This window comes from Streptomyces sp. NPDC054883 (assembly GCF_053610645.1).
The window spans coordinates 1-57,120 of sequence record NZ_JBSGYT010000013.1; the positions used below are offsets into that span (position 1 = coordinate 1).

51 protein-coding genes and 2 tRNA genes (1 of these 53 only partly in view) are annotated in these 57,120 nt (G+C 69.3%); 22 read left to right on the top strand and 31 right to left on the bottom strand.

What is annotated here, in order from left to right:
* Nucleotides 1-39 precede the first annotated feature (39 nt).
* Together ACWGH1_RS12285 and ACWGH1_RS12290 are read right to left on the bottom strand one after the other, a co-directional pair.
* Complete coding sequence (locus ACWGH1_RS12285) at nt 40-477, bottom strand: LysM peptidoglycan-binding domain-containing protein (protein ID WP_453356070.1); 438 nt, start codon at nt 475-477, stop codon at nt 40-42.
* Nucleotides 478-750: 273 nt separating this feature from the next.
* Nucleotides 751-823, bottom strand: a tRNA-Ala gene (locus tag ACWGH1_RS12290).
* A gap of 159 nt (nt 824-982) precedes the next feature.
* On the opposite strand from ACWGH1_RS12290, the gene ACWGH1_RS12295 reads away from it, so the two are divergent.
* Together ACWGH1_RS12295 and ACWGH1_RS12300 are read left to right on the top strand one after the other, a co-directional pair.
* A complete protein-coding gene (locus ACWGH1_RS12295) occupies nt 983-1,531 on the top strand; it encodes a helix-turn-helix domain-containing protein (RefSeq protein WP_453356069.1) in 549 nt (182 codons plus the stop codon).
* Between the two features lie 31 nt (nt 1,532-1,562).
* Nucleotides 1,563-2,684, top strand: coding sequence for a serine/threonine-protein kinase (locus ACWGH1_RS12300; protein ID WP_453356068.1), 1,122 nt, complete (start codon nt 1,563-1,565; stop codon nt 2,682-2,684).
* Between the two features lie 29 nt (nt 2,685-2,713).
* Here ACWGH1_RS12300 and ACWGH1_RS12305 read toward each other — a convergent pair whose 3' ends face one another.
* From ACWGH1_RS12305 to dnaA, 12 genes are all read right to left on the bottom strand, one after another.
* A complete protein-coding gene (locus ACWGH1_RS12305; RefSeq protein WP_453356067.1) occupies nt 2,714-4,021 on the bottom strand; it encodes a hypothetical protein in 1,308 nt (435 codons plus the stop codon).
* A gap of 126 nt (nt 4,022-4,147) precedes the next feature.
* Nucleotides 4,148-4,282 (bottom strand): DLW-39 family protein, encoded by a 135-nt coding sequence (locus ACWGH1_RS12310; protein WP_208809277.1) that lies wholly within the window; start codon nt 4,280-4,282, stop codon nt 4,148-4,150.
* A 132-nt stretch (nt 4,283-4,414) separates the two neighbouring features.
* Nucleotides 4,415-4,753 carry an ASCH domain-containing protein gene (locus ACWGH1_RS12315; protein ID WP_453356066.1) on the bottom strand — a complete coding sequence of 113 codons (339 nt, stop codon included), beginning with the start codon at nt 4,751-4,753 and terminating at the stop codon, nt 4,415-4,417.
* An 87-nt stretch (nt 4,754-4,840) separates the two neighbouring features.
* Nucleotides 4,841-4,914, bottom strand: a tRNA-Ile gene (locus ACWGH1_RS12320).
* A 92-nt stretch (nt 4,915-5,006) separates the two neighbouring features.
* Complete coding sequence (locus ACWGH1_RS12325; RefSeq protein WP_453354392.1) at nt 5,007-5,633, bottom strand: DUF3566 domain-containing protein; 627 nt, start codon at nt 5,631-5,633, stop codon at nt 5,007-5,009.
* 3 nt (nt 5,634-5,636) lie between these two features.
* Entirely contained in the window at nt 5,637-8,246 is a 2,610-nt protein-coding gene (gyrA, locus tag ACWGH1_RS12330; protein ID WP_453354393.1) for a DNA gyrase subunit A, read from the bottom strand.
* A 40-nt stretch (nt 8,247-8,286) separates the two neighbouring features.
* Nucleotides 8,287-10,347, bottom strand: coding sequence for a DNA topoisomerase (ATP-hydrolyzing) subunit B (gene gyrB, locus ACWGH1_RS12335; RefSeq protein WP_453354394.1), 2,061 nt, complete (start codon nt 10,345-10,347; stop codon nt 8,287-8,289).
* Nucleotides 10,348-10,772: 425 nt separating this feature from the next.
* Nucleotides 10,773-11,300 (bottom strand): DUF721 domain-containing protein, encoded by a 528-nt coding sequence (locus tag ACWGH1_RS12340; protein ID WP_453354395.1) that lies wholly within the window; start codon nt 11,298-11,300, stop codon nt 10,773-10,775.
* Complete coding sequence (gene recF / locus ACWGH1_RS12345; protein ID WP_453354396.1) at nt 11,297-12,433, bottom strand: DNA replication/repair protein RecF; 1,137 nt, start codon at nt 12,431-12,433, stop codon at nt 11,297-11,299. The genes ACWGH1_RS12340 and recF overlap by 4 nt, the downstream gene beginning before the upstream one ends.
* 79 nt (nt 12,434-12,512) lie before the next feature.
* Nucleotides 12,513-13,388, bottom strand: coding sequence for a phosphogluconate dehydrogenase (NAD(+)-dependent, decarboxylating) (gene gnd / locus ACWGH1_RS12350; RefSeq protein WP_190185583.1), 876 nt, complete (start codon nt 13,386-13,388; stop codon nt 12,513-12,515).
* A gap of 170 nt (nt 13,389-13,558) precedes the next feature.
* Nucleotides 13,559-14,689 (bottom strand): DNA polymerase III subunit beta, encoded by a 1,131-nt coding sequence (gene dnaN / locus ACWGH1_RS12355; protein ID WP_453355386.1) that lies wholly within the window; start codon nt 14,687-14,689, stop codon nt 13,559-13,561.
* Nucleotides 14,690-15,592: 903 nt separating this feature from the next.
* Nucleotides 15,593-17,632, bottom strand: coding sequence for a chromosomal replication initiator protein DnaA (gene dnaA / locus ACWGH1_RS12360; RefSeq protein ID WP_453355385.1), 2,040 nt, complete (start codon nt 17,630-17,632; stop codon nt 15,593-15,595).
* 101 nt (nt 17,633-17,733) lie between these two features.
* Here dnaA and rpmH point away from each other — a divergent pair, with 101 nt between their 5' ends.
* The 9 genes from rpmH to ACWGH1_RS12405 all read left to right on the top strand — a co-directional run bounded on the left by rpmH (nt 17,734) and on the right by ACWGH1_RS12405 (nt 24,207).
* Nucleotides 17,734-17,871, top strand: a complete 138-nt coding sequence (gene rpmH, locus ACWGH1_RS12365) for a 50S ribosomal protein L34 (protein WP_018547628.1) — start codon at nt 17,734-17,736, stop codon at nt 17,869-17,871.
* A gap of 20 nt (nt 17,872-17,891) precedes the next feature.
* A complete protein-coding gene (rnpA, locus tag ACWGH1_RS12370; RefSeq protein WP_453355384.1) occupies nt 17,892-18,266 on the top strand; it encodes a ribonuclease P protein component in 375 nt (124 codons plus the stop codon).
* A complete protein-coding gene (gene yidD / locus ACWGH1_RS12375; protein WP_389661417.1) occupies nt 18,263-18,544 on the top strand; it encodes a membrane protein insertion efficiency factor YidD in 282 nt (93 codons plus the stop codon). Before rnpA ends, yidD begins: the two co-directional genes overlap by 4 nt.
* 3 nt (nt 18,545-18,547) lie before the next feature.
* Nucleotides 18,548-19,654 (top strand): membrane protein insertase YidC, encoded by a 1,107-nt coding sequence (gene yidC, locus ACWGH1_RS12380; protein ID WP_453355383.1) that lies wholly within the window; start codon nt 18,548-18,550, stop codon nt 19,652-19,654.
* A 31-nt stretch (nt 19,655-19,685) separates the two neighbouring features.
* Nucleotides 19,686-20,195 (top strand): Jag family protein, encoded by a 510-nt coding sequence (locus tag ACWGH1_RS12385; RefSeq protein WP_453408665.1) that lies wholly within the window; start codon nt 19,686-19,688, stop codon nt 20,193-20,195.
* 109 nt (nt 20,196-20,304) lie between these two features.
* The gene (gene rsmG / locus ACWGH1_RS12390; RefSeq protein WP_453356265.1) at nt 20,305-21,021 is read left to right on the top strand and encodes a 16S rRNA (guanine(527)-N(7))-methyltransferase RsmG; all 717 of its coding nucleotides are present in this window, start codon (nt 20,305-20,307) and stop codon (nt 21,019-21,021) included.
* A gap of 265 nt (nt 21,022-21,286) precedes the next feature.
* Entirely contained in the window at nt 21,287-22,396 is a 1,110-nt protein-coding gene (locus ACWGH1_RS12395) for a ParA family protein (RefSeq protein ID WP_453356266.1), read from the top strand.
* Nucleotides 22,393-23,493: a ParB/RepB/Spo0J family partition protein gene (locus ACWGH1_RS12400; protein ID WP_453408666.1), complete on the top strand. Its 1,101-nt coding sequence runs from the start codon at nt 22,393-22,395 to the stop codon at nt 23,491-23,493. The genes ACWGH1_RS12395 and ACWGH1_RS12400 overlap by 4 nt, the downstream gene beginning before the upstream one ends.
* 90 nt (nt 23,494-23,583) lie before the next feature.
* Entirely contained in the window at nt 23,584-24,207 is a 624-nt protein-coding gene (locus ACWGH1_RS12405; protein ID WP_453356268.1) for a GNAT family N-acetyltransferase, read from the top strand.
* A 92-nt stretch (nt 24,208-24,299) separates the two neighbouring features.
* Here the strand turns inward: ACWGH1_RS12405 and trxA are convergent, their stop codons facing one another.
* From trxA to ACWGH1_RS12440, 7 genes are all read right to left on the bottom strand, one after another.
* The gene (gene trxA / locus ACWGH1_RS12410; RefSeq protein WP_453353127.1) at nt 24,300-24,641 is read right to left on the bottom strand and encodes a thioredoxin; all 342 of its coding nucleotides are present in this window, start codon (nt 24,639-24,641) and stop codon (nt 24,300-24,302) included.
* Between the two features lie 49 nt (nt 24,642-24,690).
* Nucleotides 24,691-25,650, bottom strand: a complete 960-nt coding sequence (gene trxB / locus ACWGH1_RS12415) for a thioredoxin-disulfide reductase (protein WP_453353128.1) — start codon at nt 25,648-25,650, stop codon at nt 24,691-24,693.
* A 124-nt stretch (nt 25,651-25,774) separates the two neighbouring features.
* Complete coding sequence (locus tag ACWGH1_RS12420) at nt 25,775-26,725, bottom strand: anti-sigma factor family protein (protein WP_453353129.1); 951 nt, start codon at nt 26,723-26,725, stop codon at nt 25,775-25,777.
* Nucleotides 26,722-27,423, bottom strand: coding sequence for an RNA polymerase sigma factor SigM (gene sigM, locus ACWGH1_RS12425; protein ID WP_453353130.1), 702 nt, complete (start codon nt 27,421-27,423; stop codon nt 26,722-26,724). The genes ACWGH1_RS12420 and sigM overlap by 4 nt, the downstream gene beginning before the upstream one ends.
* A gap of 127 nt (nt 27,424-27,550) precedes the next feature.
* Nucleotides 27,551-29,293, bottom strand: coding sequence for a protein kinase family protein (locus ACWGH1_RS12430; RefSeq protein ID WP_453353131.1), 1,743 nt, complete (start codon nt 29,291-29,293; stop codon nt 27,551-27,553).
* Nucleotides 29,294-29,419: 126 nt separating this feature from the next.
* A complete protein-coding gene (murJ, locus tag ACWGH1_RS12435; RefSeq protein ID WP_453353132.1) occupies nt 29,420-31,600 on the bottom strand; it encodes a murein biosynthesis integral membrane protein MurJ in 2,181 nt (726 codons plus the stop codon).
* A gap of 47 nt (nt 31,601-31,647) precedes the next feature.
* Nucleotides 31,648-33,912 (bottom strand): DUF6049 family protein, encoded by a 2,265-nt coding sequence (locus tag ACWGH1_RS12440; RefSeq protein WP_453353133.1) that lies wholly within the window; start codon nt 33,910-33,912, stop codon nt 31,648-31,650.
* A gap of 186 nt (nt 33,913-34,098) precedes the next feature.
* Here ACWGH1_RS12440 and ACWGH1_RS12445 point away from each other — a divergent pair, with 186 nt between their 5' ends.
* Nucleotides 34,099-35,565, top strand: a complete 1,467-nt coding sequence (locus ACWGH1_RS12445) for a CCA tRNA nucleotidyltransferase (protein WP_453353134.1) — start codon at nt 34,099-34,101, stop codon at nt 35,563-35,565.
* 103 nt (nt 35,566-35,668) lie between these two features.
* Here the strand turns inward: ACWGH1_RS12445 and ACWGH1_RS12450 are convergent, their stop codons facing one another.
* The 3 genes from ACWGH1_RS12450 to ACWGH1_RS12460 all read right to left on the bottom strand — a co-directional run bounded on the left by ACWGH1_RS12450 (nt 35,669) and on the right by ACWGH1_RS12460 (nt 38,830).
* Nucleotides 35,669-36,955, bottom strand: a complete 1,287-nt coding sequence (locus tag ACWGH1_RS12450) for an MFS transporter (RefSeq protein ID WP_453353135.1) — start codon at nt 36,953-36,955, stop codon at nt 35,669-35,671.
* A 140-nt stretch (nt 36,956-37,095) separates the two neighbouring features.
* Nucleotides 37,096-38,178, bottom strand: a complete 1,083-nt coding sequence (locus ACWGH1_RS12455) for an inositol-3-phosphate synthase (protein ID WP_453353737.1) — start codon at nt 38,176-38,178, stop codon at nt 37,096-37,098.
* Between the two features lie 49 nt (nt 38,179-38,227).
* The gene (locus tag ACWGH1_RS12460; RefSeq protein WP_453353736.1) at nt 38,228-38,830 is read right to left on the bottom strand and encodes a helix-turn-helix transcriptional regulator; all 603 of its coding nucleotides are present in this window, start codon (nt 38,828-38,830) and stop codon (nt 38,228-38,230) included.
* A gap of 272 nt (nt 38,831-39,102) precedes the next feature.
* On the opposite strand from ACWGH1_RS12460, the gene ACWGH1_RS12465 reads away from it, so the two are divergent.
* Together ACWGH1_RS12465 and ACWGH1_RS12470 are read left to right on the top strand one after the other, a co-directional pair.
* Complete coding sequence (locus ACWGH1_RS12465) at nt 39,103-41,688, top strand: transglycosylase domain-containing protein (protein ID WP_453353735.1); 2,586 nt, start codon at nt 39,103-39,105, stop codon at nt 41,686-41,688.
* An 86-nt stretch (nt 41,689-41,774) separates the two neighbouring features.
* Nucleotides 41,775-43,235 (top strand): glycosyltransferase family 87 protein, encoded by a 1,461-nt coding sequence (locus ACWGH1_RS12470; RefSeq protein ID WP_453353734.1) that lies wholly within the window; start codon nt 41,775-41,777, stop codon nt 43,233-43,235.
* A 6-nt stretch (nt 43,236-43,241) separates the two neighbouring features.
* On the opposite strand, the gene ACWGH1_RS12475 is transcribed toward ACWGH1_RS12470, so the two are convergent.
* From ACWGH1_RS12475 to ACWGH1_RS12485, 3 genes are all read right to left on the bottom strand, one after another.
* Entirely contained in the window at nt 43,242-44,273 is a 1,032-nt protein-coding gene (locus tag ACWGH1_RS12475) for an alanine racemase (protein WP_329196691.1), read from the bottom strand.
* A gap of 71 nt (nt 44,274-44,344) precedes the next feature.
* A complete protein-coding gene (locus ACWGH1_RS12480; protein WP_190185563.1) occupies nt 44,345-45,463 on the bottom strand; it encodes a lipid II:glycine glycyltransferase FemX in 1,119 nt (372 codons plus the stop codon).
* A gap of 130 nt (nt 45,464-45,593) precedes the next feature.
* Nucleotides 45,594-45,908 (bottom strand): hypothetical protein, encoded by a 315-nt coding sequence (locus ACWGH1_RS12485; protein WP_453353733.1) that lies wholly within the window; start codon nt 45,906-45,908, stop codon nt 45,594-45,596.
* A 249-nt stretch (nt 45,909-46,157) separates the two neighbouring features.
* Here ACWGH1_RS12485 and rpsF point away from each other — a divergent pair, with 249 nt between their 5' ends.
* The 4 genes from rpsF (at nt 46,158) to rplI (ending at nt 47,865) form a co-directional block, all read left to right on the top strand.
* The gene (gene rpsF / locus ACWGH1_RS12490; RefSeq protein WP_004950685.1) at nt 46,158-46,448 is read left to right on the top strand and encodes a 30S ribosomal protein S6; all 291 of its coding nucleotides are present in this window, start codon (nt 46,158-46,160) and stop codon (nt 46,446-46,448) included.
* A gap of 72 nt (nt 46,449-46,520) precedes the next feature.
* The gene (locus tag ACWGH1_RS12495; RefSeq protein ID WP_190185561.1) at nt 46,521-47,120 is read left to right on the top strand and encodes a single-stranded DNA-binding protein; all 600 of its coding nucleotides are present in this window, start codon (nt 46,521-46,523) and stop codon (nt 47,118-47,120) included.
* Between the two features lie 43 nt (nt 47,121-47,163).
* The gene (gene rpsR, locus ACWGH1_RS12500) at nt 47,164-47,400 is read left to right on the top strand and encodes a 30S ribosomal protein S18 (RefSeq protein WP_005315025.1); all 237 of its coding nucleotides are present in this window, start codon (nt 47,164-47,166) and stop codon (nt 47,398-47,400) included.
* An 18-nt stretch (nt 47,401-47,418) separates the two neighbouring features.
* Nucleotides 47,419-47,865: a 50S ribosomal protein L9 gene (gene rplI, locus ACWGH1_RS12505; RefSeq protein WP_361312876.1), complete on the top strand. Its 447-nt coding sequence runs from the start codon at nt 47,419-47,421 to the stop codon at nt 47,863-47,865.
* 151 nt (nt 47,866-48,016) lie between these two features.
* Here the strand turns inward: rplI and ACWGH1_RS12510 are convergent, their stop codons facing one another.
* Nucleotides 48,017-49,354: an MATE family efflux transporter gene (locus ACWGH1_RS12510; protein WP_453351846.1), complete on the bottom strand. Its 1,338-nt coding sequence runs from the start codon at nt 49,352-49,354 to the stop codon at nt 48,017-48,019.
* Nucleotides 49,355-49,806: 452 nt separating this feature from the next.
* Between ACWGH1_RS12510 and dnaB the strand changes: the two genes are divergently transcribed.
* Nucleotides 49,807-51,270: a replicative DNA helicase gene (gene dnaB, locus ACWGH1_RS12515; protein ID WP_361312984.1), complete on the top strand. Its 1,464-nt coding sequence runs from the start codon at nt 49,807-49,809 to the stop codon at nt 51,268-51,270.
* A 9-nt stretch (nt 51,271-51,279) separates the two neighbouring features.
* Nucleotides 51,280-52,668: a serine hydrolase domain-containing protein gene (locus ACWGH1_RS12520; protein ID WP_453351845.1), complete on the top strand. Its 1,389-nt coding sequence runs from the start codon at nt 51,280-51,282 to the stop codon at nt 52,666-52,668.
* 20 nt (nt 52,669-52,688) lie between these two features.
* Here the strand turns inward: ACWGH1_RS12520 and ACWGH1_RS12525 are convergent, their stop codons facing one another.
* Genes ACWGH1_RS12525 through ACWGH1_RS12535 form a run of 3 tightly spaced genes read right to left on the bottom strand, consistent with a single transcriptional unit; the run spans nt 52,689 to nt 55,280 of the window.
* The gene (locus ACWGH1_RS12525; protein ID WP_453351844.1) at nt 52,689-53,864 is read right to left on the bottom strand and encodes a winged helix DNA-binding domain-containing protein; all 1,176 of its coding nucleotides are present in this window, start codon (nt 53,862-53,864) and stop codon (nt 52,689-52,691) included.
* A gap of 53 nt (nt 53,865-53,917) precedes the next feature.
* Complete coding sequence (locus ACWGH1_RS12530; protein WP_453351843.1) at nt 53,918-54,376, bottom strand: N-acetyltransferase family protein; 459 nt, start codon at nt 54,374-54,376, stop codon at nt 53,918-53,920.
* Between the two features lie 16 nt (nt 54,377-54,392).
* A complete protein-coding gene (locus ACWGH1_RS12535) occupies nt 54,393-55,280 on the bottom strand; it encodes a GNAT family N-acetyltransferase (protein ID WP_453351848.1) in 888 nt (295 codons plus the stop codon).
* 191 nt (nt 55,281-55,471) lie between these two features.
* On the opposite strand from ACWGH1_RS12535, the gene ACWGH1_RS12540 reads away from it, so the two are divergent.
* Nucleotides 55,472-56,122 (top strand): HAD family hydrolase, encoded by a 651-nt coding sequence (locus ACWGH1_RS12540; RefSeq protein ID WP_453351842.1) that lies wholly within the window; start codon nt 55,472-55,474, stop codon nt 56,120-56,122.
* A gap of 139 nt (nt 56,123-56,261) precedes the next feature.
* Nucleotides 56,262-57,120: the 5' portion of a globin domain-containing protein gene (locus ACWGH1_RS12545; protein ID WP_453351841.1), read on the top strand. The gene runs 329 nt beyond the window's last position; the window shows 859 of its 1,188 coding nt (coding positions 1-859); the start codon lies at nt 56,262-56,264; its stop codon lies beyond the right edge, outside the window.

Consider the following 57,120-nt stretch of genomic DNA (forward strand, 5'->3'; position numbering starts at 1 on the left):
GATCCGGTGGATCCGGGCCCCTCCACCGTGCCTGCGGCGTCAGCCCGGGAGCATGAGCACCATGCCCGGCCGGATCAGGTCGGGGTTCGGGCCGACGACCGACTTGTTCATGGCGTAGAGCTCGCGCCAGCGCCCCTCGTTGCCCAGCTCGCGGCGGGCGATCGCGGAGAGCGAGTCACCTGCCTTGACGATGTACGTGCGCTGCGCCTCGGACGGCGGCTTGGGCGCCGCGGGCACCGCCTTGTGGGCGGCCGAGCCCGGGGTCGGCGTCTTGTGCTGCACGTGCCCGGGCGCCGGCTTCGGCGGCGCCGGGGCGGCGGCCGCCCTGGTGGCCGAAGCGGCGTCGGTGTACTTCCCGCCCATGTCGTTGGGCCCCGCAGACTTGGCCGGGGCCTGCTGCTCGACCTGCTCCTTCGCCTTCTCGGCGGCCTCTTCCCGCCTCTTCTTGTCGGACTTCAGGAAGTCGAAGATTCCCATGGTGTGTGCGCCTCCGGCGTGATGTCGCCCCCCTGGCCACAGTGCCTCACCCCACTCTCGGCCACCATCCCCGCCCCGTCCCCGCGACTGACCCGTCCGGGCGATCCGCTCCGGCTGCCGGCCCGCTGACCGCGGTACTCCTCCGGGGCGGCCGTCGAGGGCTGAGGTTTCACGTGAAACACCGCGCCGGGGCTGCGTGACGGCAGCCGCGGCAGGACGCGAAAAGACCCTCCCGTCCTGCATTCACGCAGGTCGGGAGGGTCTTTCGGAGTGTGGAGCCTAGGAGATTCGAACTCCTGACATCTGCCTTGCAAAGGCAGCGCTCTACCAACTGAGCTAAGGCCCCGAAAACGGATACGCCCGTCCCCGGTGAAGGAGTGGTCGTTCCGCAGAACAGAGTACCGGGTGTACCCCCTGATCCCGCAAAATGATAGGGACTCCCGCCCCGCGACCACTCTCCGTAAGATGCTCGCGAGGTTCGCACCAGCGAAGGGGAGTTGTCAGCGTGGACGCAGTACAGCAAGAGGCCACGGCCAGAGCCAGAGAGCTCCAGCGCAGTTGGTACGGCGAGCCGCTGGGAGCGCTCTTCCGCCGGCTCATAGACGACCTGGGGCTGAACCAGGCCCGCCTCGCTGCCGTCCTCGGACTGTCGGCCCCGATGCTGTCCCAGCTGATGAGCGGCCAGCGCGCCAAGATCGGGAACCCGGCCGTCGTGCAGCGGGTCCAAGCGCTCCAGGACCTCGCCGGCCAGGTCGCCGACGGCAGCGTCAGCGCGGCCGAGGCCACCGACCGCATGGACGAGATCAAGCGGACCCAGGGCGGCTCCGTGCTCAGCAACAGCGGCCAGACGGCCACCGGTTCGGGAGCACCCACGGTCAAGCGGGTCGTGCGCGAGATCCAGTCCCTGCTGCGGTCGGTCTCCGCCGCCGGCGACATCATCGACGCGGCGGACACGCTCGCCACCAGCCATCCGGAACTCGCCGAGTTCCTCCGGGTCTACGGGGCCGGCCGCACCTCCGACGCGGTCGCCCACTACGAGGCCCACCAGAACTGACCGACGGGCGAGGACGGGGGCGGACAGAGCGATGGGCGAGGTCTTCGCCGGCCGGTACGAGCTGGTCGACCCGATCGGACGGGGTGGCGCGGGCGCCGTGTGGCGGGCCTGGGACCACCGCCGCCGCCGGTACGTCGCCGCGAAGGTCCTCCTCCAAGTAGACGCCCACAGCCTGCTGCGCTTCGTGCGCGAGCAGGCCCTGCGGATCGATCACCCGCACGTGCTGGCCCCGGCCAGCTGGGCCGCGGACGACGACAAGGTCCTGTTCACCATGGACCTCGTCGGCGGCGGTTCCCTCGCCCATGTGATCGGGGACTACGGACCGCTGCCGCCCCGCTTCGTGTGCACGTTGCTCGACCAGCTCCTCTCGGGGCTGGCGGCCGTGCACGCGGAGGGCGTCGTCCACCGCGACATCAAACCGGCCAACATCCTGCTGGAGGCGACCGGGACGGGACGCCCCCACCTGCGGCTGTCCGACTTCGGGATCTCGATGTGCAAGGGCGAGCCCCGGCTCACCGACACCCACGTCGTGGTCGGCACGCCGGGGTACTTCGCCCCCGAGCAAATGCTGGGCGCGGAACCGGACTTCCCGGCCGACCTCTTCGCCGTCGGGCTGGTCGCGCTGTACCTGTTGCAAGGGAACAAGCCCGACTCCCAGAAGCTGGTCGAGGACTTCCTGAGCCGAGGGACACCCGGCGCGCCCGAGGGCGTCCCCGCGGGCCTGTGGGACGTCATCGCGGGACTCTTGCACCCGAACCCCGAGAACCGGTTCCGGACCGCCACAGGGGCGCGCAAGGCCCTTGCCGAGGCCGTCGAGCTGCTGGCGCCGGCGCCGCCGGACGAAGAACCCGTGGAAGTGTTCGACCAACTCGGCCCGCTCCCCGCCGGTTTCGGCCCCCGGGGCCCGCTGGCGCCACCGCCCGCGGTCGCCGTCACCCCCGCGGCCGCTCCGCCTCCTTCGTACGGGCCGCCCCCGGTGGGCTACGGCCCCTCAGAGACCGGTAGCTTCCGCCTCGCCCCGCCGGCCCCGCCCCCGCAGCCGCCCCCGGTGCGCTCCGCCATCTCCCCGCCCCCGCGCCGGGTCACGGCCGCCGTCCTCACCGCCGCCCTGCTCTGCTTCGCGGTCGGCGCCTGGGCGCTGACCCGGATCTAGTGCCGGGCGGCGCGAGCCGGACAACGGCACTAGCCGCCGCTGCGGACGCCGCTCCGCCGCGCCAGCAGGAACCAGCCCCCGAGCCCGAGCAGCAGCACCGCCCCGGTGGCGAAGCCCGCGCCGGCCACCACCCGCATCACCGCGCGGTCGTCCTCGGCCGCGGCGGCCTCCGGTCCGGTGAGCCCCTCCTTCGCGGCCGTCCGCTCGGCGGGGCCCACCCCGAAACCGGCCGCGCTCAGGCTCTCCCGGTACGCGGGCGCCTTGTCCGGACTGCCGCTGACGTCCATCCGCAGCGTCAGCGGCACCGGCGTCGCGTCCCGGGTGAACTCCGCCACCTTCCCGCCCAGCGTGACCGCGAGGTAGTACCAGCCGGCCACCCCCGTCCCGCGCACCGCGGCGTCGTTCGAGAAGCGGTTCCCGTACGCCACCGGCGCCGTCTTCGGGAGGGTGACGGCCGCCTGCTTGCCGTCGTACGAGGTGTCCTCGGAGTCGACCCGGCCCCGGTAGGGGCTGTACAGCGCGACGGTGAGCCCGCCGGCGGCGGATCCGTACGGCTTGGTCATCTCGGCGGCCGCGATCTCCGCGCCGACCCCCAACTGCTGCCCCCAGTCCAGCGGAACGCGGTAGAACCGGGTCTGCCCGGGCCGCAGCTCGTCGCGCCACACCCCGCTCCCCAGGGCACGCGCGTCGTTGAAGCCGGTCCCGCCGCTACGGGCCACCGGTTCCGTACCCGGCAGCGCCGGCGAGGCCGAGGGCCGCGCAACCGGCGCTTCCGTGGGCACGGCACCGCCCAGCCCGGGCTCGCGCCGGACCAGCAGTTCCACCGGCCACGGCCCCTGGGCGGAGTCCTTGGCCGCGGTCCGCGTCACCTTGGCGTAGTAGATGCCGCCCGCCTGGCATTCGGCGTCCTCCCGGACCCGCCGGACCGCTGCCGCGCCGATCGGCACGGGGTCGTAAGCGAAGCCCGCCCGGCCCGGGTTGGGGCAGCGCCGCCCCTCCTTGGTCATGACCTCGACCTCGATGCCGTCGCCGAAGCCCACCTTGGCGCCCCGGCCGGGCCGGACCACGGCGGAGACGTACACGTCGGAGATGTCGTCGAGGGTGAGCCGGTAGAAACGCTCGCCGGGCAAGACGGTGTCCTCGTAGACGGACCCCGGCTCCAGCAGCGGGGCGTCGGCGCTGGAGGGCTTGCCCCGGACCGTGCGGGCCCCGTCTGCCGCGCGGTACTCCGGCGGCGGCCCGTGCGCGGGTCCGGCCGCGAACGCGGCCCCCGGCACCCCGACGGCCAGCCCCACGGCGGCCGTCCCGGCCAGCACCGTCCTGCGTACCCGCCCCATCACGCCCACCCACACCCCGGATTCACTCCCGCAAGCCCGAACTTTGCGTACCGCAAGATTTCGTGCCGGAACAGCACAAAGCCCCGGCAGCAGCGGCAGCCGGGGCCCTATGGGAAACGGTGGGTCTCACACGCCGGAACCAGAAGGCACGGAGTCGGTTGCCTCCGTCCACAGGTCCTGCTCGGCGCGGTCCGCCTGGATCTGGCGGTACACGAGGAGCCCGCCGATGGCGGCCAGTGCGACCAGGAGCAGCTTCTTCACCGCGCGACCTCGTCTTTCGTTGACGTTGAGGACTTCTGACGGCCCACAATACACACCGGCCGATACCGATCGGTTATCTGAGGGCCCCCCTCCGGCGCCACTCGACCGGCCCAACGGAGAGGCTCCCGGCCCTCACCGATCGTCCGCCGCCAAGCGGAAATGGACGACGGTGACCTCGTCGGCCGGAGCGAGGGCGGGATAGTGGTACCGCAGCCTGTCGTGCAACTCCGCAAGGTCGCGGAACCCGTCGGCGACGGCGTCCTCCTCGGTCAGCCCGCCGACCGTCTTCGGGGCGAGCCGCGTGACGACACCAGGGAGCACAAGCTCCTCGTCCAGCTCGAAGACCATGTCGACCGGCCCCTCGACGACCGGTTCCCGAAAGCGCACGGTCGTCGTCTTGCGTCCCGCGCGGACGGCGTCGAGATAGTCCTGGTGGAAGTGCAAGGACTGCGGCTGCGGGTCGTTGTCCATGCACGACACCCTAGACCGGCGCGTCCGCGGCCCCGGGGCCGCACAACGCGAAGACCCCCAGCCACTGGCTGGGGGTCTTCGACACTGTGGGGCTAACAGGATTTGAACCTGTGGCCTCATCCTTATCAGGGATGCGCTCTAACCAACTGAGCTATAGCCCCATCCGCGCTGCGCGCTGACTCCTGAAGGTTAGCGCACAGACCCGGCAGGTCCCAAATCCGTTCCGCGGGGGCGTCCCCGCAGGTCAGTCCGGTCACTCGTCCTCGGCGAGCGTGAGCTCCACACCGCCCACGAAGCCGGCCGAGACGTTGTAGATGAATGCGCCCAGCGTCGCCAACGCCGTTGCCAGTACGACGTCGATCACCGCGATCACCGAGGTGAAGATCAGTACGCGCGGCAGCGACAGGAACGACTGGAGGTCGAAGCCGTTGCTCTCGTTGGATCCGGTCGCCTCGCTGATCGTGCCGCCGACGGTCGAGAAGACGCCCATCGCGTCCATGACCATCCACAGCACCACGGCCGCCACGACCGTGCAGATGCCGAGCGCGATCGACAGCAGGAAGCTGACCTTCATCACCGACCACGGGTCGGCCTTCGCCACCCGCAGCCGCGCCTTGCGCGTCCGCGGCGCCGTACGCACCCCCGGACGCGCCTGCCGCGGCGCGACCGGGCCCGTGGGCGCGGCGTAGGCCTGCGGCGGCTTGTACGGCTGCGCGTCCGGCTCCTGGGCCGCACCCGCCTTCGGCTTCGGCCCTCGGGTGTCCGTCACGGTGCTCCCCCTGCCCTTTGCGGGGGCGCCCCCGCCTTGAGAATCCGCGGCGGGGCCACGGGCACCGTTCGCTCCAGTCTTGGCCGGTCCGGCGCCCGTGGATCCACTCACGACTTACTCCTCGTGCTCCCCAGCCGAAGGCTGCGTGCCCTCGGCGGCCTCAACGGCCTGTCCATCGGCTTCCTCGGTCTCCGACGCGTTCTCGTCATCGACCTCGTCGGCATCCTGACCGGCCTCGGCGTTCCGCGCGATGCCCACCACGGCGTCCCGCTTGCCCAGGTTGATCAGCTGAACGCCCATGGTGTCACGGCCGGTCTCCCTGACTTCATTGACGCGCGTACGAATCACACCACCACTGAGGGTGATCGCGAGAATCTCGTCCGTTTCGTCGACCACCAGCGCGCCGACGAGCGAACCGCGGTCCTCCACGATCTTCGCCGCCTTGATGCCCAGACCACCACGGCCCTGGACGCGGTACTCGTCCACCGGCGTCCGCTTGGCGTAGCCGCCGTCGGTCGCGGTGAAGACGAAGGTACCGGGCCGGACCACGCTCATGGAGAGCAGTTCGTCCCCGCCGCGGAAACTCATGCCCTTCACGCCGGAGGTGGCGCGGCCCATCGGACGCAGCGCCTCGTCGGTCGCCGTGAAGCGGATCGACTGCGCCTTCTTGCTGATGAGCAGCAGGTCGTCCTCGGCGGACACCAGCTCCGCACCGATCAGCTCGTCATCGCCGCCGTCCTCCGTCTCCCGGAGGTTGATCGCGATGACACCACCCGAACGGGGGGAGTCGTAGTCCTTGAGCGCCGTCTTCTTCACCAGGCCGCCCTTGGTCGCCAGGATCAGGTACGGCGCGGCGTCGTAGTCGCGGATCGCGAGGATCTGGGCGATCTTCTCGTCCGGCTGGAAAGCCAGCAGGTTCGCGACGTGCTGACCGCGCGCGTCGCGCCCGGCGTCCGGGAGCTCGTACGCCTTGGACCGGTAGACGCGGCCCTTGTTGGTGAAGAACAGCAGCCAGTGGTGCGTGGTGGACACGAAGAAGTGGTCGACCAGGTCGTCCTGCTTGAGCTTCGTGCCGCGGACGCCCTTGCCGCCGCGCTTCTGCGAACGGTAGTCCTCGGTCTTGGTGCGCTTGACGTAGCCGCCGTGCGTGATCGTGACGACGATGTCCTCTTCGGCGATCAGGTCCTCGATGGACATGTCGCCGTCGAAGGGCACCAGCTTGGACCGCCGGTCGTCGCCGAACTTCTCGACGATGGCCGCCAGTTCCTCGCTGACGATGGTGCGCTGACGCGCCTCGGAGGCGAGGATCGCGTTGTACTCGTTGATCTTGGCCTGGAGCTCGTCGTGCTCGGCGACGATCTTCTGCCGCTCCAGCGCGGCGAGGCGGCGCAGCTGCATCTCCAGGATGGCGTTCGCCTGGATCTCGTCGATCTCCAGCAGGCCCATCAGGCCCTCGCGCGCGATCTCGACGGTGTTGCTGCGCCGGATCAGCGCGATGACCTCGTCGATGGCGTCCAGCGCCTTGAGCAGACCGCGCAGGATGTGGGCGCGCTCCTCCGCCTTGCGCAGGCGGAAGCGGGTGCGCCGGACGATGACCTCGATCTGGTGCTGCACCCAGTGGCGGATGAACGCGTCGATCGACAGGGTGCGCGGCACCCCGTCCACCAGCGCCAGCATGTTCGCGCCGAAGTTCGTCTGCAGGTCGGTGTGCTTGTACAGGTTGTTCAGCACGACCTTGGCGACCGCGTCCCGCTTGAGGACGATGACCAGGCGCTGGCCGGTCCGCGAGGAGGTCTCGTCGCGGACGTCGGCGATGCCGCCGACCTTGCCGTCCTTGACCAGGTCCGCGATCTTCTGCGCGAGGTTGTCGGGGTTGGTCTGGTACGGGAGCTCGGTGACCACCAGGCACTGGCGGTTCTGGATCTCCTCGACCTCCACCACCGCGCGCATCGTGATGGAGCCGCGACCGGTCCGGTACGCCTCCTCGATGCCCTTGCGGCCGACGACGAGGGCGCCGGACGGGAAGTCGGGGCCCTTGATCCGCTCGATGAGCGCGTCCTGGAGCTCCTCGTGGGAGGCCTCCGGGTGCTCCAGCGCCCACTGCGCGCCCGCCGCGACCTCGCGCAGGTTGTGCGGCGGGATGTTGGTGGCCATGCCGACCGCGATTCCGGCGCTGCCGTTGACCAGCAGGTTCGGGAAGCGCGCCGGCAGGACCGTCGGCTCCTGGTTGCGGCCGTCGTAGTTGTCCGTGAAGTCGACGGTCTCCTCGTCGATGTCCCGGAGCATCTCCATGGCCTGCGGCATCAGCTTGCACTCGGTGTAGCGCATGGCCGCCGCCGGGTCGTTGCCCGGCGAGCCGAAGTTGCCGTTGCTGTCCACCAGCGGCATCCGCATCGACCACGGCTGGGCCAGGCGGACCAGGGCGTCGTAGATCGAGGAGTCGCCGTGCGGGTGGTAGGTGCCCATGACGTCACCGACGACGCGGGCGCACTTGTAGAAGCCCTTTTCGGGCCGGTAGCCGCCGTCGTACATCGCGTACAGCACACGACGGTGGACGGGCTTGAGGCCGTCCCGTACGTCGGGCAGCGCGCGGGAGACGATGACGGACATCGCGTAGTCGAGGTAGGAGCGCTGCATCTCCGTCTCGAGCCCGACGGGCTCGATGCGCAGCTGCTGGCCGTCCTCTTCGGTGTTCTCGGCGGTCGGGGTGGTTTCGTCGGCCATTGCTGGTCAAAAGTCCTTTCAGGCGGTCAGCTGAGCCGACTCAGATGTCGAGGAAGCGGACGTCCTTGGCGTTGCGCTGGATGAAGGAGCGCCGGGCTTCGACGTCCTCACCCATCAGCACCGAGAACAGGTCGTCGGCCTGCGCGGCGTCGTCCAGGGTGACCTGGCCGAGCACGCGGTGGTCCACGTCCATGGTGGTGACGCGCAGTTCCTCGGCGTTCATCTCGCCCAGACCCTTGAAGCGCTGGATGGAGTCTTCCTTGATCCGCTTGCCCTGCGCCTTGCCGTGCTCGACCAGGGCGTCGCGCTCACGGTCCGAGTACGCGTACTCGAAGTCGTCCCGACCCCACTTGATCTTGTACAGCGGAGGGCGGGAGAGGTAGACGTGCCCGGCCTCGACCAGCGGACGCATGAAGCGGAACAGGAAAGTCAGCAGCAGGGTGTTGATGTGCTGGCCGTCGACGTCGGCGTCCGCCATCAAGATGATCTTGTGATAGCGGAGCTTCTCGATGTTGAAGTCCTCGTGCACACCGGTGCCGAAGGCACTGATCAGCGCCTGGACCTCGGTGTTCTGGAGGATCTTGTCGATCCGGGCCTTCTCGACGTTCAGGATCTTGCCGCGGATCGGCAGGATGGCCTGGTACATCGGGTTGCGGCCGGACTTCGCGGAGCCGCCGGCCGAGTCGCCCTCGACGATGAAGATCTCGCACTTCGTCGGGTCGTTCGACTGGCAGTCGGACAGCTTGCCCGGCAGCGAGGCGCTCTCCAGCAGGCCCTTGCGACGGGTCAGGTCACGGGCCTTGCGGGCCGCGACGCGCGCCGTGGCGGCCTGGATCGCCTTGCGGACGATGTCCGCGGCCTCGACCGGGTTGCGGTCGAACCAGTCGTTGAGGTGCTCGTGCACGACCTTCTGCACGAAGGTCTTCGCCTCGGTGTTGCCCAGCTTGGTCTTCGTCTGGCCCTCGAACTGGGGCTCGCCAAGCTTGACCGAGATGATCGCGGTCAGACCCTCGCGGATGTCCTCGCCGGCGAGGTTGTCGTCCTTCTCGCGCAGCAGCTTCTTGTCGCGGGCGTAGCGGTTGACCAGGCCCGTCAGCGCCGCGCGGAAGCCCTCTTCGTGGGTACCGCCCTCGTGCGTGTGGATCGTGTTCGCGAAGGAGTAGACACTTTCGGTGTACTGCGAGTTCCACTGCATCGCGATCTCGACCGAGAGCATGCGCTCCTTGTCCTCGGCCTCGACGTCGATGACGGTCGGGTGGATCAGCTCGCCCTTGCGCGAGTTGAGGTACTTCACGAAGTCGACGATGCCGCCCTCGTAGTAGTACTTCACCGTGCGCGCGGGCGGCTCGGCCGCGTCCGCGTCCGGGTTGTCCGCGCCCATCGTCGCCTTGGCGGACTCGCGCTCGTCGGTCAGCGTCAGGGTCAGGCCCTTGTTGAGGAAGGCCATCTCCTGGAAGCGCCGCGACAGCGTCTCGAAGGAGTACTCGGTCGTCTCGAAGATGTCGGGGTCGGCCCAGAAGGTGACCGACGTGCCGTGCTCCTCGGTCTCCTCGTTCTTGGCGAGGGGAGCCGTCGGGGCGCCGAGCTTGTAGTCCTGGCTCCAGCGGAAGCCGTCCCGCTTGACCTCGACCGCGACCTTCGTCGACAGCGCGTTCACGACGGAGACGCCCACGCCGTGCAGACCGCCGGAGACGGCGTAGCCGCCACCGCCGAACTTGCCGCCCGCGTGCAGCACCGTCAGCACGACCTCCAGCGCCGGCTTGCCCTCGGAGGGGACGATGTCGACGGGGATGCCACGGCCGTTGTCGATCACGCGCACGCCGCCGTCGGCGAGGATCGTGACGTCGATGGTGTCCGCGTGCCCGGCCAGGGCCTCGTCGACGGAGTTGTCGACGACCTCGTAGACGAGGTGGTGCAGGCCGCGCTCACCGGTCGAGCCGATGTACATGCCGGGCCGCTTGCGGACCGCGTCCAGACCCTCGAGGACCTGGATGTTGCTGCCGGTGTAAGAGGACTCACCGGCCTCGCCGCCGGCGGTGGACTCGTTCTTCTCGTTGGGGTTGCCGGAATCGGCCACGAAGCGCCCTTTCTGGCACAGCACAGGCCGTACTCCGGGCCAGCAGGCATGCAAGCAGGAGCGGCTGCGTCGATCTGCGTTGTCAGCGTTTGTCAGCGGATCCCGCAAGCGGGCGGGATTCGCTTCAGTCTACCGGTACCACGGACATGAATGGGGGTTTGCCGGTACCTGAGTCCGCATGTGCCGCCCTGAACCTCCTCTCTCCGACTCCCCATATCCGGGGAGGGGCTCAAAGAGGCTCACACGGGCATTGAGCGCCTCGGCCTGTCAACCTCTCACTACCGTGAGGGACACCACCCGCGGGAGGGCACCGGAGGAGGGCCGCGACCTGGCCGAAACCATGCCGTCGCCGGCCCGTGATCAACACGCCGCAGGGCGGGCGCGCGGCACCGCTCAGCGGGCGTCCGGGGGCGCCGGCTGAGGGAAGTGAAGAGGGGATCGCGGCAGGCTCAGCCGTACGTATCGCCCGGGCCGGTGCCGCCCGGCACCCGCCACGGCCCGTACTGCTTCGGCCGGCCGCCCGGGCCGTGCACCTTGATCATCCGTACGGTGCCCTGCCCCAGCTCCGCGTTCAGCCGCGCCACCAGCTGCGGCGCCAGCAGTTTCAGCTGCGCCGCCCAGGCCGAGGAGTCACACCGGACCACCAGCTCGCGGTCCTCGTACCGCTCCGGGACGCAGTGCGCGGCGATGTCGGGACCGACGATCTCCGGCCAGCGCTCCATCACACCGGCCACCGCCATCGGCATCTCCCAGCCGTGCTCCGTCCGCAGCCGGGCCAGCGCCGCCATCAACGGCATCGGGTCCCGGCCGTCCGCGCGCGCGCCCGACCGCAGCCCCGGCTGCTGCCGCCTCTTCCCCGGCGCCGCGTTGCCGCGCGCCCGCGCCTGCTCGCGCGCCGCCGCCAGCGCCTGCCGTGCCAGGTCCACCCCCGACAGCGGCGGAGCCTTGCGCTCCGGGTGCTCCTCGCGGTCGCTCACAGCAGGGTCACCTCACCGCCGGACACCCCGAAGCGCACCCCCGCCAGCACGTCCGGAACGTCATCGTCCACAGCCGCCGTCACCAGCACCTGCTCACCCGGGGCCACCAACTCCGCCAGCCGCTCCCGGCGCCGCGCGTCCAGCTCGGCGAACACGTCGTCCAGGATCAGCACCGGCTCGTCGCCCTCCGAACGCAGCAGCTCGTACGAGGCCAGCCGCAGCGCCAGCGCGTACGACCAGGACTCGCCGTGGCTGGCGTACCCCTTCGCCGGCAGCTCCCCGAGCCGCAGCAGCACGTCGTCGCGGTGCGGACCGACCAGCGTCACGCCCCGCTCGATCTCCTGCTTGCGCACTTCCGCCAGGGCCGCCAGCAGCACCTCGTACAGCGCCTCCCGGGTGCGCGCCGCCCCGCTGTCCACGGCCTCACCGGCCGAGGACCGGTACGCCAGCCCCAGCGGGCCGCCGCCCGGCGCGAGCTGCTCGTACGCCTTGTCCGCCAGCGGCAGCAGGGTCGCGATCAGGTCCAGCCGCTGCGCCAGCAGCTCCGCGCCCGCCCGGGCGAGGTGCTGGTCCCACACGTCGAGGGTCGACAGGTCCATGGAACGGCCGCCGTGCCGGCGGGCCATCGCCGCCGACTTCAGCAGGGTGTTGCGCTGCTTGAGCACCCGCTCGTAGTCCGAGCGGACCCCGGCCATCCGCGGGGAGCGGGCCGTGACGAGTTCGTCCAGGAAGCGGCGCCGCTCTCCCGGATCGCCCTTCACCAGCGCCAGGTCCTCCGGCGCGAACAGCACCGTACGGATGATCCCCAGCACGTCCCGCGGCCTGACCTGCGAGGACCGGTTGATACGGGCACGGTTCGCGCGCCCCGGATTGAGCTCCAGCTCGACCAGCTGGCGGCGCTCGCCCTGTGTCACGGCCGCGCGGATGACCGCCCGGTCCGCGCCCATCCGTACCAGCGGGGCGTCCGAGGACACCCGGTGGCTGCCCAGGGTCGCCAGGTAGCCGATCGCCTCGACGAGGTTGGTCTTGCCCTGGCCGTTGGGGCCCACGAACGCGGTGACGCCCGGACCGAGGGGAACCTCGGCCCGGGCGTACGAGCGGAAGTCGGCCAGTGAGAGATGCGAAACGTGCATTCGGCGCCGACCTCCCCCGGCTTCCTGCTGCTTGCTGTGGTGCTGTCTTGCGAGTCGTACGGGTGGTGCCCCGCGCGGACTACTTCTTCTCGACCGCGTGACCGCCGAACTGGTTGCGCAGCGCAGCGATCATCTTCATCTGCGGGGAGTCGTCCTGGCGGGACGCGAACCGGGCGAACAACGAGGCGGTGATGGCCGGCAGCGGAACGGCGTTGTCGATCGCCGCCTCGACCGTCCAGCGGCCCTCGCCCGAGTCCTGCGCGAAGCCGCGCAGCTTCTCCAGGTGCTCGTCCTCGTCCAGCGCGTTCACGGCGAGGTCCAGCAGCCAGGAACGGATGACCGTGCCTTCCTGCCAGGACCTGAACACCTCGCGGACGTCGGTGACCGAGTCCACCTTCTCCAGCAGCTCCCAGCCCTCGGCGTAGGCCTGCATCATGGCGTACTCGATGCCGTTGTGGACCATCTTCGCGAAGTGGCCGGCGCCGACCTTGCCCGCGTGCACGGCACCGAACTCACCCTCGGGCTTGAGGGCGTCGAAGACCGGCTGTACGGCCGCGACGTGCTCCTTCTCGCCGCCGTACATCAGCGCGTAACCGTTCTCCAGGCCCCACACGCCGCCCGAGACGCCGCAGTCGACGAAGCCGATGCCCTTGGCGGCCAGCTCCTCGGCGTGCTTCTCGTCATCGGTCCAGCGCGAGTTGCCGCCGTCGACGACGATGTCGCCGGGCGAGAGCAGCTCTCCCAGCTCATCGACGGTGGACTGCGTCGCCGCACCGGCCGGGACCATCACCCACACCACGCGGGGGGCCTGGAGGCCGTCCACAAGTTCCCGCAGGCTGTGGACATCCGCGAGGTCCGGGTTGCGGTCGTATCCGATGACGGTGTGGCCTGCGCGGCGGATGCGCTCGCGCATGTTGCCGCCCATCTTGCCGAGACCGATGAGACCAAGCTCCATCAGGTGCTTCCTTAAGCGTTGTGGCCGTCTGTGCCGGGCTCCCCGGGATTCGGGGCCGTCCCCGGCTCCGAGCCTACGCCGGGCCGTCGGGCGGTACCCCACCCAACGTGCCGGGTACGCCGTCGGGCCCGGTCCGCGCAGTTCGCGAGACCGGGCCCGACGGGGCGGACTCAGCCGGACAGGCGCACCGGCATGATCAGGTACTTGTACGCCTCGTCCGCTTCGGCGTCGACCGCGGGGCGGCCGCTGAGCAGCGCAGGCTTGGTGGAGGTGGTGAAGCTCAGCTGGGCGGCGGGCGAGTCGATCGCGCTCAGGCCGTCCAGCAGGAACGTCGGGTTGAAGGCGATCGAGATGTCGTCGCCCTCCAGGTTCGCGTCGACGCGTTCCACAGCCTGTGCATCGTCGCTGGAGCCCGCCTCCAGGATCAGCACGCCCTGCTCGAAGCTCAGCCGGACCGGGGTGTTGCGCTCGGCGACGAGGGCCACGCGCTTGACGGCCTCGACGAACGGGGCGGTCTCGATCACCGCGATGGAGTTGAACTCCGTCGGGAAGAGCGTGCGGTACTTCGGCAGGTCGCCTTCGAGCAGGCGGGTGGTGGTGCGGCGGCCCGCGCCCTCGAAGCCGATCAGGCCCTCGCCGGCACCGGAGCCCGAGAGGGCCAGGGTGACGGTGTCACCGCTGGTCAGGGACTTGGCGGTGTCCAGGAGCGTCTTCGCGGGCACCAGGGCCACCGCGGAGGCGTCGGGGTTCTCCGGCTTCCACAGGAACTCGCGGACCGCGAAGCGGTAGCGGTCGGTGGAGGCGAGGGTGACCCGGTCGCCCTCGATCTCGATGCGGACACCGGTCAGCACGGGCAGCGTGTCGTCGCGGCCGGCGGCGATGGCGACCTGGGCGGCGGCGGAGGCGAAGACCTCACCGGGAACGGTGCCGGTCGCGGTCGGCATCTGCGGCAGCGCCGGGTACTCCTCCACAGGCAGGGTGTGGAGGGTGAACCGGGAGGAACCGCAGACCACGGTCGCCCGTACACCGTCTGTGGAAATCTCCACCGGACGGTTGGGGAGGGCTCGGCAGATGTCGGCGAGGAGCCGGCCGGAGACCAGGACCGTGCCGTCCTCCTCGACGTCGGCCTCGACGGAGACGCGGGCCGAGACCTCGTAGTCGAAGCCGGAGAGGGACAGCGTGCCGTTCTCCGCCTTGAGCAGCAGGCCCGCGAGAACGGGCACCGGCGGCCGGGCCGGGAGGCTACGGGCAGCCCAGGCCACCGCCTCCGCGAGTACGTCGCGCTCCACCCGGATCTTCACCGGAACCGCCTCCTGCTGTTTCTCGCTCGTCTGCCGGCCTTCGTCGTTGGCTCCCGGCCCGGGGTCTGGACGGACCGGGGCCTCGGTGCCGGGGACCAGTCTGACGTACGGCGCCGACAGTCGGTGCTGTCGGCGGTCAAGTCGGGAGCGCGGCGTCGGGGCGGCCGGACGACGAGTTGTGCACAGGACCTGCTTGAAAACCGAATCCGGCCTAAATCTCTATGGGGGTAGTAGTAGGGCCTGTGGAAACGGTGGATAAGCCCGTCCTCGCAGGTCAGGCCCGGTTTTTTATCCCCACACCCTGTGGGTGGCACCGGTGGACAACACGGTGTCTCTGTGGAGAACGAAAACTTCTGCACAGGCCGTCCCCAGGCCACCGCGACTACTCCACAGGTGTGTCCCCAGCTTTTCCCCAGTACTCCACAGACCAAACATCCCCATCCATGTGACCGCTTTCACTCGGGGCGGTGACGAGGCGGTCTTGGTTGCCGAACAGTGGACAGCGGTGTGGAGAAGTCATCGGATCCTGTGCACAGGATGCGGCAACCTGTGAGTGGGCGGTGGACAGAGGGGTGGATGAACCTGTGGACGATTTTTCTGTCCACAGACTGTGGACAGCTGTTGTGCACAAATCCACAGGCGCCTGAGCTGCCCTGATGGCCGCTCAATCCGCACCCCTGTGGACAGATTGTGGGTGACGGAACCAGTCCCCAGGGTGTGGACGGAAGAAAGTCGCCCAATCTGTGGATGAGTTGGCCTCCAGGGGGCGTATTCGAACAGACAACGGGCGCGCGCACGACGAAGGGCGCCCCCGGTTCAGTCCGGAAGCGCCCCTGTAGACGAGCGTGCGGAGGCCCGGCAGGGCCTTCCGCGGGGTCCTTGTGCGGTCCTGGGACGCCTGGCTCAGCCGTTCTTGATGCGGTTGGTGAGCTCGGTGACCTGGTTGTAGATCGAGCGCCGTTCCGCCATCAGCGCGCGGATCTTGCGGTCCGCGTGCATGACCGTGGTGTGGTCGCGGCCGCCGAACTGGGCCCCGATCTTGGGCAGGGAGAGGTCCGTGAGCTCCCGGCACAGGTACATGGCGATCTGCCGGGCGGTGACCAGGACCCGGCTGCGCGAGGAGCCGCACAGGTCGTCCACGGTGAGCCCGAAGTAATCGGCGGTGGCGGCCATGATGTCCGAGGCGGTGATCTCGGGCGCGCTGTCCTCGCCGCCCGGGATCAGGTTCTTGAGCACGTCCTCCGTCAGACCGAGGTCCACCGGCTGCCGGTTGAGGCTCGCGAAGGCCGTGACGCGGATCAGTGCACCCTCCAGCTCGCGGATGTTGCGCGAGATGCGGGAGGCGATGAACTCCAATACCTCCGGCGGGGCGTTGAGCTGCTCCTGGACCGCCTTCTTGCGCAGGATCGCGATGCGCGTCTCCAGCTCGGGCGGCTGGACGTCGGTGATCAGGCCCCACTCGAAGCGGTTGCGGAGCCGGTCCTCCAGGGTGACGAGCTGCTTGGGCGGCCGGTCGGAGGACAGCACGATCTGCTTGTTGGCGTTGTGCAGGGTGTTGAAGGTGTGGAAGAACTCCTCCTGCGTCGACTCCTTGCTCGCGAGGAACTGGATGTCGTCGACGAGCAGGATGTCCATCTCGCGGTACCGCTTGCGGAACGCGTCGCCCTTGCCGTCGCGGATCGAGTTGATGAACTCGTTGGTGAACTCCTCGGAGCTCACGTATCGCACCCGGGTGCCCGGGTAGAGGCTGCGCGCGTAGTGCCCGATGGCGTGCAGCAGGTGCGTCTTGCCGAGCCCCGACTCCCCGTAGATGAAGAGGGGGTTGTACGCCTTGGCGGGCGCCTCGGCGACGGCCACCGCGGCGGCGTGTGCGAACCGGTTCGAGGCGCCGATGACGAAGGTGTCGAAGAGGTACTTGGGGTTCAGCCGGGCGGTCGGCTCCAGCGGGCCCGAGGTCGAGCCGCCGGACGGGGCCGAGGGGGCGGGGCGGTTGGGAGCCGGCCGCGGGGAGGGCTGTTCGTACTGCTGCGGCTCGTACTGGTGCTGCTGGTGCTTCTGGTGCTGGTTCTCGTACGGGGACTGTTCGTACTGCTGCTGCTCGAAGGAACCCTGCTCGTAGCCGCCGGGCTCGGACTGCTGGAGGTAGCCGGGCTGCGGGGAGGCGTAGGGGTCGCGCTCCGGGAAGCCGCCGAGGCGGGGCTGCTGCCAGCCGTAGTCGTCCTGCTGGCCGCCGCGGGGCCAGGAGCCGGGCTCGGGGCGCTGCTGCTGGTAGTCCGGGTAGGCCGGGCGCGCGGTGGGGAGCCGTTCGTCGTCGGAGTTGCCCGGGCCGGTGTGGCCGCCGGGCCGCTGGCCGCCGTACGGCTCGTAGGAGTCGCGCTGCTGCGCGGAGGAGGGGGGCGGCGCCGGTTCGCCCGCGGAGTCGTCCACGGTGATGGCGATCCGGATGGGCCGGCCGCACTCGCGGCTGAGCGCGTCGCTGATGAGGGGGGCGAGCCTCCCTTCGAGGACGCGCTTGCCCCATTCATTGGGGACGGCGAGCAGCGCGGTGTCCGCGACGAGGGCCAGGGGCTGACAGCGTTCGACCCACTGCTTGTCCTTGGGCTCGATGCCCGGTTGGCCCTCCCCCAGGAGCACGTCGAGCACGCGTGGCCACACTGCGGCAAGATCGGCAGGTACGTCAGCCACAGAGCACGCTCTCTCACAGGTCCCGGTTCCACGAATGTGTGGTTCTTTGGGACGGTCGGGACAAAAATCCGGGATCAGACAACGGTAGTCAGGCCGGTGGGTGCGGTTCAAGTCGTTGTCCACAGCCTGTGCACAGTGTGCGGCAGCCGGGGCTCGGTTTGACCGGATGGCGTAGCCGCGCGTACCGTAACGAGGTCGAGTTGTCGATGGCTGCTGCCGCCTGCCTACCGATGGGCGAAGATCACCGGTTGTGATCATGTAGCGGTGCCACTCGGGCGAACACGCGAGTTTCCTTCGTGGGCGCACGGTGACAGCCAGGCGATGTCCCGCCACAACGATTCATTCTCTGGAGCCCCCGAGTGAGCAAGCGCACCTTCCAGCCGAACAACCGCCGTCGTGCCAAGACCCACGGCTTCCGCCTGCGGATGCGTACCCGCGCCGGCCGCGCCATCCTGGCGAACCGCCGCAGCAAGGGCCGCGCCGCCCTTTCCGCGTAACACGCGCAGGTCGTGACGTCGTGCTGTCTCCCGAAAACCGGCTGAGGCGGCGCGAGGACTTCGCGAGCGCGGTACGACGAGGGCGGCGGGCCGGACGCCCGCTCCTCGTCGTCCACCTACGTACAAGCGGTGCAACGGACCCGCACGAGCCGGGGGAGATCGATCCCTCGACGCGTGCGGGTTTCGTCGTCAGCAAGGCTGTCGGCAATGCCGTCGTACGGAACCGGGTCAAGCGCCGTCTGCGCCATCTCGTCCGGGACCGGCTGTCCCTGCTGCCCGCCGGTAGCCTGGTGGTGGTGCGGGCTTTGCCCGGTGCGGGTGATGCCGGCCTCGACGAGCTGGCCCGTGACCTGGATGCCGCTGTACAGCGGCTCCTGGGAGGCGTGGCTCGATGAAGTACCCGCTGCTCGCTTTGATCAAGCTGTACCAGTGGACGATCAGTCCGCTGCTCGGGCCGGTGTGCCGCTACTACCCCTCGTGTTCGCACTACGGGTACACGGCCATCGACCGGCATGGTGCGGTGAAGGGGACGGTTCTTACCGCCTGGCGGATCCTGCGGTGCAATCCGTGGACCCCGGGCGGTGTGGATCATGTCCCACCCCGGAAACGCCCGCGTTGGCACGAGCAGCTGCGCAGTGCGTTGCGTAGATCTCGCAATGCTCAAGGAGCCTGATTAGTGGACACGATTGCCAGTCTGTTCAGTTTCATCACCACACCCGTCTCGTGGGTCATCGTCCAGTTCCACTCGCTGTACGGCGCGATCTTCGGCCCGGACAGCGGATGGGCCTGGGGCCTGTCCATCGTGTCCCTGGTGGTATTGATCCGTATCTGCCTGATCCCACTCTTCGTGAAGCAGATCAAGGCGACGCGTGGCATGCAGGCGCTCCAGCCGAAGATGAAGGCGATCCAGGAGCGCTACAAGAACGACAAGCAGCGTCAGTCCGAAGAGATGATGAAGCTGTACAAGGAGACGGGTACCAACCCGCTCTCCTCGTGCCTTCCCATCTTGGCGCAGTCCCCGTTCTTCTTCGCGCTGTACCACGTGCTCTCGGCCATCGCCAATGGGAAGACCATCGGCGTCATCAACCAGTCGCTGCTGGAGAGCGCGCGGCAGGCGCACATCTTCGGTGCCCCACTGGCTGCGAAGTTCACGGACAGCTCGGAAAAGGTCGCCGCGCTAGGCGCCTCCCTGACCGATGTCCGCATCGTGACCGCAGTCATGATCGTCATGATGTCGCTGTCGCAGTTCTACACCCAGCGTCAGCTGATGCAGAAGAACGTCGACCTTTCGGTGAAGACGCCGTTCATGCAGCAGCAGAAGATGTTGATGTACATCTTCCCGCTGATCTTCGCCTTCATGGGTATCAACTTCCCCGTCGGTGTCCTCGTCTACTGGCTGACCACGAACGTGTGGACCATGGGCCAGCAGATGTACGTGATCAACCAGAACCCGACGCCGGGAAGCAAGGCCCAGGACCAGTACCTGACCCGCCTGCTCAAGCACGTCAGCACGCACGGTGAGCTCAAGGGCCGGGGCAAGAAGAAGATCGTCGCGGCGATCGTGGCCAAGGGGCCGGACCGCAACGACAACGAGCGCAAGTTCATCACCTCGCTGACCAAGCAGGGCATGGCCGCGCAGCCGGACGGCTCTGTGATCAGGAGCGCCGAGGCCACGGCCGACGCGGATGCGGCGAGCGGCGGTGTCGCCACCAAGCGGCAGCAGCCGAAGCGGCAGACGAAGGCGAAGCGTCAGACGCCCCCCAGCAAGCCCACCAAGAAGTAAGCCCTCCAAGAAGCAAGAAGGAGCCCCTCCCGTGACGGAAGGCACCACCACCGCCGCCGCTGAGGGCGGCGACACCTTGACCCGCCTCGAGCAGGAGGGCGAGATCGCGGCCGACTACCTTGAGGGCCTGCTGGACATCGCCGACCTGGACGGCGACATCGACATGGACGTCGAGGCCGATCGGGCCGCGGTGTCGATCGTCAGCGACTCCGGCCGCGATCTGCAGAAGCTCGTGGGCCGCGACGGCGAGGTCCTGGAGGCTCTGCAGGAGCTGACGCGCCTCGCCGTGCACCGGGAGACCGGTGACCGCAGCCGGCTGATGCTGGACATCGCCGGGTTCCGCGCCAAGAAGCGTGAGGAACTGGCTGCACTGGGTGCCCAGGCGGCTGCTGATGTGAAGGCCTCGGGTGAGCCGCTCAAGCTGGCGCCGATGACGCCGTTCGAGCGGAAGGTCGTCCACGATGCCGTGGCGGCCGCCGGTCTCAAGAGCGAGTCGGAGGGCGAGGAGCCGCAGCGCTTCGTCGTCGTGCTCCCGGCCTGACCGGAAAGCGTGTGGTCGGCCCCGCCTGTCTCGCAGGCGGGGCCGATGTTTGTAAGCCTGGCAGTGCCCGTTGTGTGAAGAGTGAGTTCTGTACGGAAGGACGGTCCCCGTGACGGAGGCAGCAGAGCTTCCCCCGGCGCCTGAAGAGGCGCGCGCGGTATTCGGCGAATTTTTCCCGGAAGCCGTGCGGTACGCGGAGCTGCTGGCGGACGCGGGGGTCAAGCGCGGTCTGATCGGTCCGCGTGAGGTCCCCCGGCTCTGGGAGAGGCACCTGCTGAACTGCGCGGTGCTGTCCGAGGCGGTGCCCCAAGGCGTCTCGGTGTGCGATGTGGGCTCGGGGGCCGGCTTGCCGGGCATCCCGCTGGCTCTGGTGCGGAGGGACCTCAAGATCACCTTGCTGGAGCCGCTGCTCCGGCGGACGAACTTCCTCCAGGAGGTTGTCGAGCTGCTGGGCCTGGACCACGTCACGGTGGTGCGCGGACGTGCCGAAGAGGTGCTCGGCAAGCTCCAGCCCGTCCACGTGGTGACGGCGCGGGCGGTGGCTCCGCTGGACCGGCTGGCCGGCTGGGGCGTGCCGCTGCTGCGTCCTTACGGGGAGATGCTGGCGCTCAAGGGCGACACCGCCGACGAGGAGCTGGTGGCGGCCAGGGCGGCGCTGACCAAACTGGGTGTGGTGAAGACCTCGGTGCTCCAGGTCGGGGAGGGTGTGGTCGACCCCCTGACGACGGTCGTGCGCGTCGAGGTGGGCGAGAGCCCCGGCGGGGTACGGTTCGCGGCCAAGCGGGCGAAGGCTGCCCGAGTGGGGCGGACCCGGCGCCGCCGTTGAGGATCCTCCCTTCGGGTCCGGCTCGCGTCGTTTCGGGCGTGTTGAGCCCTATAGGTATGGATTTCGGAGTGTCGGAGCGGGCGGAAGTCCGGATCCGGGCATCGTGTTTCACGTGAAACGTCGCTCTCTGCTGCACGGAATCATCAGCCGCGGTCGTGCGGCCGCGTCCCCCCGACCGCGTGACGGCGCTGGGGTGACGGAGTTGTCCACATCGGTGGATTCATCCACAGGAGTTCGGGCCCCGCTGGTTCGTGACCCCGGGGACATGGCAGGCTCTGTTCATCGCGAGCCTGATGTCGAGGAGAGTGACACCGTGCGGTCCGACGCCAACCTCGCGGGGCCGATGGCCGACCCGGTCCCCGGTCCCCGCTCTGAATCGCCGGGCGAGGATGTGTCTTACCCAGCCACCGCTGGGGGAGAAGCACCGCCTCCGCCCCTTGTGGACAATGACGACACCCCCATCGGCCGAGCCGCCCAAATGGCGGTGGACACCCTGGGACGAACCGGTGAACCGCTGCCGCGGCCGGCTCAGACCCGGGTCATGGTGGTCGCCAACCAGAAGGGCGGCGTCGGCAAGACCACGACGACCGTGAACCTGGCGGCCTCCCTGGCCCTGCACGGGGCCAAGGTCCTGGTGATCGACCTCGACCCGCAGGGCAACGCCTCGACGGCACTCGGCATCGACCACCACGCGGACGTGCCCTCCATCTACGACGTGCTCGTGGACAGCCGGCCGCTGCTGGAGGTGGTCCAGCCGGTCGTGGACGTGGAGGGTCTGTTCTGCGCCCCGGCCACGATCGATCTGGCGGGCGCCGAGATCGAGCTGGTCTCGCTGGTGGCGCGGGAGAGCCGGCTCCAGCGGGCGATCCAGGCGTACGAGCAGCCGCTCGACTACATCCTGATCGACTGCCCGCCGTCGCTGGGGCTGCTCACGGTGAATGCGCTCGTGGCGGGCGCCGAGGTGCTGATCCCGATCCAGTGCGAGTACTACGCGCTGGAGGGGCTGGGTCAGCTGCTGCGCAACGTCGACCTGGTGCGGTCCCACCTGAACCAGGCGCTGCACGTGTCGACGATCCTGCTGACGATGTACGACGGCAGGACGCGGCTGGCCTCGCAGGTGGCGGAGGAGGTCCGCACGCACTTCGGCAAGGAGGTGCTGCGGACGAGCATCCCGCGATCGGTGCGCATCTCGGAGGCGCCGAGCTACGGGCAGACGGTGCTTACCTATGACCCGGGTTCCAGCGGCTCCCTGTCCTACCTGGAAGCGGCGCGGGAGATCGCGCTGCGGGGGGTCGGAATCCATTACGACGCCCGGCACGCCCATCTGGGGGCCGGCACGAACAGCACGCAGAATATGGCGGAGGGGATCCAGTGAGTGAGCGACGTAGGGGTCTGGGGCGGGGGCTCGGCGCGCTGATTCCCACCGCCTCCCAGGAGAAGGCGCCCGCGGTGGGTGCCGGGTCGACGTCACCGTCGGCAGTGCCGGTACTGACGTCGGAGCGCGGTATCGCCGCGGCGAAGCTGGCAGCGCTGGCGCAGGCCGACGGTTCGCCGGCGGTTCCTCCGGTGGCGACCGCGGGAGAAACGCTGCCGGCGCTCGCGTCGCTGCCGGAACCGGTGGCCGAGGAGGTGGCGGGGGCGACGTTCGCGGAGCTCCCGATGGACGCGATCACGCCGAACCCGCGGCAGCCCCGTGAGGTGTTCGACGAGGACGCGCTGGCGGAGCTGGTGACCTCCATCAAGGAGGTGGGTCTGCTCCAGCCGGTGGTGGTGCGGCAGTCCGGGCCGGGCCGCTATGAGCTGATCATGGGTGAACGGCGCTGGCGGGCGTGCCGGGAGGCCGGGCTGGACCGGATCCCCGCGATCATCCGGGCGACGGACGACGAGAAGCTCTTGCTGGACGCCCTCTTGGAGAACCTGCACCGGGCGCAGCTCAACCCGCTGGAGGAGGCCGCCGCCTACGACCAGTTGCTGCAGGACTTCCACTGCACTCATGACCAGCTGGCCGACCGGATCGGGCGCTCGCGGCCGCAGGTGTCGAACACCCTGCGGCTGCTGAGGCTTTCCGCCCCGGTGCAGCGCCGGGTGGCCGCGGGGGTGCTCTCGGCGGGTCACGCACGGGCGCTGCTGTCGGTGGAGGACTCCGAGGCGCAGGACCGGCTGGCGCACCGGATCGTGGCTGAGGGCCTGTCGGTGCGTGCGGTCGAGGAGATCGTGTCGCTGATGGCCTCGGAGCCGGAGAGCCCGGTGAAGCCGAAGGGCCCGCGGGCGGGTGCCCGGGTGGCTCCGGCCCTCAGTGAGCTGGCGACGCGGCTCTCGGACCGGTTCGAGACGAGGGTGAAGGTGGACCTCGGCCAGAAGAAGGGCAAGATCACCGTCGAGTTCGCCTCGATGGAAGATCTGGAACGGATTCTGGGGACGCTGGCGCCGGGCGAGGGCCGGGTGCTGGAACAGGGTCTGGCCGGGGAGTAACCCGGAAGTCCCGCCTGAATACCGGGAGGCGAGTCGTACGGCGCGAGCCGGTACGGCTCGCCTCTTTGCCGTAGCGGATACGATGCGTGTATGGGTCGTCGGTTGGTACCGCTCACGCTGGACAACCTCCAGGACCTGCCCCGGCGTTGCCGGACCTGTGTGTTCTGGGAGCTGGATCCGGTCAGTGGTGAGGCCGCCGTGAAGGCGGGAACTGCGGAACTGGAGAAAGAGGCGTGGATCTCCGCCGTCCTGTTGGAGTGGGGATCGTGCGGCCGCGTCGTCTATGTGGACGACGTCCCCGTGGGCTTCGTCCTGTACGCGCCGCCGGCCTATGTGCCGCGTGCGACGGCGTTCCCGACGAGTCCGGTCTCTCCTGACGCGGTCCAGCTCATCACGGCGTGGATCATGCCGGGTTACCAGGGGCAGGGCTTGGGCCGGGTGATGGTCCAGACGGTGGCCAAGGACCTGCTGCGGCGCGGCTTCCGGGCGATCGAGGCGTTCGGCGACGCACGGTGGGAGCGCCCGGCCTGTCTGCTTCCGGCCGACCATCTGCTGTCGGTGGGCTTCAAGACGGTCCGGCCGCATCCGGTGCACCCCCGGCTCCGGCTGGAACTGCGCTCGACGCTGTCCTGGAAGGAAGACGTGGAACTCGCCCTGGACCGCCTGCTCGGCGGGGCGCGGGCCCGCAAGGAACCGGCGCTGCGCCCGCTGTGAGTGGCGGGGGTCGAAATGCGAACGGGGCCGCTCCCATGGGAGCGGCCCCGTTTCACGTGAAACATCAGACATGTTTCACGTGAAACATCGCATCAGGCGGTCTTGGCCGTGACGAAGGGGTCCAGATCACGCAGGATGGCGGCCTTCGGCTTGGCACCGACGATGGTCTTGACGACCTCGCCGCCCTGGTAGACGTTCAGGGTCGGGATGGACATGACGCCGTACTTGGCGGCCGTGGCCGGGTTCTGGTCGATGTTGAGCTTGACGATCTCGATCTGGTCGCCGTACTCGGCCGCGATGGCCTCCAGGGACGGGGCGATCTGGCGGCACGGGCCGCACCATTCGGCCCAGAAGTCAACCAGGACGGGCTTGTCGGCGGCGAGGACGTCGGCGTCGAAGCTGGCGTCGGTAACGTTCTTGAGGGTGCCGGCCACAGCGGCCTCCTTCTTCCTGCGGGGTGTGGGTGAGGGGGGTGGTGCGGGGTCAGACGGTCGCGTGCGCCTGCTCGGCGTCCGCGAGGGCGGCGAGGTAGCGCTCGGCGTCCAGGGCGGCGGAGCAGCCCGTGCCGGCGGCGGTGATCGCCTGACGGTAGGTGTGGTCCACGACGTCACCCGCACCGAAGACACCGGTGAGGTTGGTACGCGTGGACGGGGCGTCGACCTTGAGGTAGCCCTCGTCGTCCAGGTCCAGCTGGCCGGTGAAGAGCTCGGTCCGCGGGTCGTGTCCGACGGCGATGAAGAGGCCGGTCACGGGCAGCTCGGAGGTCTCGCCGGTCTTGGTGTTGCGCAGGGTGAGACCGGAGAGCTTCTGCTCGCCGTGGATCTCGGCGACCTCGCTGTCCCAGGCGAACGAGATCTTCGGGTCGGCGAAGGCGCGGTCCTGCATGGCCTTGGAGGCGCGCAGGCTGTCGCGGCGGTGGACGATGGTGACCGACTTGGCGAACCGGGAGAGGAAGGTCGCTTCCTCCATCGCCGTGTCGCCGCCGCCGACGACGGCGATGTCCTGGTCCTTGAAGAAGAACCCGTCACAGGTGGCGCACCAGGAGACACCGCGGCCGGAGAGGGCGTCCTCGTTGGGCAGGCCGAGCTTGCGGTGCTGGGAACCGGTGGTCACGATCACGGCCTTGGCACGGTGCACGGTGCCGGCGGTGTCGGTGACGGTCTTGATCTCACCGGTGAGGTCCACGGCCACGACATCGTCGGGGACGAGCTCGGCACCGAAGCGCTCCGCCTGGCCACGCATGTTGTCCATGAGGTCAGGACCCATGATGCCGTCCTGGAAGCCGGGGAAGTTCTCGACCTCGGTGGTGTTCATCAGCGCACCGCCGGCGGTGACGGCACCCTCGAAGACGAGGGGGTTGAGCGAAGCGCGTGCGGTGTACAGGGCGGCCGTGTAACCGGCCGGCCCGGAGCCGATGATGATCACGTTTCGGACGTCGCTCACGGGTTCGTTCCTCGTCTCTGCGGACTGCGTGCTGCCTACCGGGGGCCGGTGTGGACTCTCACCCCACCCAACGGATCCTACGGCGCGCGCATTCCCGGCCCGGCCCGGATCGGACCTGAACGGGTCAGGGCCGGGCGTACGTACCGGTGAGCAGTGGCTTGGCCGGGGCCGTAGAGGGGCTGTTGGCGCAGTCGCTCGCGACGACGTAGGCGTCCACGCGGGCGGTGTCACCGGGATGCGGAAGGACTACGAGGAAGACGTCGGTGCCCTGGTAGCTGCCCTGTTCGGCGGCGAGCGGGGCGTCGGGGCGGCCGGTGGCCTGCTGGACGCAGGGCGGGACGAAAGGGGCCTGGCGGTCGCCGGGGACGGCGTTGGGGGCCACGTTGGGATCGGTCTTGGGGTCGGTCTTCGGGGAGGCGTTCTGCATCCCGTACGTGTTGTTCCTCTCCTCCGGCTTGCTCTGCGCCTTCGAGCCGGAAGCGAGCAGGTTCTGCACGCTGCCCTGCAGCCCCTGGGAGGTGTACGAGCCGTCGGTGGGGTGCGGGCTCGGGGCGGCGGAGATCCCGGTGCGGGCGGCGGTGTCGTGGGAGGAGCTTGCACCCAGGGCACCGGACAGGAAGAGGCCCAGTACGCAGGCGGAGGCTCCCGCGAGGCCGGCGAGGACCGCGATCCGTCGCCGGGCCCGGCGACGGCCCGGGCCGGTTGGGCCGGCCGGGTGACCGGCCGGCCGGGCCGGTGCGGGCGATGGCGTTTCACGTGAAACGTCGTCGCGGTCCGGGACGGCGGGAGCCGGCTCGGCACGCCGGGAGGTGGAGTCCAGCAGCGCCTCGGCGGCGAGGGCGGCGTCGATACGGCCCGCGATGTCGGAGGGCATCCGGCTCGGCCCGGGCAGGGTGCCGAGCAGTGCGCGGATCTCTTCGAGGGAGGCGAGGACGTCGGCGCACAGGGGGCAGTCGCCGAGGTGGCTTCGTACGGCGGCGGTACGGGCTGGTGAGAGCAGCCCTTCGGACAGGTCGGAGATCTCCGCGACGTCCGGGTGCCGGATCGTGCCGGTCGTGCCGGTTGTGGGGCTCACGGTCGTCCACCTCCGCCCTTCACTGCGTCTGGGTCTGGCTGCCTGGGTTCTGCCGCTGATGGGACGGGTGACCCCGGCGTCCGGTTCCTTCCCCGCTCGGCGGCGGTGTTATCCGCGGCATTCGAGCGCAGATGAGTGAGCAGCGGGAGCAGCTTCGCCCGGCCCCGCGAACACCTGCTCTTGACCGTGCCGACGGCGACATCGAGGACGCGCGCTGCCTCGGCGACGGAATATCCCTGCATGTCGACCAGGACGAGCGCGGCCCGCTGCTCTGCCGGGAGCGTGCCGAGGGCCGCCAGCAACTGCCGGTGGAGGTCCTGTCGCTCGGCGGGGGCCTCGGCGGACTCGTGGGGCTCCAGGAGCCGCTCCAGCCGGTCGGTGTCGTCGAGGGGCGCGGTCTTGCGGGAGGCGGCCTTGCGGGCCCGGTCGAGGCAGGCGTTGACGGTGATCCGGTGCAGCCAGGTGGTGACGGCGGAGTCACCGCGGAACGTGTGCGCGGCGCGGTAGGCGGAGACGAGCGCGTCCTGCACGGCGTCGGCGGCCTCTTCCCGGTCCCCGAGCGTGCGCAGCGCCACGGCCCAAAGCCGGTCGCGGTGCCGCCGCACGATCTCCCCGAAGGCCTCGGGATCCCCCGCGACGTGCAGCGCCAGCAGCTCTTGGTCCCCGGTCCGCTCGGGGTCGTCAGCCGCAGGCTTCATGTTCCCCTCCTGGTGGGCGCCGTGCGAGATATTGAAGCGGGTTGAGCAGCCGTTGCGATACGCCCCGGTACCGAACGGGACTGTGAGGGGGCGCCCTCACAGTCCCGTTCGCTGTCGGTGTCCGGCTTCAGGAGCTGCCGGGTCCGGAGATCGAGACGTTGGTGACGGCCTGCTTGTAGCCGGCGCCGCTGTACTCGTAGGCCCCTGAATTCGGCATGGCAGTGATCCACAGGAGCACGTAGCGTGTCTTCACCGGGGTCTGCGCGGTGAGGTCGAGCTGGGTGCCGGACGTTGTGGCGCCGGCGATCTTGTGCATGGCGCTGAGCGGCGTGGACGAGGACATGTTCGGTGCCGCGTAGATGGCGGCGGTGGTGTGGTCGCCACCGAACTTGAACGCTATCGAGGCCGCGCTGACCTCGTGCTCGGAGCCGAGGTCGTAGACGAGGCCGACGCCCGCCTTGTAGGCGCCCATGTCGGGGCCGTCGCTGTACGCCTTGGTCCGCCAGTACGAGGAACGATCGCCGTCATAGCTCTTCGCGGCACTCTCCGCGTTCTGGGGGGTCCCGTCCGGGTAGTACTCCTCGGCGCTCTTGATCTGCAGCGGGACGGGGTCGGGGTTCTTCTTCGTGTCCTCGGTCTCGGTGGACTGCGAATTGCGCGGGCTGCCCCCGTTGCCGCCATGGTTGTCGCGGTGGTCCAGGAGGGTGTCGGCGAGCTGCCAGCTGCCGAGGCCGAGGGCGGCGATGAGCAGCGCGGCGACACCCCACTTGAGGGCGCGGCCCGTACGGCTCTGCAACGGGGGCGGCGGCGGGACGGCGAGGCTCTGCACGGTGGACAGGCCGGACGCCGGGTGCCGGCCGTAACTGCCCTGTTGGTAGGTGGTGTGCTGGTACTCCGGCGGGGCGGTGAAGGCGGGCTCCGGCGGCCGGATGCGGGGCATCGCGGCGACGGCCTTGGCCAGCTCCTCCGGAGTGGTGCAGGCGGGTTCCTGCCGGGAGGCGGTGGCCCCGTCGTTGGCCAGCGCGCGCATGGCCAGTTCTCCCAGACCCCGGTGCACCCCGGCGCGTACCTGGTCGGGGGCGATCAGGCCGACGCCCTTGGGCAGTCCGGTGAGGCCGTAGGCGTCCGTCTCGTAGGGCCAGCGCTGGGTCAGGGCGGCGTACAGCAGGGCGCCGATCGCCTCGGTGTCGGCCTGCTGCGGGGTGTCGCTGGTGATGCCGCGCAGGGCGGCGTTCACGGCGAGGCCGCGGATGCGGTACTGGCCGGTCGAGGTCCGCAGTATCGCGCTGGGCGTCAGGCGCAGGTGCGCGAGACCTTCGCGGTGGGCCGCGGCCATGGCCTGCGACACCTGGCTGACGAGCTGGTACGCCTCGTGGGCCTCCAGGGGGCCCACGGAGAGGAGGGCGGTGAGTTCGGTGGCGTCGGGCAGCCACTCGTGCACGACGTAGACGAGGTCGTTCTCTTCCACGGCGTCGAGGACCTGGACGAACCTGGGGTCGCCGAGCAGCGCGGAGGAGCGGGCCGCGGCCAGGACGGCCCGGGACCGGGGGTGGTCGGCGGGAAGCAGATGGACGCCGACGGCGCGACGCAGCTTCTCGTCCATGGCACGCCAGCTGCTGAATCCGTCCAGACGGGTGACGCACTCCTCTAGGCGGTAGCGTCTGGCCAGCTTGTGGCCGCTGTGCAGTTCGGGCGCTGCCACGGGCGCAACTGCTCTGCGTTCGCCATCCGTTTCGCGCATGGATCCGTCCGCGGCTCGGTCGTTCTGGGTGTCCACCCCGTCGGCCGTGGCCTTGACCGCTTTCGCGGTCAGCGGCTCATCGCCGCTGTTGTCGGCCACGTCGACGGCAGCCGTGCTACGTTCCGCCACCGTCGTCCCTGCCTCCCCATCCGTTGCGCGCTGTCGGCCAGTCTGCGAAGCCATGCCAATTGTGCCCACAGTCCGGCGCTCCGCACGACACGCGAAGGAGGGTTGGACCGCCGGCGGGTCTGCCCGTCAGCGCCCCAGACGTCCGCGGACCATCCCGACCATCGCGTTGAGTTCTTCGACGCGCATGCGCTTGGCCGCGGCGAGGAAAACGGCGGCCAGGGTGATGAAGCCGGCCACGAGGGCGGCGAGCGACCCGACGGCGCCGCTGCCCAGCCACTGGGTGACCCCGTACGCGGCCGCGCCCGCCACGACGGCGGCCGGGACACAAGCGCCGATGAGACGGGTGTAGGTGCGCATCACGTGGGCCCCGTCGAGGTCTCCACCGAGGCGGGCGCGCAGACGGCGCCAGGCGACACCCACGCCGACGGCGTATCCGAGACCGTAGGCGGCGCCCATGCCGACGACGGCCCAGCGCTCGGGGAGCACGAAGAAGGCGAGCGCCGAGACGCCTGCGTTGACGGCGGCGACGATGACGGTGTTGTAGAAGGGCGTCCGGGTGTCCTCGTAGGCGTAGAAGCCGCGCAGGACGACGTACTGGACGGAGTACGGGATGAGCCCGAGGCCGAAGGCCATGAGGATGTAGCCGATGTTCTGCGCCGTCGCCGAGCCGGAACCGGCGTAGAGCAGGGTGGACATCGGGACGCCCAGTGCGAGGAACGCGAAGGCGCAAGGGACGATCGCGACCGCGGAGGTGCGCAGGCCGTAGGAGATGTCGTCGCGGACGGCGGCGACGTCCCCGTCATGGGCCGAGCGCGAGATGCGGGGCAGGACCGCGGTCATCACCGAGACGGTGATGATGGCCTGCGGCATCTGCCACAGGAGCAGCGCGTAGTTGTACGCGGCGATGCCGGTGCCGTCGTGGCCCTGGGCGTGGGCGACGTCGCCCGCCCAGGTCGCGAGCTGGGTGACCACGATGAGGCCGAGCTGGTTGGCCAGGACGAAGAAGAACGTCCACTTGGCGAGGCCGGCGGCCTTGCCGAGCCCGTGGCCCTTCCAGTCGAAGCGCAGGCGCGGCTTGAAACCGGCGTCACGCAGGTAGGGGAGCATCGCCAGGGACTGGACGGCGAGGCCGAGCAGGGTGCCCAGGCCGAGCAGCCGCACGCCCTCGGGGGTGATGCCGGCTTCGTCGACACCGGTGCTGGTGAAGCCGCCGAACGCCCAGATGAACGCGCCGAACGTGGCGATGACGACGATGTTGTTGAGGACGGGGGTCCACATCATCGCGCCGAACCGGCCGCGAGCGTTGAGGATCTGACCGAGCACCACGTGCACGCCCATGAAGAACATGGTGGGCAGGCAGTAGTGCGCGAAGGCGACCGCGACCTCCATCCGGTGCGGGTCGTCGGCGATCTTCTGCGACATCATGCCGATGAACAGCGGCGCCGCGAGCACACACACGGTGGTGACCGCGCCGAGCAGCACCACGACGAGGGTCAGGAGGCGGTTGGCGTATGCCTCGCCGCCGTCATCGTCGTTCTTCATCGCGCGGACCAGCTGCGGGATGAAGACGGCGTTGAGCGCGCCGCCGCCGACCAGCACGTAGATCATCGTGGGCAGGGTGTTGGCGACCTGGTAGCTGTCGTTGAGGGTGGTGACACCGATCGCCGTGCCGATCACGAGCGTGCGCAGGAAGCCGGTGATGCGGGACACGATCGTGCCGGCAGCCATCAGGGCGCTGGACTTCAGCAGACCGGAGGCCTTCCCGGCGGGCTTGGCCGGCGCCGGGACGGCGACCGGGGGCTCCTCGGCGGTTGCCTGGGGGGCCGCCTCCTGGTCCCGGTACAGGTGCGCGAAGGCGTCCGGTTCCGGCTGCTCGTCCGCGGCCTTGGTCACCAGGGAGTCCACACCGACGAACTCCGTCGTCGTGGGGCGGTCGCCATAGGGCAGGTGGCGGGAAGGGCCGTCGGGCTCGGGCGGCGGGGTCTGGGCCCAGACGCGCGCGTCCGGACCGCCGTACGAGGGCGGCTGGGGAGCCGCGTACAGCGGGCCGGGCTCGCGGTAGGTGCCCGGGGGCGGCGGGGGGTGCGAGGCCCGGTCGTACAGGACCTCCGCCACCGGATCCTGTGCCGACAGGTCCTGCGACCGGTACGGGTCGTAGTCGTAGGCATCCTGGACATACGGGTCGTGATCCGGCGCGGGTGCGGGCGCGGAGGCCTGCCCGGGCACGGGGGCACCCGGCGCGGTGCCCTGGGAGGGCCCCGGCCCACCAGTGCCCTGCGCGCGGTCACCGTCGTACGGCGCGTTCATCGAAACCCCACCTCATCGTCCCCAGGCCGACCGGCCACGGCATCGCTTTAACGGTCCACTGTCTCACCCGTGCCGGACCCGCTTGTGCTTTGCGGTCCGGTGTCCGGGGACTCGTCACTCGGCTGCGTGCTCTCCTCGGCGGCCGCGCGGGCCGCCACGCGCTTGCGGCTCGCGTACATCTTGATGCCTGCGAGGACGAGGAGGAGAACTCCGCCCGCAATGACGAGCATGACGGTGGGAGTGACCTCGGTGGCCTCCACGGTGAACTTCTGCTGCTTCCCGTAGGGGGCGCCGTTCTTCGTGAACAGTTGCGCGGTGACCTCGACGGGCCCGCTCGCGGTGGCGTTCGCGGTGAACTTCAAGGTCTGGCTGTGATCGGCCTGGACCGTCACTTCCTGCTCGGCCACTCCACTGTCGCCGAACATCAGCCGGGTCGGATTGGCGGACTTCACCCGCAGGACCAGGTTGTGGACGTCCTGCACGAGGCTGTTCTGAACGCTGACCGGGATGATCGCGCTGTGCCCGGACAAGGTGGCGTCGGACTTGGGGACGACCTTGACCTTCTCGGTGAGTCCGATCAGGTAGTCCTGCACCTGGTCCCGGTAGACGGCGGCCTCCTCGGGCCGGCCGCGCCACGAAGTGGACATCTCCCGGTTGGTGGTGTTTCCGAAGGGGATCTCGACGCGTTCGGGCGCAGCGAGGATCACCTTGAAGTGGTCGAGGGTGTCCTGGGTGGTCCGGATCTCCTCGAACGCCGACACCGGCAGTTCCTGGCGGCTCAGGGCCTCCGGGTACTGGCCGGCACCCGGGACCTGGGTGGCGGCGCCGGGGTCCGGCTTGGCGGAGGCCGCGGCTTCGAGGTCGGAGGGCTGGGTCCAGCGGCCGCCCTGGAGGCCGCGCAGGGCGGAGGCCATCGACTCGGCCTGGCTGGAGGACGGCGTCCGCTGCGGGGTGACGACGAAGCTGCGCTGCTCGTCACCGCCCTGCAGGTTGAGGGCGAGACTGTGGGCCAGGAACCTCTGCACGGCGAGCGTGGAGTCCTTGGCATTGACCATGTCGCCTTCGAAGGCCGTCGACAGCTCGGCGTCGGCGACGATCGCGGTGGCGCCCGCGCCGATGGGGCGGGCAGCCGTCGGGGTGTAGCCGAGTGCGCCGGTCTCCTGGAGACTGTCGCTGCGGGTGAGGACGTTGTGGGCGCCCGCAGAGGTGGCGACGTTGACGATCGAGGGGTCGATGGCGCCGTTCACCGGCCAGGAGAAGTCGGTGGACGGCGTGACGTGCAACACCGTCTCGACGGCTTGCTTGGCCTTGTCGGTGGCGGGCCGCAGCTGGCCGAGGGTGCCCGAGACGTCCTTGCCGTGGTGGGCGAGGGAAGCCAGATCGGGGTCGGCGTAGGGCAACGCGACGACCTTCTTGCCCTGGACCGCCGTTTCCAGGGCACTCAGCCACTGTTCGGCGACGGCCTTGCTCTTGCCCGGCAGGGGTTTTCCGTCGGGGTCGGGGTTGCGGATCCGGTAACCCTTGGCCATGGCGTCGACCGTGTAGAGCAGGTCCGGATCGATGACCCAGGTGATCGGCAGGTCCTTGCCGAGGGAGACCATCCGCTCAAGACGCCCTCCCGGCGCCAGCTCCTTGGCCAGGGAGTCATCGAGGAAAACGGGCGTCTGCGACTCGTCCGAGCCGGTTTCCGCCGTGACCCTGGTCGTGGAGATCAGCGGCCACGCGTAGGTGAGGGAGGAGCGCTTCGGCGCGGCTTCGGGCTGCCACGGCAGGAACGTCCGGCGGATGCCGAGCACCTGCTCGTACGGGCGGCTGTCGGTCTCGCCGGACAGCGACACACCCAGCTGGTAGACGCCGTCTCTGCCCAGGTCCAGCTTGCCGACCGGAACGTTGATGGTGAACGACTGGCTGGCCCTCGAAGGCAAGGAGTCGATCTTCACCGCGTATGCCGGATCGATCTCCCCCGGGTCCACGCCGGCCCGGAAGCCGGTGCGGTCCGCCACCTCGTCGATGGACGCCCGGTCACCCAGGACGGGACCGACGCGCAGTCCCACGTGCGCGCCCTTGATCGCCTCGCGGCTGTTGTTGACCACGCTGCCGGAGATGGTGAGGGTGTCGCTCTTCACAGGAGCATTGGGGGACACCTCGAGCAGCTGGACGTCGACGGCGGAGTCGGCGGCCTGCGCCGGCGGCGCGGGGGCGTAGACCAGGGCCGCGAGGACCGGCGTGCCGGCCAGCATGACGACCGCCCGCCGCAGCCAGCGGCGCCGGGCAGGGGCGGCTGCCCCCAGGATGTCTGCCGCCTCGGCCACGCGCTCGCCCGTCCCTCGAAGTGTCAGTGGTCGTCGGTTGTGCGTCCACGAATGGTAACGAGGCCCGCTGTGCGCGAGTGCCGCGCCTTGCTCCACATGATCGGCTGCGGCCCGTGGGCGCTCCGTGGCAGGGTGGCCGCAAAACGAGGCGGCCCCCGGCGGGCGGGCCACGTACCCTTTTCTGTTGTGCCGAACGCCAATGAAGACACCCCCAGTGCCCTGAGTCAGGTGCAGCGCCAAGCGGTCAGCGAACTGCTGCGCGTCGCTCCTGTCGCCGACGAGCTCGGCCGCCGCTTCCAGGAGGCGGGCTTCCGTCTCGCCCTGGTGGGAGGCTCCGTACGCGATGCGCTGCTCGGGCGTCTCGGCAATGATCTCGATTTCACCACCGACGCCCGCCCTGAGGACGTGCTGAGGATCATGCGGCCCTGGGCCGACACGGTGTGGGACGTCGGTATCGCCTTCGGCACCGTGGGCGCGCAGAAGGTGGCCCGCGTCGCGGACGGCGACCGGAACTTCCAGATCGAGGTGACCACGTACCGCTCGGAGTCGTACGACCGCACCTCGCGCAAGCCGGAGGTTTCCTACGGCGACTCGATCGAGGAGGATCTGGTCCGCCGCGACTTCACGGTGAACGCGATGGCCGTCGCGCTGCCCGAGAAGGAGTTCGTGGACCCGCACGGCGGCCTTGAAGACCTCCGGGAAGGCGTCCTGCGCACCCCCGGCACCCCCGAGGACTCCTTCTCCGACGATCCGCTGCGTATGCTTCGCGCGGCCCGGTTCGCCGCACAGCTGGACTTCGAGGTCGCCCCCGAGGTCGTGGCGGCGATGAAGGAGATGTCGGAGCGGATCGAGATCGTCTCGGCGGAGCGGGTACAGGGCGAGCTGAACAAGCTCCTGCTGTCCGCGCACCCCCGCAAGGGCCTCGGGCTGCTCGTGGACACCGGTCTGGCTGACCGGGTGCTGCCCGAGCTTCCTGCTCTGCGGCTGGAGAGCGACGAGCACCACCGGCACAAGGACGTCTACGAGCACTCGCTGACCGTGCTGGAGCAGGCGATCGACCTGGAGGAGGACGGCCCGGACCTCGTGCTGCGCCTCGCTGCCCTGTTCCACGACATCGGCAAGCCCCGCACCCGCAGGTTCGAGAGCGACGGCCGCGTCTCCTTCCACCACCACGAGGTGGTGGGCGCCAAGATGACCAAGAAGCGCATGACCGCTCTGAAGTACTCGAACGACATGGTCAAGGACGTGTCCCGGCTGGTGGAGCTGCACCTGCGCTTCCACGGCTACGGCGACGGCGAGTGGACCGACTCGGCCGTGCGCCGCTACGTCCGCGACGCGGGTCCGCTGCTGGAGCGGCTGCACAAACTGACCAGGTCGGACTGCACCACGCGCAACAAGCGCAAGGCCAGTGCGCTCTCCCGGACGTACGACGGCCTTGAGGAGCGGATCGCGCAGCTCCAGGAGCAGGAGGAGCTGGACGCGATCCGGCCCGACCTGAACGGCAACGAGATCCAGCAGGTGCTGGGCGTCGGCCCCGGTCCGGTCATCGGCAAGGCGTACGCGTTCCTGCTGGAGCTGCGGCTGGAGAACGGGCCGATGGGCCATGACGCGGCGGTGGCGGCGCTGAAGGAGTGGTGGGCCTCTCAGGCCTGAGACCGGTGACGGCCGACGGTGTTTCACGTGAAACCGAGACGGTGTTTCACGTGAAACATCCGTGGTTTCACGCGAAACACCGGGGGCCCGTTGCCCCGGTCGGCTACCTCTGGGTGCTCTTCCCGGTGGAACGGCGGCCCTGCCCCTGGAGGAGCGCCGCGGTGGCGGCGTAGAGGACGGCCACGCTCGTCACCAGCACAACGGACCGGCCGTCTGCCGGGAGCATCAGCGCGGCCACCGCCGCCGCTGCGACGAACGCGGCATTGAACAGCACGTCGTAGACGGAGAAGACCCGGCCGCGGAACTCGTCGTCCACCTGGAACTGCACGACGGTGTCGGTGGAGATCTTGGCACCCTGCGTCGCGACGCCCAGGGCGAAGGCGGCAACGAGCATCGGACCTGGCGCGAAGAACAGACCGAGTGCCGGGACCAGGACCGCCGCACCACCGGCACAGAAGGTCATCCAGCCGCGGGTGCCCAGCCGGCCCACCATCCACGGCGTGACGACGGCGGCCGCGAAGAAGCCCGCGCCCGAGACGCCGATGGCGACGCCCAGCAGCGCCAGGCCGGCGGCCTCGTCGTCCGACCAGGAATAGCGGCAGAGCATGAGCAGCGTCACGAGCAGAGCCCCGTAGCAGAACCGCATCAAGGTCATCGCAGTGAGCGCCTGTGCCGCTTCCCGGCGGCCCGCCAGGTGCCGTAGGCCTTCGGCCATACCTCGCACGGTGAGAGCCACTCCCTCGGCGGGCGAGGGATGGGGCCGGCCGGGGGGATGGTCGGGCCCGAGCAGGCCGACGGCCAGGCGCAGCGAGACGAGCGCGGCGCACAGGTACAGCGCGGCGCCGAAGAGTACGACCAGTGCGTCGGAGTTCGAGGCCAGGAGTCGGATCAGGAAGGCCAGTCCCCCACCCGCGGTCGCCGCCAGGGTTCCGGCGGTGGGCGAGAGTGCGTTCGCGGTCACCAACTGGCCGGATCCGACGACGCGGGGCAATGACGCGGCCAGCCCGGCGAGGACGAAGCGGTTGACGGCGGTCACGGACAGGGCCGATGCGTAGAACAGCCAGTCGGGGACGTGGCTGACGATCAGCAGGCCGGTGACGCAGGCGAGAAAGGCACGCAGGAGGTTGCCGTAGAGGAAGACCTGCCTGCGGCGCCAGCGGTCGAGCAGCACTCCGGCGAACGGGCCGATCACCGAGTAGGGCAGGAGCAGCACCGCCATCGCGGAGGCGATGGCCACGGGCGAGGTCTGCTTCTCCGGAGAGAACACCACGTACGTGGCGAGCGCGACCTGGTAGACGCCGTCGGCGGCCTGGGATAGCAGCCGTACGGTCAGCAGGTTGCGGAAATCCCTCAGGCGCAGGAGTACGCGCAGATCACGTACGACAGGCATGAGGGCAAGGGTCACATACGCCGAGGGTCCCCGGGCACATTTGCCCGGGGACCCTCGGCGGAAGAACAGTCGAAGTCCAGGTGTCCGAACGGCCTTGACCTTCGCGTGTTTCCTTGTGGAGCGCGTCGAGCCGGAGCTGTTTAGCGCTCGACCTCGCCCTTGATGAACTTCTCGACGTTGGCGTAGGCCTCGTCGTCGAAGTACTGGACCGGCGGGGACTTCATGAAGTAGCTCGACGCCGACAGGATCGGACCACCGATGCCGCGGTCCTTCGCGATCTTGGCGGCGCGCAGGGCGTCGATGATGACACCGGCCGAGTTCGGGGAGTCCCACACCTCGAGCTTGTACTCGAGGTTGAGCGGGACATCGCCGAAGGCACGGCCCTCGAGGCGGACGTAGGCCCACTTGCGGTCGTCGAGCCACGCGACGTAGTCGGAGGGGCCGATGTGGACGTTCTTCTCGCCGAGGTCACGGTCGGGGATCTGCGAGGTGACGGCCTGCGTCTTGGAGATCTTCTTCGACTCGAGGCGGTCGCGCTCGAGCATGTTCTTGAAGTCCATGTTGCCGCCGACGTTGAGCTGCATGGTGCGCTCAAGACGGACACCGCGGTCCTCGAACAGCTTGGCCATCACACGGTGTGTGATGGTTGCGCCGACCTGGGACTTGATGTCGTCACCGATGATCGGGACACCGGCCTCGGTGAACTTGTCCGCCCACTCCTTGGTGCCGGCGATGAAGACCGGGAGGGCGTTGACGAAGGCGACCTTGGCGTCGATGGCGCACTGGGCGTAGAACTTCGCCGCCTCCTCGGAGCCGACGGGCAGGTAGCAGACCAGAACGTCGACCTGTCGGTCCTTGAGGATCTGGACCACGTCGACCGGAGCCTCGGCGGACTCCTCAATGGTCATGCGGTAGTACTTGCCCAGGCCGTCCAGGGTGTGGCCGCGCTGCACGGTGACGCCCGCGTTCGGGACGTCACAGATCTTGATGGTGTTGTTCTCGCTGGCGCCGATGGCGTCCGAGAGGTCGAGGCCGACCTTCTTCGCGTCGACGTCGAACGCGGCGACGAACTCGACGTCACCCACGTGGTAGTCGCCGAACTGGACGTGCATCAGACCGGGGACCTTGGCCGCCGGGTCGGCGTCCTTGTAGTACTCGACGCCCTGCACCAGCGAGGCGGCGCAGTTGCCCACGCCGACGATGGCTACGCGAACCGAACCCATTCCGGTTGCTCCCTGTTTGTTCTCGGACGAGGCCTGCGAGGTGCAGGCCTCACTTTGTCGTTTCGTCGGACGGACCGGGTCTTCTCTGATCCCGTCCCGCCCGCTCGCTCTCGATGAGCTCGTTCAGCCAGCGCACTTCGCGCTCCACGGATTCCATTCCGTGCCGCTGCAGCTCAAGGGTGTAGTCGTCGAGCCGCTCCCGAGTGCGCGCGAGCGAGGCGCGCATCTTCTCCAGACGCTCTTCCAGGCGGCTGCGGCGGCCCTCCAGCACTCGCATGCGCACTTCTCGCTCGGTCTGACCGAAGAAGGCGAACCGGGCGGCGAAGGACTCGTCTTCCCAGGTATCGGGGCCGGTGTGGGAGAGGAGCTCCTCGAAGTGATCCTTACCCGCGGCCGTCAACCGGTAGACGATCTTGGCGCGGCGCCCCGCGAGTGAGGCGGCGAGAGCGTCTTCCGGGGCGTTGCCCGGCTCTTCGATCAACCAGCCGTTGGCGACCAGCGTCTTGAGGCACGGGTAGAGCGTCCCGTAACTGAACGCCCTGAAGACCCCCAGGGAGGTGTTGAGCCGCTTGCGAAGCTCGTAACCGTGCATGGGGGACTCGCGGAGCAGGCCGAGGACGGCGAACTCGAGGATGCCTGAGCGCCTGCTCATCCGCCTGCCTCTCTGCTGGCTCCGAGTTTATGTCGAGCTGATGTATCGACTCGATACATCCAGACGATAGAGCGGGCGGCCCGTGGCGACAAGGGGTGAGGTGGTGACCGGCATCACATCACCAATTCGTACGATGCAAGTTGCCTGATTTGGGGTGAACTTCGGCACTCATTGGGTTTTGACCCTGCGTACTCTTTGCCGCATGACACCGGGGGAACCGGAATGTAACCGCCGCTTCCAGGCCACTCGCCTGCCCGAGGAGTAGTCGTTCGATGAGCGAGCACCGCCGCAAACCGCCGCAGCAGCCCCAAGGCGGCGGGCGCGCCGCGCCCCGCCGTGCTGCCCAGCAGCGCCCGGGCCGCGGCGCCGCGGCCGGACGTGACGTCCCCATGGCCTCACGCAGCGGCCCGCACGCGGGCCCCCAGCCCTCCCAGGGCAGCAGGGCAGACGCGCGCAGAGCCACCCAGAGAGGGTCTGCGGTCCGTGGGCGCGCGGGAGGCCAGGGACGGCCGGACAAGCGGCTCGTCAACTACCCGCGCTCGGACAAGGACGGCTGGCAGCGCTTCATGCCGTCGTGGAAGCTGGTGTCCGGCACCGTCTTCGGCTTCTTCGCAGTGATCATCGCCGGCGCCGGCATCGGTATCGCCATGGTCAACACTCCTGACGCGAACAAGGCGGCGAAGGCGCAGAACAACGTCTTCTACTGGGCGGACGGCACCCAGATGGTGGCCACCGGCGGTTCGATGAACCGCCAGATCGTGCCCATCGACAAGATCCCCCTCTCGATGCGCAACGCCGTGATCGCGGCTGAGAACGAGAGCTTCGAGACGGACAAGGGCGTCGACCCGATGGGCATCGCCCGCGCCGTGGTGAACATGGCCAAGGGCGGCTCCACCCAGGGCGGGTCGACCATCACCCAGCAGTACGTCAAGAACACCTACCTCGACTCCGACCAGACGCTCAAGCGGAAGGTGACCGAGCTCTTCATCGCCATAAAGCTCGGAGTCTCGGAGGAGAAGGACACCGTCCTCGCGGGCTACCTCAATACCGCGTACTACGGCCGGGACGCCTACGGCATCCAGGCCGCGGCGCGCGCGTACTTCGGCAAGGACAGCGAGAAGCTGGACCCCTCGGAGAGCGCGTTCCTGGCCTCGATGCTCAAGGGGCCCAACCTCTACAACCCGGACGGCGGCATCGGCTCGGCGGCCACGCCGGAGCTCAACGAGAAGCGGGCCCGTCAGCGCTGGGCGTGGGTGCTGGACCGTGAGGTCGCGGTGGGCCGGATGGACCCGACCGAGCGGGCCAAGTACACGCAGTTCCCCGAGCGCATCGAAGCCGAGCAGGTCCGCAGCCTTTCCGGGCAGACCGGCTACCTGGTCGAGACGGCCAAGCAGTACGTCGCGAAGACCTTGCACATCAGTGCCGACGACTTGGCCCGCGGTGGCTACCAGATCCACACCACCTTCGAGAAGCCGAAGGTGGACGCCCTGGCGAAATCCGTCGAGGACACCCGCAACGGGTTCATCGACGAGAAGGCCCGGCCCCTGACCGACACCTTCGTCCAGTTCGGCGCCGCTTCCGTGGACGTGAACACCGGCGCGATCGTGGCCCTGTACGGCGGCCCGGGCATGGACAAGAAGTACTTCAACAACAACGCCAACACCAGCGGCGTGCCGGTCGGCTCGACCTGGAAGCCGTACGTGCTGGCGGCGGCGATGGAGTACGGCACCAAGAAGTCGAAGGGCGAGGGCATCTCGGCGGCCAGCAAGTACATGGCCAACGACATGACGGTGATCAACGACCGGGACGGCAAGCCGCTGCTCGGCGCGGGCGGCGCGCCGTTCAAGCAGAAGAACGAGAGCGACCGCGCCTACGGCTACGTGACGCTGAACGAGGCGATGGAGAAGTCCATCAACGTGCCCTTCGCCCAGCTCGTCTTCGACGTCGGGCACACCAAGGTCCGGGAGGTGGCGGCGTCGACCGGCATTCTCAAGGATTCCATGGACCCGAACGACAACGCCTCGTTCGCCCTCGGTACCTCCACCCCCAGCGCCATCCGGATGGCTGACTCCTACGCCACCTTCGCGGCGTCGGGGACCCATCACGAGCCCTTCTCGGTCACCAAGGTCGAGAAGAACGGCACGGACCTGCCGGGGTTCGAGGCCCCCAAGGCGCAGCGCGCCATGGACGACTCGATCGCGGACAACATCACCAAGGTGCTCAGGAACGTCGTCGAGAGCCCCGAGGGCACGGGTAACAAGGCGAAGAAGCTGGGGCGGCCGGTGGCCGGCAAGACCGGTACGACCGACAAGAACAAGTCGGCCTGGTTCGTCGGCTACACCCCGGAGCTGTCCACCGCGGTCACCCTGTTCCGCAGCGACCCGAGCAAGCCGGACCAAGGACTGCAGTCCATGAACGGCGTGGGCAACATCGACTCGATCCACGGTGGTGACATTCCGGCCGCCATCTGGACCGAGTACATGAAGGACGCGCTCAAGGGCAAGCCGGTGAAGGACTTCCCGGAGGCCGAGGACATCGGCGTCGTAGCGGACGCCCCGGGAGCCCCCACTCCCACTCCGCCGGCGCCCTCGCCCTCTCCCTCCGCGTCCCAGGCATCGCCCTCGGCGAGCCCCTCCACGTCGGGGTCCCCCTCTCCCTCGCAGAGCGGCAAGCCGACCTGCAAGCCGTGGAAGCTGTGCCCGCCGGACACCAGCGGGGGCACCGATACGGGCACCAGCACCGGCGTCGACGGCGGACCGGCGGGCGGTACCTCCGGGTCGCCGTCGCCCCCGGCCAGCGGCAAACCGGGCCGCCCGGGCGGCACCAGCTGGGGCACCAGTCTCGGCACCGGAGGCTGATTCCCTCCCCGCCCCGCTCGACGAGGGCCGTCGCACCTGTGCGGCGGCCCTCGTGCGTGCCCGGCGCGGTACGGCAGGATGAGCCCATGACCAAGGTGCACGAGGACCGGCCCGTTCTGCCGACCCAGCAGGACGAGGTCGCCGCCGCCGGCAGCGAGCTCATCGGCGGCCCGTTCGGCCGCCGTGCTCGGCTGGGCGGCCACTGGCTGAGCCCTGTCCGCGTCGTGGTCCTCGTCGCACTCGGCATGTTCGCGCTCGGCATGGTCCAGAAGGTGCCGTGCTACGACTGGGCGTGGTTCCGGGGGGCCGGCTCCCAGTACACCCACGCCTGCTACTCCGACATCCCGCACCTGTACGTGGTGCGCGGCTTCGCCGACGGCCTCACCCCCTACTGGGACCGGCTCCCGGGCGACATGGAGTATCTGGAATACCCGGTGCTCACCGGGCTCTTCATGCAGATCGCCTCCTGGATGACCCCCGGCAGCGGCTCGATGCAGCACCGCGAGCAGATGTACTGGATGGTCAACGCGGGAATGCTGATGGTCTGTGCCGCCGTCATCGCCGTGTGCGTCGCCCGCACCCACCGCCGGCGGCCGTGGGACGCCCTGCTGCTGGCCCTCGCCCCCGCCTTCGCGCTCACCGCGACGATCAACTGGGACCTGCTGGCCCTCGCCCTGACCGCCGTCGCGATGCTGATGTGGTCCCGCGGACGCACGGTGCTCTTCGGCGTCTTCGTCGGGCTGGCCACCGCGGCCAAGCTCTATCCGGTCCTGCTGCTCGGGGTGCTCTTCGTCCTCTGTCTGAGGGCCGGTAAGTGGCGGGCGTTCGGTGCCGCCGCGGCGGGCGCGGCCGGTGCGTGGCTCGTGGTGAACCTGCCCGTCATGGTCTTCGCCTGGGACGGCTGGAAGAAGTTCTACACCTTCAGCCAGGAACGGCCCATCGACTTCGGTTCGGTGTGGTTGCTGATCTCCCAGCGGTCGGGGAACCCTCTGACCGGCGCGAACACCTACGCCACCTGCCTGACGCTGCTGCTGTGTGCCGGCATCGGTCTGCTCACCCTCAAGGCACCCCGCAGGCCGCGCTTCGCGCAGCTGGCCTTCCTGGTCGTCGCGGCCTTCATCCTGGCCAACAAGGTGTATTCGCCGCAGTACGTGCTGTGGCTCGTCCCCCTCGCCGCGCTCGCCCGGCCGCGCTGGCGGGACTTCCTGATCTGGCAGGCCGGTGAGGTCCTGTACTTCCTCGGGATCTGGTTCTACCTCGCCTACACGACCAGTGGCGAAAAGCACCAGGGCCTGCCGGTCGAGGGATACCAGCTGGCGATCGCCCTGCACCTGCTGGCCACCCTCTACCTGTGCGCGGTGGTCGTTCGGGACGTCCTGCTGCCCGAGCGTGACGTCGTACGGCGCGACGGCTCCGACGACCCGTCCGGCGGGGTCCTGGACGGGGCGCCTGACGTCTTCACGCTGTCCAACGCCGTGAGGGCGCCGCATGACGCGACGCCCCCGGAGGCACAACGAGTGGAGTGGGGCCTCGGCCCCCGGCACTGAGCCGACTCAGGCGTCGACCACCCGGTCGAACTGGGTGGTGGTGTGGCGCAGGTGCGCCACCAACTCGTCACCGACCTTCGGCTCCGTCGCGTCGGAGGGCACGAACAGGATCGACACCTGCATGTGCGGGGGCTCCGCGAACCAGCGCTGCTTGCCGGCCCAGACGAACGGCGACAGGTTCCGGTTCACGGTCGCCAGGCCGGCCCGTGCGACGCCCTTGGCGCGTGGCATGACCCCGTGCAGGGCCTTGGGGGCCTCCAGACCCACCCCGTGCGAGGTACCGCCGGCGACCACGACGAGCCAGCCGTCGGAGGCGGCCTTCTGCTGGCGGTAACCGAACCGGTCCCCCTTGGCCACGCGCGTGACGTCCAGGACGGCACCGCGGTACTGGGTCGCCTCGTGGTCGCCCAGCCACAGCCGGGTGCCGATGCGGGCCCTGAACCGGGTCTGCGGGAACTGCTGCTGGAGCCGGGCCAGCTCCTCGGCCCGCAGGTGGCTGACGAACATGGTGTGCAGCGGAAGCCGCGCCGCGCGCAGCCGGTCCATCCAGCCGATGACCTCCTCGACGGCGTCGGAGCCGTCCGGGCGGTCAAGCGGCAGGTGCAGGGCGAAGCCCTCCAGGCGTACGTCCTCGATCGCCGACTGGAGCTGGCCCAGGTCCTGCTCCGAGACACCGTGGCGGCGCATCGAGCTCATGCACTCGATGACGACGCGGGCGCCGACCAGACCGCGGACCCCGTCCACCGAGGACACCGACCTGATGACCCGGTCCGGCAGCGGGACCGGCTCCTCGCCCCGCCGGAACGGGGTGAGGACGAGCAGGTCACCGCCGAACCAGTCCTTGATGCTCGCGGCCTCGTACGTCGTGCCGACGGCCAGGATGTCGGCGCCCATCCGGGTCGCCTCCTCGCACAGCCGCTCGTGGCCGAAGCCGTAGCCGTTGCCCTTGCAGACCGGGATCAACCCGGGGAACTGGTCCGCGATCTGCTTCTGGTGCGCACGCCAGCGCGCGGTGTCGACGTAGAGCGTGAGCGCCATGCCCGTCCGGAACCTCTCCGATAAGCCGCTGGGTGCGGCGGTGCTGTGTATATAGATGGGGCGGAATGCCGTCAGCGGCGCGACATGTAGATGTCGAGCGCCTTGTGCAGCACCTTGTTCAGCGGGAAGTCCCACTCGCCCACGTACTCGACCGCCTCGCCGCCGGTGCCGACCTTGAACTGGATCAGACCGAACAGGTGATCGTTCTCGTCCAGGGTGTCACTGATTCCGCGCAGGTCGTAGACGCTGGCACCGAGCGCGTACGAGTCGCGCAGCATGCGCCACTGCATCGCGTTCGAGGGGCGGACCTCCCGCTTGTGGTTGGCGGAGGCACCGTAGGAGTACCAGACGTGCTGGCCGACCGTGAGCATCGTGGCGGCGGCCAGCGGCTCGCCTTCATGCGTGGCGATGTACAGCCGCATGCGGTTCGGATCCTCGGAGTTGAGGGCCGTCCACTGGCGCTGGAAGTAACTGAGCGGGCGCGGGCGGAACTTGTCGCGCTCGGCCGTGATCTCGTACAGGTGCTGCCAGGTCGGCAGGTCGTCGTAGCCGCCCTGGACCACCTCGACACCGGCCTTCTCGGCCTTCTTGATGTTGCGGCGCCACAGCTGGTTGAAGCCCTTGAGGACGTCGTCCAGCGAGCGGTTGGCCAGCGGGACCTGGAAGACGTAGCGCGGCTGGACGTCTCCGAAGCCGGCGCCGCCGTCCTCGGCCTGCTGCCAGCCCATCCGGCGCAGCTTGTCGGACACCTCGAAGGCCCGGGGCTCGATGACCGAGGCCTCCACGTCCCGCAGGCGCTTGACGTCGGGGTCCTGGATACCGGCCTTGATGGCGGCCGCGTTCCAGCGGCGGATGACGACGGGCGGACCCATCTTCACCGTGAAGGCGCCCTGCTGCTTGAGGTGGGCCAGCATCGGCTGGAGCCACTCCTCCAGGTTCGGGGCGAACCAGTTGATGACAGGGCCTTCGGGCAGGTACGCCAGGTACCGCTTCACCTTGGGCAGCTGGCGGTACAACACGAGCGCGGCACCGACGAGTTCGCCGGACGCGTCGAACCAACCGAGGTTCTCCGAACGCCACTCGTTCTTGACGTCGGCCCACGCCGGGACCTGGCAGTGGCTAGCCGAGGGCAGGCTCTGGAGGTAACCCAGATGCTGCTCTCGGCTGATGGTCCTCAGGGACAGGCTCATGCGGGGTGCTCCTCCGGCGGCTTCGCTGGCTATGGCGCGAAGCCTACTGCGACGGGGGCGCCACCCTTATGGGGGACGGGCCGGGCCCGGGCCGTTGGCGGCCGGAGCCCCCCTCGCGGAGGTACCCCGGTCAGCCGGCCCAGCCGCCGAAGAGGCCGCCGTGCGCCATGCCGAGGTAGAAGCCCACGCCCGAGGCGCCAAGCCCGATGATCAGTGCGAAGCGCTCGCGCGTCGTCTCCGAGATGAACTGTCCGTACGCGCCGGTCAGGATCCCGATCAGCCCCGTCCACGAGCTGAGCAGGTGCAGGTTGTCGAAGAACCCCGTGACGAACGCCACGGTGCCGAGGACCAGCGTGACCGCCATCAGGGTGTCCTGGAGCGGGTGGGGCTTGCCGTCGGTCGCGAAGAGCGAGATGGAGGACTGAGGTCGCATTGCCTGTGCCATCGGAAGGCACCTCCTGGCTGCCGCAGAGCGGTGTCACGGGCCGCCTCCGGGGAGCCGGGGGCATAGCACCGTGCACACCCGTTGGATACAGAGTGTGGCCTTCTCCTGCCGGATTTCAACCGGAAGGAGTCGAGCAGGTAGTCTGTACGGTCTGCGCGGTGTCTGCTCTGCGGACGCCGTGCGCACGCATCACGACCCTCCTGCCACGGAACGACCGTGGCCGCTGAGTCCAAAGGAGGTGGGTTCCACATGCGTCACTACGAAGTGATGGTCATCCTCGACCCCGATCTCGAGGAGCGCGCTGTCTCCCCGCTGATCGAGAACTTCCTCTCCGTCGTCCGTGAGGGCAACGGAAAGGTCGAGAAGGTCGACACCTGGGGCCGTCGTCGTCTCGCTTACGAGATCAAGAAGAAGCCCGAGGGCATCTACTCGGTCATCGACCTTCAGGCCGAGCCTGCGGTCGTCAAGGAGCTTGACCGACAGATGAACCTGAACGAGTCGGTTCTCCGGACCAAGGTCCTTCGCCCCGAGACCCACTGAACTTCGGTTCAGCGGTAATCGGGACCGAGTAGCACAGCAGCCCAGCAGCAATCCCCGCCGAGAGGTTCATCCATGGCAGGCGAGACCGTCATCACGGTCGTCGGCAATCTCGTCGACGACCCCGAGCTGCGCTTCACCCCCTCGGGTGCGGCGGTCGCGAAGTTCCGTGTCGCGTCCACCCCCCGCACCTTCGACCGTCAGACCAATGAGTGGAAGGACGGCGAGAGCCTGTTCCTGACCTGCTCGGTGTGGCGGCAGGCGGCGGAGAACGTCGCCGAGTCCCTCCAGCGAGGCATGCGCGTCATCGTGCAGGGCCGGCTGAGGCAGCGGTCGTACGAGGACCGTGAGGGTGTCAAGCGCACGGTCTACGAGCTGGACGTCGAGGAAGTCGGCCCCAGCTTGAAGAACGCCACGGCCAAGGTCGCCAAGACCACGGGTCGCGGTGGCCAGGGTGGGTACGGCGGCGGTCAGCCGCAGGCCGGCGGCGGCAACTGGGGCGGAGCCCCCAGTGGTGGCGCGCCCCAGGGCGGCGGAGCTCCCTCCGACGACCCGTGGGCGTCCAGCGCGCCGGCCGGTGGCCAGCAGCAGGGCGGCGGCGGGGGTGGCTGGGGCGGAAGCTCCGGCGGCTCCGGCGGCTCCGGCGGTGGCTACTCGGACGAGCCGCCCTTCTAGGGCAGCTCGCATCCCCACTTCTTGATCACACAGGAGAGACACAATGGCGAAGCCGCCTGTGCGCAAGCCTAAGAAGAAGGTCTGCGCGTTCTGCAAGGACAAGACCGCGTACGTGGACTACAAGGACACGAACATGCTGCGGAAGTTCATTTCCGACCGTGGCAAGATCCGTGCCCGCCGCGTTACCGGCAACTGCACGCAGCACCAGCGTGACGTCGCCACGGCCGTGAAGAACAGCCGTGAGATGGCGCTGCTGCCCTACACGTCCACCGCGCGATAAGGAAAGGGTGACCGACTAATGAAGATCATCCTGACCCACGAGGTCAATGGCCTCGGTGCCGCTGGCGACGTCGTCGACGTCAAGGACGGGTACGCCCGCAACTACCTGATCCCGCGTCGCTTTGCGATCCGCTGGACCAAGGGTGGCGAGCAGGACGTGGCGCAGATCCGCCGCGCCCGCAAGATCCACGAGATCGCGACCATCGAGCAGGCCAATGAGATCAAGGCCAAGCTCGAAGGCGTGAAGGTGCGCCTGGCCACCCGCTCGGGTGACGCCGGCCGTCTCTTCGGTTCCGTCACGCAGTCCGACATCGCTTCGGCGATCGAGGCTTCCGGTGGCCCGAAGGTCGACAAGCGCCGCGTTGAGCTCGGCTCGCCGATCAAGACCCTCGGTTCGTACCAGGTCTCCGTGCGTCTGCACGCCGATGTCCTGGCGAACGTGGGCGTCGAGGTCGTCGCCGCCTAAGTGCTGCGCATGAAGGGCCGCACCCCAACGGGGTGCGGCCCTTCGTCGTTGCTCGGCACCGGCTGGTGTCCGTGGTCGGCTGTTTCACGTGAAACATGCTGTTTCACGTGAAACGGTGCGAGGTTTCACGTGAAACGAGACTCCGGCCGCGTCAGCGGGTCGCACCGGCCACCAGCCACCGGCCCGAGCGGGCGCGCAGCTGGAGGGTTGCCATACGGACCACCATCATCAGGGTCATGGCCCCCCAGAGGGCGGTCAGGCCCTCTCCCAGGCTGGGCAGGAGCAGCGCCGCCGGGGCGAACACGGCGAGAGTCACAAGCATGGCCCAGGCGAGGTAGCGGCCGTCGCCCGCACCCATCAGGACTCCGTCGAGCACGAAAACGATGCCGCAGACCGGTTGGGAAACGGCGAGTACCAGCAGGGCGGGTAGCAGCGTGTCCTCTACCACTGGATCGCTGGTGAAGAGCGGTACGAAGACGGGCCGTGCCAGGACGACGAGCAGACCCAGCACGAGGCCGCCGACGATCCCCCACCGCACCATTCGCCGGCACAGGGCCTTGGCTCCTTCGGTGTCCCCCGCCCCCAGATAGCGGCCGATGATGGCTTGTCCGGCGATCGCGATCGCGTCCAGCGCGAAGGCGAGCAGGGTCCACAGCGAAAGCAGGATCTGGTGGGCGGCGATGTCCGCGTCGCCCAACCGGGCGGCTACGGCCGTCGCGATCATCAGAATGGCGCGCAGGGACAGCGTGCGGACCAGGAGCGGCGCGCCGGCCTGGGCACAGGCCCGGATGCCTGCCGTATCGGGCCACAGCGTGGCGCCGTGCCGACGTGCGCCGCGGACGACCACGGCAAGGTAGACGGCGGCCATCGCGCATTGGGCGACGACAGTTCCCCACGCGGACCCGGCGATGCCGAGACCGGCGCCATAGACCAGCGCCACGTTCAGGGCCCCGTTGAGGGCGAAGCCGCCGATGGCGACATAGAGCGGAGTGCGCGTGTCCTGGAGACCCCGGATGACACCGGTGGCGGCCAGCACCATGAGCATGGCCGGAATGCCCAGGGCGGAGATCCTCAGATAGGTGACCGCGAAAGGGGCGACGGTGTCGGAGGCTCCGAAGAGGGATATCAGCCACGGCGCGGTGGGCAGGACGACGGCAACCACGGCAGCACCGAGCAGCAGCGCCAGCCAGATTCCGTCCATTCCCTGGCGGATGGCGGCCTGGAGGTCACCCGCGCCGACCCGGCGGGCGACGGCTGCGGTGGTGGCGTAGGCGAGGAAGACGAAGACACTCACCGAAGTGGTGAGCAGGGCGGCTGCGACGCCCAGGCCGGCCAGCTGAGGGGTGCCGAGGTGCCCGACGATGGCGCTGTCAGCCATCACGAAGAGCGGTTCGGCGACGAGCGCGCCGAAGGCCGGCAGGGCGAGGGCGAAGATCTCGCGGTCGTGCCGTCTCGCGCTCGCTTCCGGAGCTGTGGGGGCCAGTTTCATACGCTCAATCTAATCTTCCACAGGTAATGGACGCAAGGCGGCTGGGATCCTTACTTGGCCGCTGACTTGGGAGTTCTCCGCACCCCTTTGGAGGCGATCTTGAGCCAGTGGCCAAGAATTTTCTCCCCCACAGCCTGAGGAAGGAAAAATTGCAGGTCAGCGGGGTGTTCAGGGTGGTCAGGTGATTTTGTCCACAACGTCGTCCCCCGGTCCGTGCACAGCTTCGAGGGAGTTACCCACAGCATTGGCGCCGTCGTCCACATCTCATCCACACAGCCTGTGGATAACAAGATTGGCTGACGTCGTCCGCGGCCCTACCGTTGTGCGTTGCCCCGATGCGCCGACAGCCGATCCGGGGTCCCCGAATGTCAGAGCCGTCCCCTAGAAAGAGTGGCACGGCGAGGTCCGCGTTGCGGACGGGAGGAGGCGGCCCGGTGAGTTTGACCGAGCCCATGGACGACCCCTGGGCCGACAGCGGTCCGGGAGACCGTCTGCCCGCCCGTTCCCGCCGTGGCGGTGACGGCCGCGGCCGTGGTGACGACCAGCAGGACCGGGGGCGCGAGGGCGGCTCCTGGGACGGCGGGGGCGGCGGCTTCGAGCGGGTCCCGCCTCAGGACCTCGACGCGGAGCAGTCCGTCCTCGGCGGCATGCTGCTGTCCAAGGACGCCATCGCCGACGTGGTCGAGGTGCTCAAGGGGCACGACTTCTACCGGCCGTCGCACGAGACGATCTACCAGGCCATCCTCGACCTGTACGCCAAGGGTGAGCCCGCCGACCCGATCACCGTCGGCGCCGAACTGACCCGGCGCGGAGAGATCAGCAAGGTCGGCGGCGCCGCTTACCTGCACACCCTGGTGCAGTCCGTGCCGACAGCGGCCAATGCCGAGTACTACGCGGAGATCGTCCACGAGAGAGCCGTCCTGCGCCGACTGGTCGCCGCCGGTACGAAGATCACGCAGATGGGATACGCGGCGGACGGCGACGTCGACGAGATCGTCAACAGCGCCCAAGCCGAGATCTACGCGGTCACGGAACAGCGGACGTCGGAGGACTATCTGCCGCTGGGCGACATCATGGAGGGCGCCCTCGACGAGATCGAGGCGATCGGCTCACGCAGCGGCCAGATGTCCGGCGTTCCCACGGGTTTCACCGACCTCGACTCCCTGACCAACGGCCTGCACCCCGGTCAGATGATCGTCATCGCGGCCCGCCCTGCCATGGGAAAGTCGACGCTCGCCCTGGACTTCGCCCGCGCCTGCTCCATCAAGAGCAATCTGCCCAGCGTCATCTTCTCCCTCGAAATGGGCCGCAACGAGATCGCGATGCGCCTGCTCTCGGCGGAAGCCAGGGTCGCGCTGCACCACATGCGCTCCGGCACCATGACGGACGACGACTGGACCCGGCTGGCCCGCCGTATGCCCGATGTCTCCGCCGCCCCCCTGTACATCGACGATTCGCCCAACTTGTCGATGATGGAGATCCGTGCGAAGTGCCGTCGGCTCAAGCAGCGCAACGACCTCTCGCTCGTCGTCATCGACTACCTGCAGCTGATGCAGTCCGGCGGCTCGCGCCGTCCCGAAAGCCGTCAGCAGGAAGTCTCGGACATGTCCCGAAACCTCAAGCTGCTGGCGAAGGAACTGGAGGTCCCGGTGATCGCGCTGTCCCAGCTGAACCGTGGCCCCGAGCAGCGTACGGACAAGAAGCCGATGGTCTCCGACCTGCGTGAGTCGGGCTCGATCGAGCAGGACGCCGACATGGTGATCCTGCTGCACCGTGAAGACGCGTACGAGAAGGAATCGCCCCGCGCGGGCGAGGCCGACCTGATCGTGGCCAAGCACCGTAACGGCCCTACCGCGACGATCACGGTGGCCTTCCAGGGCCATTATTCGCGGTTCGTGGACATGGCCAACACGTAGCATCCGATCATGGCTGCCGTATCTGAGGATCACCAACCGCTCCCTTCCACCCGTCGCGCGCTGCGGCACCGGATCGCCGTGGCGCAGAGCGAGGGGCGTGCGCCCTCCGTAGTCGCGGCTGTCGTGCGTGGCGGGGAGGTGGTCTGGGAAGGGTCCCGGACCTCCGTCGACGGACACGGCCCGGACGGGAACGTCCAGTACCGGATCGGCTCGATCACCAAGACGTTCACCGCCGTACTGGTGATGCGGTTGCGGGACGAAGGCCTGCTGGAACTCGGTGACCGACTGGAGAAGCACCTGCCGGGCACGGGGGCCGGTGAGGTGACCGTCCGGCAGCTGCTGGCCCACACCGGCGGGCTGGCGGCCGAGACGCCGGGCCAGTGGTGGGAGCGGACCCCGGCCGGGCTGCGGCCGGCGATCTCGGACGTGCTCGGAGACGAGCCGTTCCGTTTCGAGCCGGGCTTGCGGCACCACTACTCCAACCCGGGCTACACCCTGCTCGGTGCACTCGTCGAGGCGGTGCGCGGCAAGCCCTGGGAAGACGTGCTCCGGGCCGAGGTGCTGGAGCCGCTGGGGCTGAGCCGTACGACGGTGCGTCCGCAGGCTCCGCAGGCCGGCGGCTGGGCGGTGCACCCATGGGCGGACGTGATGATGCCCGAAGCCGTCGAGGATCTGGGAATCATGGCTGCGGCCGGTCAACTGTGGTCTACGACAAAAGATTTGGCACGGTTCGCGGCGTTCCTCGTTCGGGGTGACGCCCGCGTGCTGAGCGCCGAATCACTGCGAGAGATGCGTACACCGGCCGTCGCACCCGAGCCGGGTGCCACCGCGAACGGCTACGGACTCGGACTGCAGGTGCTGGACCACGGTGGGCGCTCGCTGACGGGGCACGGCGGATCGCTGCCCGGGTTCGTCGCGGGACTGTGGCTGAGCGAGGCGGACGACGTGGCAGCGGTGGTCCTGGCGAACTGCACCTCGGGACTGCCCGCCACGACGGTCGCCGTGGACCTGGTCACCATCGTGGCGGAGGCCGAGCCGCGCATCCCCGAGCCGTGGCGGCCCTTCCTCGCTTCGGATCCGGTGGCGCTCGAACTGTGCGGCCCGTGGTTCTGGGGCACGGCGGCCCAGGTGGTGCGGCTGACGTCCGACGGGCTGCTGGAGCTAGGACCGATGGGGCCGACGGGGCGCACGGCAAGGTTCCGCGCCGAGCAGGACGGCAGCTGGACGGGCCTGAACGGCTACTACGCGGGCGAGACGCTGCGCGCCGTCCGGCGGACGGACGGCTCCGTGAGCCACCTCGACCTCGGTTCGTTCGTCTTCACCAGGGAGCCGTACGACACCGGGGCCCCGGTCCCGGGCGGGGTGGACTCCCAGGGCTGGCGCGGCATCGGGCAGTAGGGGACGGCGCGGGCCGCCTCTCAGAAGACCAGCTCGCGCTCCAGCGGAGTGCGGAAGCGGGGAGTGATCCGGGCGTCCCCGATCCACTCGGCGAGGCGGGTGGCCTCGGCCGTCACTGCCCGCTCGACGGCGCCGCCCCCGCTTCCCAGCAGCCGCCAGACGATCCGGCCATCGGAGCGCTGAGCCCAACCACCGACGATCCCGCCGTTCCACCACACGGTCGGGCCGATGTTGCCGGCGTAGTCGAACAGAGCGGTCCGGTACGCCGGATTCAGGTGGAAGCCGCGGTCGGCCCAGCCCATCCCGCTGGGGTCCAACGCCGGCAGCAGCGCTGCCCAAGGCTCCGGGGCGGGAACGGGAGCGGTGTCGCCGGGGCTGACGAGGGCGGTCATGCCGTCTTCGAGGCGGACTTGTTCCGCCCCGGTGGCGGCCAGTGCACTGCGGGCGTCGGTCAGGGTCCAGCCCGTCCACCACTTGAAGTCCGCTTCGGTGGCCGGACCGTACGCGTGCAGCCAGCGGCGGGCGATTTCGGCGCGGGCCTCGGCGACGGGTACGGCCGGCCAGGGCTCGGTGTGGACCCAGCGGTACTGGCTGGAGGTCCACGCCCCGCGAGGACGGTCGCGCCGGATCCGGCCATCGGCCGCCAGGAGGCGGATGACGCGGGTCGCGACACCGGTCTCCGCCTCGTACTTCTTGCCTCGGCCCACGGTGATCTTCCGACGCAGAGCGGGCACGGCGGCTGACAGCTGGCCGCCGGTGGAAGGACCCTGAGAGTCGAGTGCGTCGAGTGCGGCCTGCTCCGCTTCGGCCAGCCAGGCGGCGTCGAGACCTTGGCCGTCCTCTTCCAGGTGCTTGAGGAGGCTCCGGCGTTCTTTGACCGCGATGGTTCGGGCCGTGGACGAGTCGACGTAGGGCGCGAGTTCGGTGGAGACGGCGAACAGGGTATTGCGCATGCTCAGCAACCGGACCAGGCCCACGTCCCCGTAGAGGGCCTGTTCGACCGTGGCGGGACCGCTTTCGGTGAGCCGTGCACGGGCGGAGAGGAACACGGTCGCGGCATCGGTGGCGTGCAGGGCGACGACGGCGTCCGCCGCCTGGGGGACGGTGGCCGCACGAGCCGAAGGAGCCAGGCAGTGGCGGCGACCGAGCCGGTGGCGGCGCTCGGCTTGTGTGATGAGAGGGAGGGTGAGACTCACCCTCCTGAGCGTAGGCCGGGCCACGGACAATGGCCCGGCTGTCGGGGGATCCGTCAGAGCGCGAGTTTGAACCCGACGTGGGAAGCGGTGAAACCGAGCCGCTCGTAAAAACGGTGCGCGTCGGTCCGTGTGGCGTCCGAGGTGAGCTGGACCAGCGCGCAGTTCTCCCGGCGAGACTGTTCGATCGCCCATTCGATGAGTCGGGTGCCCAGGCCGCTGCCACGTTCATCGGCGTGAACGCGAACTCCTTCGATGATGGCTCGGGTGGCCCCTCTGCGGGAGAGGCCGGCGACGACGGTGAGTTGCAGGGTTCCCACGACCCGCTCACCGCGGACGGCCACCATCATGTGCTGACGGGGGTCGTCCCTCAGGCACTTGAGAGCCTCGGCGTAGGGCGCGAGGTTCTCCGGGGATTCGCGGGTCGCCCCGAGCGGATCGTCGGCAAGCATGGAAACGATCTCGGGCAGATCGGCCTCGGCCGCGGGGCGGATGGTCAGCTCGTGGTCGGACATCGTGGTTCTCCCTTCCTCAGCCCGCGGCGACGGTGATCGGAGCCCAGCGGCGTGTCCAGTCGCCCGGGAGGCCGGAGAGGCCACGGCTCATCACGGCGTTTACCGCCAGAGAGCTGAGGCCACGGTCCTTGAGCCAGATGCGCAGCTGTTCGTGGCGCACGTCGACATCGGTACGGAGCGGTCGCTCGGTGGTAGCCGCCAGGGCGGTGACCAGGGCCTGGGCAGTGGCCGTGTCTTGGGCGACCAGCGGTCCGACGACATGGGTTTCCATGTTGGGCCAGAGGGCGGCGTAGCCGGTGAGCCCGCCGGAGGTGTCCTCGGCGACGAACAGCTTGTCTGCGAAGGCGGGCAGCCGCGTGATCATGTGGGTGCGGTCGGTACCGAACACCTCCGTATCCAGGTGGATGATCCGGGCGAGGTCATCTGCCGTGGCGCGCCTCACAGCCGCGGTTTCCGGTACAGACCGTGCGGGACCCGGCTGGAAGCTGCCCTGCAGCATTTCCGCACTGCCGATGGTGTCGAAGCCGAGCTCGTCGTAGAGCGGGCGCCCGTAGGGAGTTGCATGGAGCGTCAGCGGGATGCCCTTGAGGACGTCATCGCAGATGTGTGTCATGAGGCGGCGCCCCAGGCCCTGCCGGGCGTACCGCTCAGCGACGAGGACCATGCCGATCGCGGCGAGCTCCGGATCGGCGTGTGGCTGGCCGTATCGGGTGACGACGCACACCGCAGCGAGGCCTCTGCCGTCGGGAGCGTCGATGGCGTAGCCGTTTCCGGCGGCAAGGAGGAGTCCCCATTTGTGATCCTCGCGGGGCCAGCCGCGGTCCTCGGAGAGGTCGGCGCAGTGGCGGAGATCGTTCAGGGCCAGCGGACGGATCGGTAGGTCGGTGAGCTCTGGTGGTGTCACCGGCTCAGCCTGGATCATGACACGGAGGGCGTCCAGAGGATTTGGGAGATCCAGCAGCTTGATGCGTGGGTCGTTTCACGTGAAACATCCGCCCGTTCACGCGGCGACGGTCTTGCCTTGCGCGGGACCAGGCCATGTTTCACGTGAAACACGCTGTTTCACGTGAAACATGGAGGCTAGCCTCGACGACTATGACGCGTCTGCACCTCTTCGACCTCGACGGCACCCTGATGTACGGATCGGCGGCCCCCGTCGAGATCTCGCGGCAGCTCGGCGTCAGCCAAGAGATCGCCGAGTTGGAACGGGCCTTCGCGGCAAGGGAGATCGGCCCGCAGGAGTTCTCACTGGCGGCACACGCGTTGTGGTCGGACCTGACGACCGCCCATGTCAGGGCGGCGTTCGACGGCGCCCCGTGGCTCGAGGGGATCCGAGACGTGTGGCAGGAGATCAGACAACAGGGCGACCTTTGCGCGGTGATCTCGCTGTCGCCCTCGTTCTTCGTCGAGCTGCTCCTGGAGTGGGGGGCGGACGCCGCGCACGGCTCGATCTACCCCGCCGTGCCCTTCGCCGGTCCCATGGACGTCACGGGGATCCTTACACCCGAGGGGAAGGTCGAGGTCGCGGACCGCCTGTGCGCCCGGTTCGGAGTGAGCCGGAACGACTGCGTCGCGTACGGGGATTCCCTGACCGATTCGGTGCTCTTCGATGCGGTGCCGACATCGGTGGCAGTCAACGCACGCCCGTATCTAGCGGAGCGGGCCACGTACATCTACCAGGGCCGGGACCTGCGCGAGGCATACCAGCTCCTCGGGACGGCACGCCCGGAATTCGCCGCATCTTAGGGGGAAGGAGGGACCCGAGCGCCAAGTTTCCGTATTCCCCCGCGGGGCACACGGTCCGCTGGCACGCTGTAAAGCCCGGAACCACGGATTCGACCGTGGTGTGTGCAGACCGACCGAGATGCTCTAAGCGAGGCACCGCATGGACGCTCCGCCCACCAGACCGGCTAGACGGGGGACGGACCGGATACCCCCCGGCGCCGGGGCGACCGAGCCTTCCCCCGATGCCGTACTCATCCGCCAAACGCTCGCGGAGATCGCGCCCATCGCCGGGAAGGTCACCTCGTATTTCTACGCCCTGATATTCACCCGGCACCCCGAGGTGCGTGACATGTTCCCCGTGGCCATGGACTCCCAACGGGACCGGCTGCTGAAGGCGCTCCTCACGGCCGCCGAACACATCGACAACCCCGAGGTGCTCACCCCTTATCTGCGCCGGCTCGGTACCGGTCACCGCAAGTACGGCACCATGGCCGGCCACTACCCGGTGGTGGGCGAGGCACTCATGGGGGCGCTGGCCCGGTACGCGGAGGCGACCTGGGGGCCGGAAGCCGAGGCGGCGTGGGTCCGGACGTACACCGCGATCTCCCAGATCATGATCGACGCGGCGGCCGAGGACGAGGTCAGAGCACCGGCCTGGTGGCAGGCGGAGGTGGTCGCCCACGATCTGCGGACACCGGACATCGCGGTGCTGACGGTGCGCCCGGACCGGCCGTACACCTTCCTCGCGGGCCAGTACACCAGTCTGGAAACCCCGTGGTGGCCACGAGTCTGGCGGCATTACTCCTTCGCCTCCGCCCCGCGCGCCGACGGGCTGCTGTCCTTCCATGTCAAGGCCGTTCCGGCCGGTTGGGTCTCCAACGCCCTCGTGCGGCACGCCCGCCCGGGCGATGTTCTACGTCTGGGGCCGCCGGCCGGATCGATGGTGGTGGACCACAGCACGGACAACGGGATGCTCTGCCTCGGCGGCGGCACGGGCATCGCCCCGATCAAGGCGTTGA

What these genes read in the sequence shown, in the direction of transcription:
- ACWGH1_RS12285 (WP_453356070.1), bottom strand. Translation starts at nt 477, where the DNA reads ATGGGAATCTTCGACTTCCTGAAGTCCGACAAGAAGAGGCGGGAAGAG.
- sigM (WP_453353130.1), bottom strand. Translation starts at nt 27,423, where the DNA reads ATGAAGCCTGCGGCTGACGACCCCGAGCGGACCGGGGACCAAGAGCTG.
- ACWGH1_RS12455 (WP_453353737.1), bottom strand. Translation starts at nt 38,178, where the DNA reads ATGGGTTCGGTTCGCGTAGCCATCGTCGGCGTGGGCAACTGCGCCGCC.
- ACWGH1_RS12510 (WP_453351846.1), bottom strand. Translation starts at nt 49,354, where the DNA reads ATGAAACTGGCCCCCACAGCTCCGGAAGCGAGCGCGAGACGGCACGAC.
- ACWGH1_RS12450 (WP_453353135.1), bottom strand. Translation starts at nt 36,955, where the DNA reads ATGCCTGTCGTACGTGATCTGCGCGTACTCCTGCGCCTGAGGGATTTC.
- gyrA (WP_453354393.1), bottom strand. Translation starts at nt 8,246, where the DNA reads ATGGCCGACGAAACCACCCCGACCGCCGAGAACACCGAAGAGGACGGC.
- dnaB (WP_361312984.1), top strand. Translation starts at nt 49,807, where the DNA reads ATGGACGACCCCTGGGCCGACAGCGGTCCGGGAGACCGTCTGCCCGCC.
- ACWGH1_RS12530 (WP_453351843.1), bottom strand. Translation starts at nt 54,376, where the DNA reads ATGTCCGACCACGAGCTGACCATCCGCCCCGCGGCCGAGGCCGATCTG.
- dnaA (WP_453355385.1), bottom strand. Translation starts at nt 17,632, where the DNA reads ATGATCACAACCGGTGATCTTCGCCCATCGGTAGGCAGGCGGCAGCAG.
- recF (WP_453354396.1), bottom strand. Translation starts at nt 12,433, where the DNA reads ATGCACGTTTCGCATCTCTCACTGGCCGACTTCCGCTCGTACGCCCGG.
- ACWGH1_RS12540 (WP_453351842.1), top strand. Translation starts at nt 55,472, where the DNA reads ATGACGCGTCTGCACCTCTTCGACCTCGACGGCACCCTGATGTACGGA.
- ACWGH1_RS12315 (WP_453356066.1), bottom strand. Translation starts at nt 4,753, where the DNA reads ATGGACAACGACCCGCAGCCGCAGTCCTTGCACTTCCACCAGGACTAT.
- murJ (WP_453353132.1), bottom strand. Translation starts at nt 31,600, where the DNA reads ATGAACGCGCCGTACGACGGTGACCGCGCGCAGGGCACTGGTGGGCCG.
- ACWGH1_RS12395 (WP_453356266.1), top strand. Translation starts at nt 21,287, where the DNA reads ATGGCAGGCTCTGTTCATCGCGAGCCTGATGTCGAGGAGAGTGACACC.
- ACWGH1_RS12300 (WP_453356068.1), top strand. Translation starts at nt 1,563, where the DNA reads ATGGGCGAGGTCTTCGCCGGCCGGTACGAGCTGGTCGACCCGATCGGA.
- ACWGH1_RS12480 (WP_190185563.1), bottom strand. Translation starts at nt 45,463, where the DNA reads ATGAGCCTGTCCCTGAGGACCATCAGCCGAGAGCAGCATCTGGGTTAC.
- rpsR (WP_005315025.1), top strand. Translation starts at nt 47,164, where the DNA reads ATGGCGAAGCCGCCTGTGCGCAAGCCTAAGAAGAAGGTCTGCGCGTTC.
- ACWGH1_RS12465 (WP_453353735.1), top strand. Translation starts at nt 39,103, where the DNA reads ATGAGCGAGCACCGCCGCAAACCGCCGCAGCAGCCCCAAGGCGGCGGG.
- ACWGH1_RS12475 (WP_329196691.1), bottom strand. Translation starts at nt 44,273, where the DNA reads ATGGCGCTCACGCTCTACGTCGACACCGCGCGCTGGCGTGCGCACCAG.
- ACWGH1_RS12520 (WP_453351845.1), top strand. Translation starts at nt 51,280, where the DNA reads ATGGCTGCCGTATCTGAGGATCACCAACCGCTCCCTTCCACCCGTCGC.
- ACWGH1_RS12305 (WP_453356067.1), bottom strand. Translation starts at nt 4,021, where the DNA reads ATGGGGCGGGTACGCAGGACGGTGCTGGCCGGGACGGCCGCCGTGGGG.
- yidD (WP_389661417.1), top strand. Translation starts at nt 18,263, where the DNA reads ATGAAGTACCCGCTGCTCGCTTTGATCAAGCTGTACCAGTGGACGATC.
- rplI (WP_361312876.1), top strand. Translation starts at nt 47,419, where the DNA reads ATGAAGATCATCCTGACCCACGAGGTCAATGGCCTCGGTGCCGCTGGC.
- ACWGH1_RS12495 (WP_190185561.1), top strand. Translation starts at nt 46,521, where the DNA reads ATGGCAGGCGAGACCGTCATCACGGTCGTCGGCAATCTCGTCGACGAC.
- ACWGH1_RS12470 (WP_453353734.1), top strand. Translation starts at nt 41,775, where the DNA reads ATGACCAAGGTGCACGAGGACCGGCCCGTTCTGCCGACCCAGCAGGAC.
- gnd (WP_190185583.1), bottom strand. Translation starts at nt 13,388, where the DNA reads ATGGAGCTTGGTCTCATCGGTCTCGGCAAGATGGGCGGCAACATGCGC.
- rpsF (WP_004950685.1), top strand. Translation starts at nt 46,158, where the DNA reads ATGCGTCACTACGAAGTGATGGTCATCCTCGACCCCGATCTCGAGGAG.
- ACWGH1_RS12485 (WP_453353733.1), bottom strand. Translation starts at nt 45,908, where the DNA reads ATGGCACAGGCAATGCGACCTCAGTCCTCCATCTCGCTCTTCGCGACC.
- ACWGH1_RS12460 (WP_453353736.1), bottom strand. Translation starts at nt 38,830, where the DNA reads ATGAGCAGGCGCTCAGGCATCCTCGAGTTCGCCGTCCTCGGCCTGCTC.
- ACWGH1_RS12405 (WP_453356268.1), top strand. Translation starts at nt 23,584, where the DNA reads ATGGGTCGTCGGTTGGTACCGCTCACGCTGGACAACCTCCAGGACCTG.